General features: G+C 72.0%; 45 protein-coding genes and 3 tRNA genes. 36 read left to right on the forward strand and 12 right to left on the reverse strand.

Annotated features, from left to right (window positions below; genetic code table 11):
* The first annotated feature begins 167 nt into the window (after positions 1–167).
* From gltX to BIU96_RS09855, 3 genes are all read left to right on the forward strand, one after another.
* Positions 168–1,655 (forward strand): glutamate--tRNA ligase, encoded by a 1,488-nt coding sequence (gene gltX, locus BIU96_RS09845; protein ID WP_071292446.1) that lies wholly within the window; start codon positions 168–170, stop codon positions 1,653–1,655.
* A gap of 80 nt (positions 1,656–1,735) precedes the next feature.
* Complete coding sequence (locus tag BIU96_RS09850) at positions 1,736–2,662, forward strand: NAD(P)/FAD-dependent oxidoreductase (protein WP_071292481.1); 927 nt, start codon at positions 1,736–1,738, stop codon at positions 2,660–2,662.
* A 44-nt stretch (positions 2,663–2,706) separates the two neighbouring features.
* Positions 2,707–2,778, forward strand: a tRNA-Gln gene (locus BIU96_RS09855).
* A 103-nt stretch (positions 2,779–2,881) separates the two neighbouring features.
* On the opposite strand, the gene BIU96_RS09860 is transcribed toward BIU96_RS09855, so the two are convergent.
* Both BIU96_RS09860 and BIU96_RS09865 read right to left on the reverse strand, forming a co-directional pair.
* On the reverse strand, positions 2,882–3,766 hold the full coding sequence (locus BIU96_RS09860) for a glycoside hydrolase family 16 protein (protein WP_139199950.1): 885 nt from the start codon (positions 3,764–3,766) through the stop codon (positions 2,882–2,884).
* Positions 3,756–5,936 carry a hypothetical protein gene (locus BIU96_RS09865; RefSeq protein WP_139199951.1) on the reverse strand — a complete coding sequence of 727 codons (2,181 nt, stop codon included), beginning with the start codon at positions 5,934–5,936 and terminating at the stop codon, positions 3,756–3,758. Before BIU96_RS09865 ends, BIU96_RS09860 begins: the two co-directional genes overlap by 11 nt.
* A 294-nt stretch (positions 5,937–6,230) precedes the next feature.
* Here BIU96_RS09865 and BIU96_RS09870 point away from each other — a divergent pair, with 294 nt between their 5' ends.
* The 5 genes from BIU96_RS09870 (at position 6,231) to BIU96_RS09890 (ending at position 14,526) form a co-directional block, all read left to right on the forward strand.
* A complete protein-coding gene (locus BIU96_RS09870) occupies positions 6,231–7,562 on the forward strand; it encodes a glycosyltransferase family 2 protein (protein ID WP_071292449.1) in 1,332 nt (443 codons plus the stop codon).
* A gap of 151 nt (positions 7,563–7,713) precedes the next feature.
* The gene (locus tag BIU96_RS09875; protein ID WP_175477507.1) at positions 7,714–10,476 is read left to right on the forward strand and encodes an alpha/beta fold hydrolase; all 2,763 of its coding nucleotides are present in this window, start codon (positions 7,714–7,716) and stop codon (positions 10,474–10,476) included.
* Between the two features lie 271 nt (positions 10,477–10,747).
* On the forward strand, positions 10,748–11,578 hold the full coding sequence (locus BIU96_RS09880; RefSeq protein ID WP_071292451.1) for a glycosyltransferase family 2 protein: 831 nt from the start codon (positions 10,748–10,750) through the stop codon (positions 11,576–11,578).
* Entirely contained in the window at positions 11,575–12,549 is a 975-nt protein-coding gene (locus tag BIU96_RS09885; protein ID WP_071292452.1) for a glycosyltransferase family 2 protein, read from the forward strand. The genes BIU96_RS09880 and BIU96_RS09885 overlap by 4 nt, the downstream gene beginning before the upstream one ends.
* 54 nt (positions 12,550–12,603) lie before the next feature.
* Entirely contained in the window at positions 12,604–14,526 is a 1,923-nt protein-coding gene (locus BIU96_RS09890; protein ID WP_083402804.1) for a PIG-L family deacetylase, read from the forward strand.
* Between the two features lie 301 nt (positions 14,527–14,827).
* On the opposite strand, the gene BIU96_RS09895 is transcribed toward BIU96_RS09890, so the two are convergent.
* From BIU96_RS09895 to BIU96_RS09910, 5 genes are all read right to left on the reverse strand, one after another.
* The gene (locus BIU96_RS09895; RefSeq protein ID WP_071292454.1) at positions 14,828–16,102 is read right to left on the reverse strand and encodes a glycosyltransferase family 4 protein; all 1,275 of its coding nucleotides are present in this window, start codon (positions 16,100–16,102) and stop codon (positions 14,828–14,830) included.
* Positions 16,099–17,670 carry a lipopolysaccharide biosynthesis protein gene (locus tag BIU96_RS09900; RefSeq protein ID WP_083402806.1) on the reverse strand — a complete coding sequence of 524 codons (1,572 nt, stop codon included), beginning with the start codon at positions 17,668–17,670 and terminating at the stop codon, positions 16,099–16,101. The genes BIU96_RS09895 and BIU96_RS09900 overlap by 4 nt, the downstream gene beginning before the upstream one ends.
* Positions 17,667–18,578 carry a beta-1,6-N-acetylglucosaminyltransferase gene (locus BIU96_RS09905; protein WP_071292455.1) on the reverse strand — a complete coding sequence of 304 codons (912 nt, stop codon included), beginning with the start codon at positions 18,576–18,578 and terminating at the stop codon, positions 17,667–17,669. The genes BIU96_RS09900 and BIU96_RS09905 overlap by 4 nt, the downstream gene beginning before the upstream one ends.
* 158 nt (positions 18,579–18,736) lie before the next feature.
* Complete coding sequence (locus BIU96_RS19820) at positions 18,737–18,904, reverse strand: hypothetical protein (RefSeq protein WP_175477508.1); 168 nt, start codon at positions 18,902–18,904, stop codon at positions 18,737–18,739.
* Between the two features lie 131 nt (positions 18,905–19,035).
* Positions 19,036–20,367, reverse strand: coding sequence for a glycosyltransferase (locus tag BIU96_RS09910; RefSeq protein ID WP_071292456.1), 1,332 nt, complete (start codon positions 20,365–20,367; stop codon positions 19,036–19,038).
* Positions 20,368–20,658: 291 nt separating this feature from the next.
* Here BIU96_RS09910 and BIU96_RS09915 point away from each other — a divergent pair, with 291 nt between their 5' ends.
* The 6 genes from BIU96_RS09915 (at position 20,659) to BIU96_RS09940 (ending at position 26,388) form a co-directional block, all read left to right on the forward strand.
* On the forward strand, positions 20,659–21,942 hold the full coding sequence (locus tag BIU96_RS09915; RefSeq protein WP_071292457.1) for an ABC transporter substrate-binding protein: 1,284 nt from the start codon (positions 20,659–20,661) through the stop codon (positions 21,940–21,942).
* 148 nt (positions 21,943–22,090) lie between these two features.
* The gene (locus BIU96_RS09920) at positions 22,091–23,068 is read left to right on the forward strand and encodes a carbohydrate ABC transporter permease (protein ID WP_071292458.1); all 978 of its coding nucleotides are present in this window, start codon (positions 22,091–22,093) and stop codon (positions 23,066–23,068) included.
* A complete protein-coding gene (locus BIU96_RS09925) occupies positions 23,065–23,976 on the forward strand; it encodes a carbohydrate ABC transporter permease (RefSeq protein WP_071292459.1) in 912 nt (303 codons plus the stop codon). Before BIU96_RS09920 ends, BIU96_RS09925 begins: the two co-directional genes overlap by 4 nt.
* Before the next feature lie 5 nt (positions 23,977–23,981).
* Positions 23,982–24,425 (forward strand): hypothetical protein, encoded by a 444-nt coding sequence (locus tag BIU96_RS09930; RefSeq protein ID WP_071292460.1) that lies wholly within the window; start codon positions 23,982–23,984, stop codon positions 24,423–24,425.
* Between the two features lie 13 nt (positions 24,426–24,438).
* Positions 24,439–25,506: a LacI family DNA-binding transcriptional regulator gene (locus tag BIU96_RS09935; protein ID WP_071292461.1), complete on the forward strand. Its 1,068-nt coding sequence runs from the start codon at positions 24,439–24,441 to the stop codon at positions 25,504–25,506.
* Positions 25,507–25,746: 240 nt separating this feature from the next.
* On the forward strand, positions 25,747–26,388 hold the full coding sequence (locus BIU96_RS09940; RefSeq protein ID WP_071292462.1) for an MBL fold metallo-hydrolase: 642 nt from the start codon (positions 25,747–25,749) through the stop codon (positions 26,386–26,388).
* Positions 26,389–26,419: 31 nt separating this feature from the next.
* Here the strand turns inward: BIU96_RS09940 and BIU96_RS09945 are convergent, their stop codons facing one another.
* The gene (locus BIU96_RS09945) at positions 26,420–27,298 is read right to left on the reverse strand and encodes a DUF72 domain-containing protein (RefSeq protein ID WP_071292463.1); all 879 of its coding nucleotides are present in this window, start codon (positions 27,296–27,298) and stop codon (positions 26,420–26,422) included.
* A 103-nt stretch (positions 27,299–27,401) separates the two neighbouring features.
* Between BIU96_RS09945 and BIU96_RS09950 the strand changes: the two genes are divergently transcribed.
* The 6 genes from BIU96_RS09950 to BIU96_RS09975 all read left to right on the forward strand — a co-directional run bounded on the left by BIU96_RS09950 (position 27,402) and on the right by BIU96_RS09975 (position 29,557).
* A tRNA-Glu gene (locus BIU96_RS09950) sits at positions 27,402–27,477 on the forward strand.
* Between the two features lie 70 nt (positions 27,478–27,547).
* Positions 27,548–27,620: transfer RNA gene (locus BIU96_RS09955), tRNA-Glu, on the forward strand.
* 94 nt (positions 27,621–27,714) lie between these two features.
* Positions 27,715–28,122: a RidA family protein gene (locus tag BIU96_RS09960; RefSeq protein ID WP_175477509.1), complete on the forward strand. Its 408-nt coding sequence runs from the start codon at positions 27,715–27,717 to the stop codon at positions 28,120–28,122.
* A 3-nt stretch (positions 28,123–28,125) separates the two neighbouring features.
* Complete coding sequence (locus BIU96_RS09965; RefSeq protein WP_071292464.1) at positions 28,126–28,569, forward strand: CrcB family protein; 444 nt, start codon at positions 28,126–28,128, stop codon at positions 28,567–28,569.
* Positions 28,566–28,955 (forward strand): fluoride efflux transporter CrcB, encoded by a 390-nt coding sequence (crcB, locus tag BIU96_RS09970; protein WP_139199952.1) that lies wholly within the window; start codon positions 28,566–28,568, stop codon positions 28,953–28,955. The genes BIU96_RS09965 and crcB overlap by 4 nt, the downstream gene beginning before the upstream one ends.
* Positions 28,952–29,557 (forward strand): histidine phosphatase family protein, encoded by a 606-nt coding sequence (locus BIU96_RS09975; RefSeq protein ID WP_071292465.1) that lies wholly within the window; start codon positions 28,952–28,954, stop codon positions 29,555–29,557. Before crcB ends, BIU96_RS09975 begins: the two co-directional genes overlap by 4 nt.
* A 141-nt stretch (positions 29,558–29,698) precedes the next feature.
* Here the strand turns inward: BIU96_RS09975 and BIU96_RS09980 are convergent, their stop codons facing one another.
* A complete protein-coding gene (locus tag BIU96_RS09980) occupies positions 29,699–30,766 on the reverse strand; it encodes an FUSC family protein (protein ID WP_071292466.1) in 1,068 nt (355 codons plus the stop codon).
* Between the two features lie 171 nt (positions 30,767–30,937).
* Between BIU96_RS09980 and leuC the strand changes: the two genes are divergently transcribed.
* From leuC to BIU96_RS10010, 6 genes are all read left to right on the forward strand, one after another.
* Entirely contained in the window at positions 30,938–32,410 is a 1,473-nt protein-coding gene (leuC, locus tag BIU96_RS09985) for a 3-isopropylmalate dehydratase large subunit (protein ID WP_071292467.1), read from the forward strand.
* Positions 32,410–33,006, forward strand: a complete 597-nt coding sequence (gene leuD, locus BIU96_RS09990) for a 3-isopropylmalate dehydratase small subunit (RefSeq protein ID WP_071292468.1) — start codon at positions 32,410–32,412, stop codon at positions 33,004–33,006. The genes leuC and leuD overlap by 1 nt, the downstream gene beginning before the upstream one ends.
* A complete protein-coding gene (gene murA, locus BIU96_RS09995) occupies positions 33,006–34,373 on the forward strand; it encodes a UDP-N-acetylglucosamine 1-carboxyvinyltransferase (protein WP_071292469.1) in 1,368 nt (455 codons plus the stop codon). The genes leuD and murA overlap by 1 nt, the downstream gene beginning before the upstream one ends.
* A gap of 5 nt (positions 34,374–34,378) precedes the next feature.
* Positions 34,379–35,227 carry a 1-acyl-sn-glycerol-3-phosphate acyltransferase gene (locus tag BIU96_RS10000; RefSeq protein WP_139199953.1) on the forward strand — a complete coding sequence of 283 codons (849 nt, stop codon included), beginning with the start codon at positions 34,379–34,381 and terminating at the stop codon, positions 35,225–35,227.
* 91 nt (positions 35,228–35,318) lie between these two features.
* Entirely contained in the window at positions 35,319–36,332 is a 1,014-nt protein-coding gene (locus BIU96_RS10005; RefSeq protein ID WP_071292486.1) for an NAD(P)H-dependent glycerol-3-phosphate dehydrogenase, read from the forward strand.
* 38 nt (positions 36,333–36,370) lie between these two features.
* Positions 36,371–37,453 (forward strand): D-alanine--D-alanine ligase family protein, encoded by a 1,083-nt coding sequence (locus BIU96_RS10010; protein ID WP_071292485.1) that lies wholly within the window; start codon positions 36,371–36,373, stop codon positions 37,451–37,453.
* A 147-nt stretch (positions 37,454–37,600) separates the two neighbouring features.
* Here the strand turns inward: BIU96_RS10010 and BIU96_RS10015 are convergent, their stop codons facing one another.
* Positions 37,601–38,086, reverse strand: coding sequence for a DUF3515 family protein (locus BIU96_RS10015; RefSeq protein ID WP_071292470.1), 486 nt, complete (start codon positions 38,084–38,086; stop codon positions 37,601–37,603).
* A 24-nt stretch (positions 38,087–38,110) separates the two neighbouring features.
* Here BIU96_RS10015 and thiL point away from each other — a divergent pair, with 24 nt between their 5' ends.
* Positions 38,111–39,103, forward strand: coding sequence for a thiamine-phosphate kinase (gene thiL / locus BIU96_RS10020; protein ID WP_071292471.1), 993 nt, complete (start codon positions 38,111–38,113; stop codon positions 39,101–39,103).
* Between the two features lie 314 nt (positions 39,104–39,417).
* Here the strand turns inward: thiL and BIU96_RS10025 are convergent, their stop codons facing one another.
* Positions 39,418–39,981, reverse strand: coding sequence for an RsmD family RNA methyltransferase (locus tag BIU96_RS10025; RefSeq protein ID WP_071292472.1), 564 nt, complete (start codon positions 39,979–39,981; stop codon positions 39,418–39,420).
* A gap of 130 nt (positions 39,982–40,111) precedes the next feature.
* On the opposite strand from BIU96_RS10025, the gene BIU96_RS10030 reads away from it, so the two are divergent.
* From BIU96_RS10030 to BIU96_RS10060, 7 genes are all read left to right on the forward strand, one after another.
* Positions 40,112–42,304, forward strand: a complete 2,193-nt coding sequence (locus tag BIU96_RS10030; RefSeq protein ID WP_071292488.1) for an ATP-dependent DNA helicase RecG — start codon at positions 40,112–40,114, stop codon at positions 42,302–42,304.
* A 22-nt stretch (positions 42,305–42,326) separates the two neighbouring features.
* Positions 42,327–42,821 carry a pantetheine-phosphate adenylyltransferase gene (gene coaD, locus BIU96_RS10035; protein WP_071292473.1) on the forward strand — a complete coding sequence of 165 codons (495 nt, stop codon included), beginning with the start codon at positions 42,327–42,329 and terminating at the stop codon, positions 42,819–42,821.
* An 84-nt stretch (positions 42,822–42,905) separates the two neighbouring features.
* Positions 42,906–43,499: a DUF177 domain-containing protein gene (locus tag BIU96_RS10040; RefSeq protein WP_368072973.1), complete on the forward strand. Its 594-nt coding sequence runs from the start codon at positions 42,906–42,908 to the stop codon at positions 43,497–43,499.
* A 47-nt stretch (positions 43,500–43,546) separates the two neighbouring features.
* Positions 43,547–43,750 carry a 50S ribosomal protein L32 gene (rpmF, locus tag BIU96_RS10045; RefSeq protein ID WP_071292475.1) on the forward strand — a complete coding sequence of 68 codons (204 nt, stop codon included), beginning with the start codon at positions 43,547–43,549 and terminating at the stop codon, positions 43,748–43,750.
* Between the two features lie 13 nt (positions 43,751–43,763).
* On the forward strand, positions 43,764–44,489 hold the full coding sequence (gene rnc / locus BIU96_RS10050) for a ribonuclease III (protein ID WP_071292476.1): 726 nt from the start codon (positions 43,764–43,766) through the stop codon (positions 44,487–44,489).
* Positions 44,490–44,493: 4 nt separating this feature from the next.
* Positions 44,494–45,465 carry a bifunctional DNA-formamidopyrimidine glycosylase/DNA-(apurinic or apyrimidinic site) lyase gene (mutM, locus tag BIU96_RS10055; protein ID WP_071292477.1) on the forward strand — a complete coding sequence of 324 codons (972 nt, stop codon included), beginning with the start codon at positions 44,494–44,496 and terminating at the stop codon, positions 45,463–45,465.
* 82 nt (positions 45,466–45,547) lie between these two features.
* A complete protein-coding gene (locus BIU96_RS10060; RefSeq protein WP_071292478.1) occupies positions 45,548–49,330 on the forward strand; it encodes an AAA family ATPase in 3,783 nt (1,260 codons plus the stop codon).
* Positions 49,331–49,433: 103 nt separating this feature from the next.
* Here the strand turns inward: BIU96_RS10060 and BIU96_RS10065 are convergent, their stop codons facing one another.
* Positions 49,434–50,459, reverse strand: coding sequence for a TerC family protein (locus BIU96_RS10065; RefSeq protein WP_071292479.1), 1,026 nt, complete (start codon positions 50,457–50,459; stop codon positions 49,434–49,436).
* Positions 50,460–50,694: 235 nt separating this feature from the next.
* Between BIU96_RS10065 and ftsY the strand changes: the two genes are divergently transcribed.
* Positions 50,695–51,564 (forward strand): signal recognition particle-docking protein FtsY, encoded by an 870-nt coding sequence (gene ftsY / locus BIU96_RS10070; protein ID WP_071292480.1) that lies wholly within the window; start codon positions 50,695–50,697, stop codon positions 51,562–51,564.
* Positions 51,565–51,661: 97 nt separating this feature from the next.
* Positions 51,662–51,820 (forward strand): DUF4175 domain-containing protein, encoded by a 159-nt coding sequence (locus tag BIU96_RS19425; protein ID WP_137767577.1) that lies wholly within the window; start codon positions 51,662–51,664, stop codon positions 51,818–51,820.
* Positions 51,821–51,872: the final 52 nt, after the last annotated feature.

Raw genomic sequence — 51,872 nt, forward strand, 5'->3', positions numbered from 1 at the left:
GAGTAGGACGCCGCCGGACTCAACGTTGCAACACCAGGGAACCCCTGACCATCCGTGGTCAGGGGTTTTCTGCGTTCACCGGGCGCTCGCGTGGGAACCGCGGAGCGCTCCGGCGGTTCTGCACAGCCTCGTGGCGGCCGGTGTGCGGCCGGTAGGATCGACGAGTCATGACTGCGCCATTCACCACCGCCTCCGGCTCCGACGTCCGTGTCCGCTTCTGCCCGAGCCCGACGGGCACGCCGCACGTCGGTCTCATCCGCACTGCGCTCTTCAACTGGGCGTACGCGCGGCACACCGGCGGCAAACTCGTGTTCCGCATCGAGGACACCGACGCCGCACGTGACAGCGAGGAGTCGTACGAGCAGATCCTCGACGCGCTGCGGTGGCTGCAGCTCGACTGGGACGAGGGCGTCGAGGCCGGCGGACCTCACGGTCCGTACCGGCAGTCCGAGCGCGCCGACGTCTACGAGGACGTCATCGCGAAGCTCACGGCCTCGGGCCACGTGTACGAGTCGTACGTCACCCCCGAGGAGATGGAGGCGCGCAACAAGGCCGCCGGCCGTGACCCGAAGCAGGGCTACGACAACCACGAGCGCGACCTCTCCGAGGCGGAGCGTCAGGCCTTCCGCGACCAGGGCCGTGAGCCGGCACTGCGGCTCCGTGTGCCGGACCGTGACCTGAGCTTCCACGACCTCGTCCGCGGCGAGATCACGTTCAAGCAGGGCACGTTCCCGGACTTCGTGGTGGTGCGCCCGAACGGCAAGCCGCTGTACACGTTCACCAACCCGGTGGACGACGCGCTCATGCGGGTCACCCACGTGCTGCGCGGGGAGGACCTGCTGTCCTCGACGCCGCGACAGATCGCCCTGTACGAGGCGCTGTACGAGGTCGGGATCGCCGAGTACATCCCGGTCTTCGGTCACCTGCCGTACGTGATGGGCGAGGGCAACAAGAAGCTCTCGAAGCGCGACCCCGAGTCGAACCTGTTCCACCACCGTGCCGCCGGCATGATCCCCGAGGGCCTGGTCAACTACCTCGCGCTGCTCGGCTGGTCGATCGGCCCCGACCGTGACGTGTTCTCGATCACCGAGATGGTCGAGGCGTTCGAGGTCACCGACGTCAACCCGAACCCGGCCCGCTTCGACCACAAGAAGGCCGAGGCGATCAACGGCGACCACATCCGGCTGCTCGACGCCGACGACTTCCGCGCCCGGCTCGTGCCCTACCTGGGCGCGTTCCTGGCCGAGCCGGCCACGGCGGAGCAGCAGGAGGTCCTGACGAAGGCGGCGCCGCTCGTGCAGGAGCGCATGCAGCTCCTCGGCGAGGCGCCGGCGATGCTCGGCTTCCTGTTCACCGCCGACGACGACCTGGTGGTCGAGGACGACGCCCTCGCCACGCTGAAGGCCGATGCCGGCGACGTGCTGCGGGCAGCGATCACGGCGCTCGAGCCGCTCGACGTCTGGACGACCGAGGCGATCGAGGGGGCGCTCCGCGAGGCCCTCATCGATGGCCTCGGCCTGAAGCCCCGTCTGGCGTTCGGTCCCCTGCGCGTCGCCGTCTCGGGTCGTCGCATCAGCCCGCCGTTGTTCGAGTCGATGGAGATCCTCGGGAAGGACTCCACCGTCACCCGCCTCCGCCGCCTCGCGGACCGCTGACGGACCGCACGGTGGACCCTGCTCCCACCGCCGCTGCCGGGGCGCCGGAGACCGCCGGCGCACCGGACGCTGCCGCACGGCTGACCGTCGACGTCGTCGTGATCGGTGCCGGTCCGGCCGGGCTGAGCACGGCGCTCAACCTCGTGCGGGCACGTCGGACGGTGTTGCTCGTCGACGCCAACCGCCCGCGCAACGCCGCGACGCTCCGCTCGCACGGCTTCCTCACGCGTGACGGCGTCTCGCCGCTCGAGCTCCGGAAGCTCGGGCGCGCCGAGGTCGAGGGGTACGCCGAGGCGACGGTCGTGCAGACCGTCGTTGACCGGGTGGCGCCGGACGGCGACCGCTGGCTCGTGCACGGTTCCTGGCGCGGCGCCGAGGTCGAGGCCTCCGCCCGCGCCGTGGTGATCGCGACCGGGCTGCGCGAGGAGTTCCCGGCACTGCCGACCCTCCGTGCGTTCTACGGCACCTCCGTGCACAGCTGCGTCGAGTGCGATGCGTACGAGAAGGCCGGCGAACCGCTCGCGTTCATCTGCGAGACGGACGACGTCGTCGACCGCGCGTTGTTCATCGCCGCGTGGACGGACGACCTGATCGTCTACACGAACGGCTCCAAGGCGCTGGACGAGGCAGGTCGAGCGCGGCTGGCGGCGCGGGGCGTGCGCGTCGACGAGCGGCCCGTGGAGGACCTCGAGGGGGACCGGTCCGGGATGACCGGCGTTCGCCTCGCAGACGGCCACGTGGAGCCGCGGACGGGCGGGTTCGTCCGGCCGCGCTGGTCCGCCGACCTCGACTGGGTGGACGCCGACCTCTCGCGCGATGCCGGGGGCCTGGTGGTCGTCGACCGCTCGGGCCGGACCGGGGTTGCCGGGCTGTACGCGGTGGGCGACGTGACGCCGCCCGGGCCGGAGCAACTCATCGTGGCGGCTGGACACGGGGCCGTCACCGCGGCCGCGGTGCACCGCGACCTCGTGGGTGGTCTCACGGACCCTCGGGATGCTGTACAGTAGTTGATCGTGCCCCGGGCAACCGGGACCGAAGGCCTCCGGGCCTTTGGGGTATGGTGTAATTGGCAACACAGCGGTTTCTGGTACCGTCGTTCTTGGTTCGAGTCCAGGTACCCCAGCACTCGTAGAACAAGCCCCCGGGAATCCCGGGGGCTTGTTCCGTTTCGCAGCAGGTCCGGCCGCGGACGGCACCGGCGCGACACGCCGAACTGCCGATCCGGGTCAGGAACGCGCGCGGCTCTCCCGGTACGCGACGACCCAGTCGACGTGCACGTGTCCGGACGCGTCCGTCGGGACGTCGTCGTCGTGGATGATCGTCTCCGCCTGCAGCGTGACCCGCATCGGCGTGGTCGGCACCGCACCGGTGACCGTTTCGAGCAGCTCGTCGTCCCAGAAGAAGCGCACGGCGTCGGCGGTCCACTCCACGGTGGCGACGTGCCAGTCTGTCTGCCCGCCCGGCACCACCGGCGGGTCCTCGGGCAGGAACGTCATGGCCTCGGTGTCAGGGTCGTAGCTGCCGGGGATCGCCGACACCGGCCGTACGTCGCCGGCCAGGTCGCCCTCGGGCCAGTCGATCTCGCCCTCGTTCCAGTCGCCGGAGAGCGGCCAGAGGATCATCACGAACTTGTAGCCGGGCACCTCGTCGGCGCGGTACCGGATCGACACCCGCTGGTGCGTGTACGCGCGGTAGCCGGCGGGCAGCACCGTTGCGACGAGGGGCTGCGACCCGCTGCTCTGCAGGTGGAAGTCGAGCACCGAGTCGTGCACGGAGACGACCTGGTCTGGCGCGTAGAGCCCCTTGCCCGAGGTGTCCCGCATGCCGCTGTACTCGGCCATCCGCGGGTAGACGCTGAGGAGTTCGCCGAGTCCGGCGTCGAGGTCGAAGTCCTGCGCGAGGTAGGGGACCCACCTCGTGCCGGCGGACTCGAGCGCTCCGGTCGGCATCGCCTCGGCCCGGGCGGTCGACCCCCCGGAGCGCATGGGGAGCACCACCGAAACGGTCCCGGCGACGGCGGCCACCCCGACGACACCGGCGATGGTCGCGCCGCGTCGCAGGAAGGACCGGCGCGTCGTCATGCGGTGGCGTGCCCCGGGCTCATGCTGCATCGTTCACCTCGTAGATCCGGACGCCGTCGCGGTCGTACCGGAGCGTCGACTCGGCGGCCACCGATCGCTCGATGGCGTCGACCTGCTCGGCCGTCAGCGTGCCCCGGGTGACCGCGTCCGCTCGCTGCGTCGCCGAGAACACGAGCCAGGCGTCGCCGCCGAAGTCGCGGTCCTGCAGGACGCCGGTGAGGTCCTTCCCGGTCATGCCCTCGGGGAACCACGCGGCCTCGCTCTGCAGCGAGTCCACCTGGCCCCAGTGCCGGAGGTAGTTCTCGTAGTTCCCGCCGATGATCGACGGGAAGCTGCCCACCGTCGTCAGGCTGTCGTCGGCGGCGAACCGGCCGTCGAGCCAGCGGGCCGCGGTCACGTCGGACGACGCAGTCTGGTTCGCCTGCTCCGTCTGGAAGGTCGCCCCCACGAAGAGGCCGGTCGTGACGGTCAGCACGAGTGCCGTGGCCGCGATGCGGAGCCCGCGTCCGTGGAACGCGTGGACGGCGGCGATCGCCAGGAACGGCGCCGAGAACAGGATGACGCGGAACTTCGCCTCGCCGCCGTAGCTCTGCCCGAGCACGAGCACGATCGGGCACACCGCGAGCCACAGCACGACGAGGGCTCGCCGAGCGTGTCCGCCGCGGACCATCCGCACGAGTCCGACGACCGCGCAGACCGCGACGAGTCCCGAGATCGCCAGGACGGCCCGGCTCTGCAGGGTCGTCGCGATCGAGGGGATCGCGATCGACGTCGATGCCGCGGTGACGTTGCTCACCGGGTCGAAGCCGGTGATGAGCCCGAAGTGCTCCTGGATGTAGTCGAGGTTCGGGACGAGGTACAGCAGGGGGAGCAGCGTCAGCGGGACCGCCAGCCACCAGGGCCGGAGGAAGCCGAGGACGAGCAACGGCACGAAGGCGGCGATGATGACGAACGGCGTGAGCTGGTGCGACGCCGTGATCACGAACTGCAGCAGGACGACGAGGACCGCGGCCGCGACGACCGCCGTGCGGGTGCGCGGTGCGACCGCGGCGGCGACGGGGCCACGGCGTGCGCGGAACACGCGGCCGGTGATCGTCGCGGCCCACCGGCCGATCACGTTCGGCGTCCCGCGCAGCACGGTGAGAGCGACGAGGACGGCAGCGAGGAACAGGAAGAAGGCGAAGGCCTGGGGGGAGTAGTAGTCCTGTCCGACCCAGTTCGCCGCGCTGAACAGGACCGCGGCGACGGTCGCCCACCGGCCGGTCGCGCCGAGCGCCCGGGCGATGCCGAGGACGAGTGCGCCGTCGGCCAGGGCGAACGCGAGCTCGGTCCAGCGCACCGGGTCGGCTGCGTCGAGGTGACCCGTCGCCGCCCCGAAGAACGCGCTGAACCCGAAGAAGCCCGGCCACCGGTTGTAGATGTCGATCGAGGGGTCGACCGAGCCGTGCTGCAGGATGTACGCCGTCACCGCGATGTGCTTGAACACCCACGGCGGGCGGGGCTCCGCGGCGACGAGGTTCGTCGTGCCGTACATGACGAGCACGAGGAGCCCGGACGACACCGCGCGGACGACGACGTGGTGGCGACGGTCGAGCAGGGTGACGAGCGCCACGACGAACACCATGCCGGCGCCCGCCCACCAGACGGCGGGCAGCGCGGTCAGGAGGCCCCACTCGCCGAGTCCCGTCGAGTCGGTCTGCGAGACACCCACGGCCCAGAGCGCGAGGCCGGTGACGAGGACGCCCGACGCGGCGACGGTGCGGACGAGGACCGCGGTCGGCACGGCGGCGCGCACCCGGGCCGGACGTCGTCCGACGCGAGCGGTCTGGACGCCCTGTCCGAGCGACACCCAGCCGGCGACGAGCAGGAGGAGGCCGGCGGCCGGGGCCGGGAACCACTGCTCGGTCCACAGCATGGTGAGACCGAGCACGGCGTCGATCGCCGTGCTGGCCGCGACGACGAGCGCGGCGCGACCGATCGGTTCACGGAGGCCGAGGAGCCGGACGACGGGCAGGCCGGGTACGACCAGGAGCGCGACGAGGACGACCACCGTCCGGAGCGGTCCGGACGCGTCGGCCGCGATGAGCGCGGCAGCGGCGAAACCGAGTCCCGCGGCGAGGAGGGACGGCAGCGGCGACGTCGGCAGCGCACGGGATCCGTGACGGAGCGACATCCTGGTGGGGGTCGTGGTGGCGGTCAAGGCGCGACCACCGCGATCGACTGACGCATCGAGCGTCCCTTCGGGTCGGGGCCGAACAGTGGCAGCGGCCGGCGGATGTTCCGGACGATAGCCGCGGCGGTCGGGGCCGCGGGAGGCCGCTTCCCGGGAAGTGCGGAGGCCCTGCGGCATTGCGGGTTCACGCACGCGTCGGAGCCCTCGTGCGGGCGAAACCGCACCGTTCCCGATGCCCGTTGACGCCCGCCGCGTCCCCCGGCGACGGTGGACTCGCCGGCCCCGCCCGTGCACGTCCCCGACACGAGACAGGCTCTCCCCATGACCGACACCATCCCGCGCTCACGCCCGTCCCGCGTGGTGCTCGAACGACCCATGTCGAGCACCGAGGCCCCTGCCTGGAGCGGTGCGGTCTGGGTCGGCGCGATCGACCTCACGGACGTCCCCGGCGACGACGCGGGCACGATCGGCCTGCGCGACGCCGCGGGACACGGCGCCGTCCGGCTGCTCGTGCGGGACGGCGTGGCGCCCCTCGGCTTCGTCGACCTGCCGGTGGCCGGGGAGACCGTCGCGGTCGACGCCCTCCGGGCCGCGGTCGCCGCGCTCCCGCCGGTGCCGCAGCCGCCGGTGCCGGTCCGCCTGCCGGCCACGAGCGTCGTCCTCTGCACCCGCGACCGCGCCGACCAGCTCCGCGGCGCGCTCGACTCGCTGCTCGCCGTCGACCACCCGGACTTCGAGGTCGTCATCGTCGACAACGCCCCGTCCGACGAGTCCACCCGCGAGCTGGTCGAGGCCCTGACCGACCCGCGCGTGCGGTACGTCCGCGAACCGGTCCCCGGTCTCTCGAGCGCCCGCAACGCCGGGGTGCGCGCAGCACGGCACGACATCGTGGCGTTCACCGACGACGACGTCGTGGTCGACCGGTCGTGGCTCCGTGCCGTGGCCTCCGGGTTCTCCCGCGGCGACGACGTCGTGTGCGTGAGCGGTCTCGTCGCGAGCGGGGAGCTCCGCACGCCCACGCAGCGCTGGTTCGACGAGCGGGTGACGTGGTCGCGGAACCTCGCCCCGCGCGTCCACCGGCTCTCCGCTCCGCCCGCCGACCGCCCCCTCTTCCCGTTCGCCGTCGGGGACTACGGCACCGGTGCGAACTTCGCGATGCGGCGCTCGGCCATCCTCGAGCTTGGGGGCTTCGACGAGGCCCTCGGCGTGGGAACGGTCACCGGTGGCGGCGAGGACATCGACATGTTCTCCCGGGTGGTGCTCGCCGGCGGCGCCCTCGCCGTCGAGCCCGCGGCGCTCGTCTGGCACCGGCACCGCGCGGACCTCGAGGCGCTCCGGGTCCAGGCGCGCGGCTACGGCACCGGCCTCGGTGCCTGGCTGACCAAGATCGCCCTCCGGCCCCGCACCCTCGGCATGGCGCTGCAGCGCGCACCGCGGGCCGTCCGGCACCTCGTCGTGGGGAGCGCCACCGACGGCACGACCGCGGACACCGCTCCCGCACCCGTGGCCGCGGGGCCCCTCGACGACGCCGCGTTCCTGCGCGAGGTCGGCCGTATGCGGTGGATCGAGCTCTGGTCCGTCGGGCGCGGGGTGGTCCGCTACGGGCGTTCACGTCGGACCGTCCGGGTCCGGCAACGCTCAGCGAACCGGTAGCACCGTCATCGCCGGGTCACAGCCGATCCCGAGGATGCGTCAAACCGCAGCTTCTCCGCACCCGGCCACACCGTTCTCGATCGGACGCGATCCCTCCGCGTACGGTCCTCGAAAAGCGCGCCGCCGGCACGCACGACCCAGGGGAGTCCCGATGCAGACAGGCCCGACAGTGCACCACCGGACGACCGAACCGGTGATCCCGCCCGCCGACGACCACTCGGTCCTCGACCGCTGGGCACGGGTCGTCGCGACGGTCCCGGAGGCGCCGGCGCTCGCCGGGGCCGGTACCGCACGGACCTTCCGCGAGACGGACCGGACGGTCCGGTCGCTGGCCGCCGTGCTCGGTGACGTGCTCCGGCCGGACGACCGATCCGGTGCCGGGGTCGGACCGGAGCAGACCGGTGCGTCCGTCCCGGTCGGGATCATGGCCGGGCACACCACCGAGACCGTCGTCGGCATGCTCGCGCTGTTCGCCGCCGGCCGCACGGTCGTCGTGCTCGACGACCACCTGCCCGAGGCCCGGCTGCAGCACGTGGTGTCGCTCGCCGGGATCACCGAGGTCCTCGCCGACGACGCGCGCACGGACCTCGCGGCCGCCGTCCTCGGCGCCACCGGCACGGTCCACCAGCTCGACGCCCTCATCGCCAGGGCGACGGACACCGCGACGGCGACCGACACCGCGACGCCGGCCGACACCGCCGCAGCGAACCGCCCCGGTGGCACCGACCCGGCGGCGATCGTGTTCACCTCGGGGTCGACCGGCCTGCCGAAGGGCGTCGCGATGACGCACCGGCAGCTCCTCCGGAACGTCGAGCAGAGCGCCGTGAGCGCGGCCTACCGTCCCGGTGACCTGGTCGGCGTCGTCCTGCCCCTCTCCTTCGCCGCCGGCATCCTGACCACGCTCGACAGCATGCTCAGCGGGGCCGCGGCGGTCCTGCTCGACGCCCGCGACCTCGGCACCGAACGACTGCTCGAGGGCATGGACACCGAGCACGTGACCGCCGTGGTCTGCACCCCGCACCTCCTGCGGTCGATCGTCTCGACGGTGAGCGACCACGGCCCCGCGACGGCCGACCCGCGTCGGCACGCCGGCGAGCCCACGCTGCACCCGGCCCTCGCGCGGCTCCGCTTCGTGATGACGGTCGGAGAGCCCATCACGGGCACCGACGTGCACGCCGCGCGCCCGGTCCTCGGCGACCGGACCGTGCTCTGGAACGGCTTCGGCTCGAGCGAGATGGGTGCCGTCTCGTACTTCCCGGTCGGACCGGACGACGAGGTGCCGGCCGGCGTGGTCCCCGCCGGGTACACGCCGCCGGGCAAGACCGCCCGCGTGCTCCGCGAGGACGGCTCCGTCGCCGACGCGGGGGAGACCGGCCAGCTCGTCGTTGTGTCGGACGGCATGACCGCCGGCTACTGGGGCGCACCCGAGAAGACGCGGGAGCACCTCGGCGTCGACGAGGACGGCACGCCGCTCTGGCGGCAGGGCGACCTCGCACGCCTCGAGGCGGACGGCTGCCTGGTCCTGCTCGGACGCGACGACGACGCCGTGAAGGTGCGCGGCTACCTCGTGGAACCGAGCGAGGTCGAGGCCGCGCTCCGCGCCGTCGAGGACGTGCACGACGTCGTCGTGACCGCGCTCGTCGAACCACCGGCAGTCACCCGGCTCGTCGCCTACGTCGTCGGTCGGCCCGGCCGGCGCACGCCAGCACCGGCCGCGCTGCGGCGGGCACTCCGCGAGCGCCTGCCCGAGTACATGGTGCCGGCGGCGATCGTCCCGATGCCCGAGCTGCCCCGCAACGAGCGCGGCAAGGTCGACCGGGCGAAGCTCCCCGGCGCCCCGTCGCTCGAGGTCGAGATGGTCGAGGGCGAGTACGACCAGTGGGAGCTCGTCGTCGGCCAGATCTGGGCCGAGGTGCTCGGGCTCCGCGGCGTCCACCTCGACGAGGACTTCACCGCGCTCGGCGGCGACTCGCTGTCGGCCGAGGAGATGCTCGCGATCGTGCAGGCGCGGCTCGGTGTCGACCTCCGCGCGTCGGAGCTCCTCGAACAGCCCACGCTGCGCGCCTTCGCCCGCCGCGTGCGGGTCGGCGCGAAGTCGCTGCCGAGCCACCCCGACGTGGTCAAGGTCTCCGAGGCGCGACAGCCCGGTCGTCCGCCGGTGTTCTGCCTGAGCGGTGCCGGCGCGCTCGGCCTGACGTTCCTCCCGCTCTCCCGCTACCTGCCGGAGCACGACGTGTACGCGTTCCAGCAGCACGGCCTGGAGCGACGGGCCGTCCCGGACTGGAGCATCCAGCGGACGGCTCGGCGCACGGTCGAGCTGATGCGGATCGTCCAGCCCCGCGGCCCCTACCTGCTCGTCGGGCACTCCCTGGGCGGCCTCGTCGCGCTCGAGGTCGCGAAGCTCCTCACCGAGGGCGGGGAACACGTCGAACACGTCGCGATCCTCGACACCTACCTGCCGCGCAGCAGCGCCGAACAGGCACAGCTGCACTTCGGCCGGATGCAGCCGACCCCGATCCGGAACCCGGCGCTCCGCGCGGTCAAGCACGGCCTCGACCGGATGGCCAAGCGGATCCTGCCGGCCGGTGTGCCGGTGGGCGAGGAGTTCGCGAAGCGGGTCCGCGCGTACGGGGCCGGTGTGCTCCGCTACGGCGGGCAGAAGGACTTCGACGCGCTCTTCGACCAGGCGAGCATCGTCACCCGGCGCCACACACCCACCCCCTACGCCGGGGCGGCCACGTTCGTGCTCGCGGACGGCAACCCCGACGTCGACGGCTGGGGCGACGTGCTCCGCGGGACGACGTCGACGGTGCGGATCGAGAGCGAGCACAGCTCGCTGCTGCGCGAGCCCCACGTGGCCGAGCTGGCCGCCGCCCTCCGGACCGCCTTCACGACGGACCGGCCGGGTTCCTGACCCGACCACGGGACGGACTGGAGGCGCGTGGCGACCCCGCCACGCGCCTCCAGTCCGTCCGACACCCCGACACACCCGTGCGGTGCGGCTTGCGGGTTCCCGTATCCCCGGTGGGGGGTCCGCAACCAGTGCCCGACCGCATTGACCAGCCCCGTCCCCCGGACGATGGTTGGTCTCAGCCCAGGGAACGGTGAACCACCCCGTTCCGGCGCCCACCCAGCGCCGCGTCCGTCACGACTCTCGTACGCACCCTGAACCCGACAGGAGCACCATGTCCGCCAGCACAGCCCGACCCCGAGACCCACGCGTCTCGGTCGTCGTCCCCGCGAGGAACGAGGCCCGAAACCTCGAGATCATCCTCCCGATGCTCCCGCCCGTGTACGAGGTGATCCTCGTCGACGGCAACTCGGTGGACGACACCATCGCGACGGCGCAGCGCGTCATGCCGACGATCAAGGTGGTCCAGCAGACCCGCAAGGGCAAGGGCAACGCGCTCGCCTGCGGCTTCGAGGCCGTCACCGGCGACATCGTCGTCATGTTCGACGCCGACTGCTCCGCCGACGCCGCCGAGATCCCGCGCTTCGTGCAGGCACTCGTCGACGGCGCGGACGTCGCCAAGGGCTCGCGGTACGCGCCCGGCGGCGGCAGCGACGACATCACGATCATCCGTGGCCTCGGCAACAAGGGGCTCAACATGATCTCCAACCTGCTGCTCGGCGCGAAGTACACCGACCTCTGCTACGGGTACAACGCCTTCTGGGCGGACACCCTGCCGACGATCGGCCTGCTGTCGTCGACGCTCCCGCAGCCGTCCGACGGCTCGATGCGCTGGGGTGACGGCTTCGAGATCGAGACGATCCTGACCTGCCGTTGGTCCGCCGCGGAGTTCGCGATCACCGAGGTGCCGAGCCACGAGAAGCTCCGCGTGCACGGCACCAGCAACCTCAACGCGATCAGCGACGGCATCCGCGTCCTGAAGTCGATCATGCACGAGCGTCGCCGCGCCCGCGAGGCGAAGGCCCGCATGCGCCTCATGCCGACCCCGGTCCAGGGCCTCGTGGTCCCGGCCGCCGTCCCGGCGATGGACGAGGAAGCGGCGTGACCCGCCCGACGGTCGCCGTCGTCATCTGCGCGTACACGCAGCAGCGCTGGGGAGACCTGCAGGACGCTGTCGAGTCGGCGAAGCGCCAGCCCGACTCGACCGAGGTGATCGTCGTCATCGACCACGAGCCCGAGCTGTTCCGTCGTGCTGCCGCACGGTGGCCGGAGCTCCGGGTCGTCGAGAACGCCGAGGACCGCGGGCTCTCCGGCGCCCGCAACACCGGCGTGGCCCTGACGGACGCCGACGTCGTCGCGTTCCTCGACGACGACGCCACCGCTGACCCGGACTGGCTCGTGCACCTCGTCGACGCGCTCGAGGAGCCGGACGTCGTCGGCGTGGGCGGCCGGGCGACCCCGTCGTGGCCGACCGCGACCGGCGCTGGCCCGTACCCGGACGAGCTCCTGTGGATCGTCGGCTGCAGCTACGCCGGCCTGCCCACCGAGTCGGCCGACGTCCGGAACGTGATCGGCTCGAGCATGGCGTTCCACCGTGACGTCGTCCTCGCCGCCGGCGGGTTCCGTTCCGGCATCGGCCGGGTCGGCAACCACCCCCTCGGGTGCGAGGAGACCGAGCTGTGCATCCGCATCGCCCGGATCCGTCCCGGCGCCCGGATCCGCTTCGAGCCGCGCTCGAACGTCTCGCACCGGGTCTCCCCGGACCGCGTGACGATGCGGTACCTGCGGCGACGGAGCTACTACGAGGGCATCTCGAAGGCCGTCCTCAGCCGTCGGGTCGGGGCCCGCGACTCGCTCTCCAGCGAGTCGACGTACCTCACCCGTGTGCTCCCCGGCGCGGTGCTCCGCGAGCTCCGCGGCCTCGGTCGCGGCGGGGGCCTGCGCGCCCTGGCGATCGTGGTCTCGGCCGTCTCCACCGTCTTCGGCTACGGGGTCGGACGCGTGTTCGGCACCGTCGTCGTCCGGGCTCCGGCGCCGGCCCCGGCGCCCGTGCAGCTGCCCGTCGCAGCACCCTGACGCGGATCCGTCCGCGCCCCACACCACCCAGCACCTCACGTACAGAAGAACGACATGCGAACGAACGACCCCGCCCCGAGTGCCACCCTCCGACGACGTTGGCGGGTGGCACTCGCGGTCGCGGCGGCCGTCGTCCTGGCCGGGGCGGTGTCCGCGCCGAGTCTCCTCGCCCAGTCCAGCGCCGGGGCGGCGACCACGGCGGACTGCAGCGCCGGCAAGGTCCTGACCGTCGTCGCGCACGCCGACGACGACCTGCTGTTCGAGGGGACCGAGCTCCGGAAGGACATCGCCTCGGGCCAGTGCGTCCGCTCGGTGGTCGTCACCGCGGGGGACGCCGGCAAGAACGCCACGTACTGGAAGGGCCGGCAGACGGGCCTCGAGGCCGCGTACGCGAACCTCGCCGGTGTCACGAACGCCTGGACCTCGTCGTCGGTCAGCGCAGCCGGCAAGACGGTGCTCACCCGCACCCTCACGGCGGCCCCGCGGCTGAGCCTCGTCTTCCTGCAGCTGCCGGACGGCAACATCGACGGGTCCGGGTTCGCCGCCACGCGGTACCAGAGCCTGCAGAAGCTGTACCAGGGCTCCATCACGAGCATGAACACCGTGTCGGGCGCGAACACCGCGACGACCTACACGCTCGCGCAGCTCAGGGCGACGCTGCTCGCGCTGATGAACGGGTACGCCCCGCAGGCCGTGCACACCCTCGACCACGTCGGCACCTACGGCGACGGCGACCACAGCGACCACCACACGGTCGCCTACCTCACCCAGGCGGCGCAGCAGCAGCTCGGCGCCGCGAGCACGCTGACCGGCTACATGGGCTACCCGATCGCCGACCGCCCGTCGAACCTCACCACCGCCCAGACCCAGGCCAAGGGCAACACCTTCTTCGTCTACGCGTCGCACGACGCCGAGACCTGCGCGTCCGTCGCGTCGTGCTCGTCGCGCCCCGAGGGCTCGTGGCTCAGCCGCGAGTACACCGTCGGAGCGCAGCAGCCCACCGACCCGGGAACGGGGACCGGCGGCTCGGTGGGTGCGGACGTCACCGCGCGCGCCACCGTCAGCGCGAGCAGCGAGAACCCCGCCGACGGGCAGACCGCGGCGAAGGCCGTCGACGGCGTGGCCAGTGGCTACCCCGACGCGCCGACCGCCGAGTGGGCGACCCGCGGTGGCGGCACGGGCTCGTGGCTCCAGCTCACGTGGTCGAGTCCGGTCACGCTCGGCGCCGTCGACCTCGCCGACCGGCCGAACGCCGACGACCGGATCACGGCGGGCACGCTGACCTTCTCGGACGGCACCACCGTCGCCGTGCCGTCGCTCGACAACGGTGGCGCGTTCACCCGCGTTGCGTTCTCGTCGCGGCAGGTCACCTCGGTGCGGCTCACCGTGACCGGCGTGAGCGCGACGACGCGGAACGTCGGGCTGGCGGAGATCCGCGCGTTCGCTCCGGGGACCTCGACGCCGACGCCGACGCCCACCCCGACGCCGACTCCCACGCCCACCCCGACTCCCACGCCCACGCCCACGCCGACTCCGACGCCCACCCCGACTCCGGGCGGGACCGACGTCACCGGGTCGGCGACGGCCACGGCGGCCTGGGACGACCCCTCCACCGGGCAGACCGCCGCGAAGGCGATCGACGGGGTGGTCAGCGGCTACCCCGCGAACCCCTCCGCGGAGTGGGTCGCACCGTGGGGCACGACGGGTGTCTGGCTGCAGCTCGACTGGGCGTCCGCGAAGTCCCTGGGCAAGATCGTCCTCTCCGACCGTCCGAACGGCGACGACCAGGTCACGAGCGGGACGCTGACGTTCTCCGACGGCAGCCAGGTGCAGGTCGGGGCGCTCCCGAACGACGCAACACCGTCGACCGTGACCTTCACCCCGCGGAACGTCACCTGGGTCCGGTTCACGGTCACCGGGGTGTCGGCCAGCACCCGCAACGTCGGGCTGGCCGAGCTGCGGGCGTACACGGGCTGACCGGTCCGCCACCGCACCGGCCCGACCGGTCCGGTGCGGTGGTGGACGGGACCGACGACGGACGGGAGGCGCGGTGCCGGCTGGCACCGCGCCTCCCGTCCGTCGTGGGCACGGCCCACGGCGTCGGCCGGGTGACGAGCGCACGTCCGGTCCGCAGGATCAGCGCGTGCGCGAGGGCGTACCCACACGCACGGATGTCGGATCCGGACGGCGGAACCCGGGGTTCGCGGTCCGGATCCGACAGCAGCGAAGAGCGACGTCGGTCCCCGGGGGAACCGCGGCCGGAAGGGCGGTGAGCGGGCTAGCGGCGCGCGTGCTCGAGCAGGGCGCGGACGACGCCGCTGACGTGCGGCCCGCGGCCGTACCGGTCGCGCACCCAGGCGCGGCACCGGTCGCCGAGGGAGAGGTCGTGGTCGAGACGGTCCAGCGTGTCGAGCACCGCGGTGGCGAGCGCGTCGGCGTCCGTCGGGTCCACCGTGGACGACGCCCACTCGCCGGACAGGATCTCGCCGGTGCCGCCACCGGCGGCGGCCACCACCGGACGCCCGGTCGACATCGCCTCGACGACGACTCGGCCGAAGCCCTCGGGCTCGATCGACGGGGCGACGACCATGTCGGCGGCGTGCAGGAGCGGGACGACGTCGTCGCGTTCGGGCAGGACCACCACCGAACCGGCGGGGAGTGCCGCCACGGCGCGCTGGAGGTCCTCGGCGTCGGCCGGTGCGACCGCGCCGGCCAGGACGAGCACCGGGAGTCGTCGGGTCTCGGTGGCGGCGTCGGCCTGGACCGGCCCGAGTGCGGGCGTGAGTGCGGGCGTGCGGGCGTGCAGCGCGTGCGACGGCACGACGGAGTGCTGGCGTTCGACGTCCTGCTCGAGGACGATCCGCCACGCGTCGAGCAGGGCGAACACCCCCTTGGAGCGGGAGAGGCGCCCGTAGTACAGGACGACACGGGCGTCGTCGTCGAGTCCGAGTCCGAGTCCGAGCGCGAGCCGCGCGCGCTTCGCGGCGGCCGGCGAGGCAGCGGGGAAGAGTGCGGTGTCGACGCCGTTCGGCACGACGGTGATCCGGTCGGCCGGGATGCCCACGGCGGCCCAGGCACGCGCCATCGCGTGGGAGACCGCCAGGTAGTGGGTCCGGCCGCCGGCGATCGCGCCGAGGCGGCGGTAGTTCGGTGCGTGGTGCAGGTGCACCACGAGCGGGACGCCGGACACCAGCGAGGCGACGCGGCCCCAGGGCAGGTGCTCCGGTCGGTTCAGCCAGAGGACGTCGAGGTGCGAACCGCGCAGGCGGAGTCCGTCGCGGACGAACCTCGCGGCGTCCCGCAGTGCGCTGCGGACGCCGAACGCGCGGTCACCGGTCAGGTGCAGGGGGACCCCGAGCTGGTCGTACTCGGCGCTGTCCGGTGTCGTGTCCGCGGGCCGAGACGGCGCGCCGTGCCACACCTCGACGTGGTGTCCGGCTCGGAGGAGCTCGCGGGTGTCCTCGAGGACGCAACGCTCGACCCCGCCGGTCAGGGCGAGGTCGTTCGTGACGACGCCGATCCGGAGGGTGCGGCGTTCCGTCGGGCCGGTCACGCCGTGCCTCCCTTGGCGATCCGGAGCCGCCGGATGAACCAGGGCAGGCAGCCGACGACCCCGGCGATCCGGACGATGTTCCACACCGTGTCCTGCGGCACCAGGACCGAGACACCGGCCACCAGCACGACGGCCGCGAGGACCAGGACCGTGCGGGCGCGGGGGCCGCGCCACTCGCGACGGTCCGGCAGCGAGCGCTGCTGGAGTGCGGCGAGCACCGCGTAGGCGAACACCGTGGAGACCGCGGCGCCGACGATGCCGAGCAGCGGGACGAGCAGGATGTTCGCGCCGATGTTCACGGCGCCGGCGATCGCGGCGATCACGCCGACGGCGACCCCGCGGCGCTCCACGAGCAGGAGCCGTCCGGTGGCACCGCTCGCGATGACCGGGAACGCCGTCAGCGCGACCACGAAGACCACCACGGTGAGCTCGTGGACGCGGTAGGAGGCCGGGGCGAGGATCGGCAGCGCGATCGGCGAGACGAGGGTCACGGCGAGCAGCACCGGTGCGAGCAGCAGGTACAGCTGGTCTCGTGCGTGCAGGGCGAGCTGGCGTCGGGCGACCGCGTCCCGGAGCGCTGCGAAGTGCGGGGCCCATGCCTGGTTCGTGAACGTCAGCAGGAGGATCACGGCGGACCCGACGACGTAGGCGATCTGGTAGCGGGCGACCTCGTCCGGGCCGAGCATGCGCTGCACGATGATGCGGTCACCGGCGTTGAGCACGAAGTACGACAGGTTGCCGAGCGCGATCGGGATGCCGAGCTTGAACGCACGGATCGTGGTGCTGCGGTCGAACAGGCCGGCGAGCCGCGGGCGGGTCGCCGCGAAGCCGATGACCATCGCCGCTGCCTGCGCGAACACGCCGCCCCACGCGTACGTGGTGGCGTCGGCGTGCACGAACGTCAGCAGCCCGAGGCCGATGATCGAGCCGCCCACCGAGGACAGCAGGCTCGTGACCGCGAAGACCCGGATGCGGTCCTGGGCGACCAGGATCGCGAGCGAGAGCTGGACGACGGCGGCGGGGAAGATCCAGAGCACGGCGACGAGCAGGATCGGATGCTCGCCGACGAACCCCGCCGCGTCGCCCCAGAGCGGGATGGTGGCGAGGGCGACCGCGGTGACGACGGCGGCGAGGACGATGCCCACCGCGATGAGGCCGCGGGCCTTCCGGTCGTCGCCGTCCTCCGCGCGCTGCAGGACCGAGGCCTGGTCGAGTCCGGCGACGGCGAGCACCACGAGCGCCTGGTACAGGGCGATCGCGGAGGCGAGCAGACCGAACTCGGTCAGCGGCATGAGGTGCGCGAGGACGGGGGAGATCAGCGAGCTGACGACGAGCTGCATGGACCAGACGACGACGTACAGCAGGCCGCGGCCGAACAGGACGGAGGCACCCTTCTGCACGGCCGTGCTGCCGGTGTCCGGCACGGTGTGGGCGGCTGCCTCGACCGCGGCCGCGGCCTCCCCGGCCTCCACCGCGGCGGTGGCGGCGGCGGCGTCGGTGCTGGCGATCGCGGCTGCGGCGGCCTCGGCGGCGTGCCGGGCTTCGCGGCGGGTCTGGGGAACGGTCACGAGACGCCGACCTCCGGGGTGTGGGCGTGCGGTCGGAGCTCGAACGCCTGGTCGACGAGGTCGAGCAGGTCCGAGCTCGTCGCCGTCGAGAACTTGCGGGCGAAGAGGTGGGGGATGGCGGTCGGGTCCGTGGTCCAGCGTTCGAGCAGTCGTCCGGCGTGCGCGATCCGGAGCCACGGCGGGCTCTTCATCTTCGAGCCGTCCCAGCCGATGAACCACAGCGTGTGGGCGACGTGCTCCTCGGCGAAGCCCTCGACGAGCGCCGGCGAGTTCAGGACGGTGGGCACGAAGGACTCGTCGGCGATCCACGTGCGACGCCAGAAGCGGACGAGGTCCGGACGGGTGTCCACGACGTCGACGACCGCGGCGGCGTGCTTCCTGCTGAGGACCTTGAGCTGCGACCCGCCGGTGAGGACGACGTCACGCGGGATGCGACGGGGGATCGGCAGGCGCAGCATGTGCTTGCGCCAGGCCCAGTGCGGGTACCGCATGCGGGCCACGCCGCCGCTGGCGCCCCAGGCCGCGTGCGGGAGCGGGTGCGGGATGAGGAAGGTCTGGTCGCGGTGGGCCTCGAGCAGTGCCGTGATCTCGGTGGGGTTCGCCAGCGGGTAGTCGCTGCCGGTGAGCACCGCCACGTGCGAGGCCCCGGTCTCGGCGAGTGCCGCGCGGTACCCGGCGACCTCGGCGGCGACGTTCTCCCACTTCGCCCATCCGGTCCGCTGCCGGGGGAGGAGCCGGACGCGGTCCGGCAGACCCTCCGTCATCGCGCGGTGGACGGCCTCCGGTGTCCGGGCGTCGACGTGCAGGAACACCGGGAACGGGTCGAGCGCCTCGACGAGTCGGCGGACGTGCTGCGGGTCCTCGTGGGCGAGGACGATGCACGCGAGCGCCGCGGGGGAGTTGGCCATGCTCCGAGTGAACAGGGCCGTCCGGAGGCCGACAAGGCGGCCCTGGCCGGGTGCGGGGAAGCGGCGGTTTCCCGCACTGGTCCGCGTGCGGGACGGTGCGCGAGCGGCGGCGCGCTGGTCACCGCGCGCAGCAGCGGGTGCCGGTCAGCGGATGCTGGTCAACGCCCGCGGCGGTACTTGGGGCAGTCGCAGAGCGCGCAGTCGGTGCCGCGACGGTAGTGCTCGTGCGCGTCCTGCGCGTGGCCGCACACGCAGACGGCCGTCTCCGTGGTGACGAGCAGCACCGGTGCGGTGGCTTCGAGCACGGATGTGGACCCCAACGTCATGCGTCCTCCTCGGCCCGTCCGGTACGGGCCACTGCACCGATCCTACGGCCAGGGAGCGCGCTGGTCCGCCGCCGCGGGGGTCCGCTGCGTCAGGGGGTCAGCCGCGTTCGGGGGGCAACGGCGTCGGGGGCTCAGCCGGCGTGGAAGCGGCCGGCTTCGACGTCGCGCCACCGACGACGGCTCCGGAACCAGGCGGCGGGCCCGGCCGGGAACCCGCGGAGCTCGTGGTACGCCAGCGACCGCGGCACGCCGGCGTCCGGCACCGACGGGACGGCGGTCTGCGGTGTCGGGACCGGTGCGCTCCCCGTCCGGAGTCGGCCGACGGTCTCGCGGACCTTCACCATCGCGGCCGCCGGCACGAGCCGCGCCAGGACCGCCACGTGGCGTCGGTCCTTCGCCGCGAGCGCGCACATCAGCGCCGTGAAGCCGACACCGTTGCCGTGCAGTTGCTTGTGCAGGTCCTCGATGGTCCGGCGGTGCCGGTGGTGCACGACCGCGCGGGGTTCGAAGCCGATGCGTCCGCCGCGCCACAGCGTCTCGACGAACATCGCCAGGTCCTCGCCGCCGCGCGCGGGGGAACCGGCGCCGAGCGTCGTGTCGAACCCGCCGACGGCGTCGATCACCGAGCGTCGGAACGCCATGTTCGCGCCGGCGCCGTAGGCCCCGATGCCGTACACGGCGAAGTGCTTCGCGACCGAGCCGTCGGGTCGGACGGCCTGGACCCGCGCGTGCCGCATCGTGCCGGTGACGTCGTCGGGGACGATCGTGACGGGGGCGAAGGTGCGCTCGCCGCTGAACCCGCCGTAGTAGGCCTCGTACCAGATCTGCGCCGGCGTCGAGAGCTCGGTGGGCAGGATCACGCCGGACACCGCGTCGAGTCCGGGTTCACGGACGAAGCGGGCCCCGAGTGCGCGGAGCCACTGCGGGTCGACGCTGACGTCGTCGTCGGTGAACGCGACGACCTCGCCGCGTGCGGCCGCGACCCCCGCGTTCCGTCCGGCGGACAGGCCGGGGCGCCGCTCGGTGACGAGTCGCACGTCGCGCCCGGCCAGCAGCGCCGGCAGCCGGTCGTCGGCGGGGACGCGGACGCGGTTGTCGACGACGATGACCTCGTGGTCGGGGTAGTCCATGTGCTCGAGGACGTCGAGCAGACGCCCGAGGTCCTCGACCCGGTCGACGATCGTCGACACGACGACGGACACCACCGGCAGGCGGTCGTCCGCCACGGGTTCGACGTCGGCGAGCACGGTCTCCCGCAGGGTCCCGAGCGCGCGGGTCGCGTCCGCGGGGTCGTCGGTGAGCAGGACGTCGAGCGTGCCGGTCGGGTGACCGCCGCGGTAGCCGATCACCAGCGCGGACGATCCGGTCTCGTCCGCGACGAGGCGGGGGAGCGGCGCGTCGAGGTCGACGTCGATCACGCGGCGGGGCGCGGGGACGGGACGAGCGGTGCTGGTGATGGCCATGGTTGGACGGTAGGTGCGGGTGCGGGCGACCGACAACGGCACCGCGGCCCCTGGCGGTGAACGTGCGGAACCCCGCACGGCCGGGGCCCGCGGCCGTCCCGACGCGTGAGCGCTCACCCAGGAAGTCACCGGAACTCCGGAGGTCACGCTCAGGTCACGGAGTTGATGCAACCGGTTGCGGAACGCCGGGAGCGGGCGTACGTTCCTCCTCCAGCGGGCAGCGTCGCCTGCTCCAGGCCGCGTCGTCGCACCCGATCGGCGCCCCCTGGTGATCTCGATGAGGAGACAACCTTGAAGACAACTCGCGCCAGGGTGCGCTTCGCCTCGGTCGCCGGGGTCGCCGTCATCGGCCTCGTGCTCACCGGCTGCTCGAGCGGCAGCTCGGCCTCGGACGACGCCAAGAACGGGCAGGACAGCCGCGGTCCGATCACGTACGTCCAGGGCAAGGACAACTCGAACGTCGTCCGCCCGCTCATCGCCAAGTGGAACAAGGCCCACAAGGACGAGAAGGTCACCTTCAAGGAGCAGTCCGACCAGGCCGACCAGCAGCACGACGACCTCGTGCAGCACTTCCAGGCGAAGGACGAGAACTACGACGTCGTGGACGTCGACGTCGTCTGGACCGCTGAGTTCGCCGCCAAGGGCTGGCTCACCCCGCTCACCGGCGACATGAAGATCGACACGTCGAAGCTGCTGCCGTCCACGGTGAAGACCGCGACCTACAACAACACGCTCTACGCGGCCCCGCAGACCTCCGACGGCGCACTGCTCTACTACCGCAAGGACCTCGTCAAGACGCCTCCGACCACCTGGGCCGACATGATGAAGGACTGCGACATCGCGAAGCAGGCCGGCATCGGCTGCTACGCCGGGCAGTTCGCGAAGTACGAGGGCCTCACCGTGAACGCCTCCGAGGCGATCAACGGCTCGGGCGGCTCCGTGCTGAGCAAGAGCGGCACGCCGGACGTCGACACGAGCGACGCCAAGGCCGGCCTGCAGAACCTGGTCGACGCGTTCAAGGACGGGAACATCCCGGCCGAGGCGATCACCTACCAGGAGGAGCAGGGCCGCACGGCCTTCGAGGCCGGCAAGCTGCTGTTCCTCCGCAACTGGCCGTACGTCTACAGCCTCGCCAAGACCGACGGGTCGAGCAAGGTGAAGGACACCTTCGGCATCGCCCCGATCCCCGGCGCGGACGGCACCGGCGCCTCGACGCTCGGTGGTCACAACGCGGCCATCAGCGTGTACTCGAAGCACAAGGCCACGGCGCACGACTTCCTGGAGTTCCTCGAGTCGAACGAGACGCAGAAGTTCTTCGCGACGCAGGGCTCGCTCGCCCCGGTCGTCGGTGACCTCTACACGGACTCCGAGCTCACTGCGAAGCTGCCCTACCTGCCGACGCTGCTCAAGTCGATCGAGTCGGCCGAGCCGCGCCCCGTCACGCCGTTCTACCCGGCCGTCACGAAGGCGATCCAGGACAACACCTACGCCGCGCTCAAGGGGTCGAAGAGCGTCGACGAGGCGATGAAGGACATGCAGGCGGCCCTCAAGACGGCCACCAGCAGCGGCAGTTAGCCGTCACCACCTGACGGACTGGAGGCGCGGTGCCATCCCGCACCGCGCCTCCAGTCCGCCATCCACTTGCGTTCCGACACCCCGGCAAGGAGGCCGTCACGTGTCAGCAGCAACCGAGATCCCCGCCGCCATCCCGAACCCCCAGGGCATGGAACCGAAACAACAGCGGCGCAAGGGCGGACTCAACGCCGAGCACGGCCGCTGGGCCGTCTACCTCATCGGCCCGACGATCGTGCTCCTCGCCATCGTCATCGGCTACCCCGTCGTCAGCGCGATCATCCAGTCGTTCCAGCTCGACGCCGGACTCGACAAGGCGACCGGCCTGTTCGTCGAGGGCGGCTTCGCCGGCGTCACGAACTACGTGCACTGGCTCGCGCAGCAGTGCGGCAACACCGCCTGCCCGCCCGGCAGCATCGGCTCCCAGTTCTGGGTGTCGATGGGCAACACGTTCTTCTTCACCGTGGTCACGGTGCTCGCCGAGACGCTGATCGGCGTCTGGATGGCCATCATCATGAACCGCAACTTCAAGGGCCGCGCGCTCGTCCGTGCCGCGATCCTCGTGCCGTGGGCCATCCCGACCGCCGTCACCGCGAAGCTCTGGTACTTCATCTTCGACGCGAACGGCGTGCTCAACCACGTGCTCGGCCAGCAGATCCTCTGGACGAGCGGCGAGTGGGCGTCGCGGTGGGCGGTCATCATCGCCGACACCTGGAAGACCACACCGTTCATGGCGCTCCTCATCCTCGCGGGCCTGCAGCTCATCCCGGAGGAGGTCTACGAGGCCGGCAAGATGGACGGCGCCTCGACGATCCAGCGCTTCATGCTGATCACCCTGCCGCTCCTCCGGCCGGCGCTCATGGTCGCGATCCTGTTCCGCGTGCTCGACGCCCTCCGCATGTACGATCTCCCCGCGATCCTGACCGGCGGCGGCGGTGGTTCGGGCAACGCCACCACCACGCTCTCGATCCTCGTGGTCGAGCAGATCCGGCAGGGGTTCAACTCCGCGTCGGCACTCTCCACCATCACGTTCCTCGTGATCTTCGTCGTCGCGTTCCTGTTCGTCCGGTTCCTCGGCGCGAACGTGGTGCAGACGCAGGCAGCCCAGCAGAAGGGTGAGCTCAAGTGACCCTCGCAGCCAACCGACCCCGGTCCTCCGCGCGCTCCCGCGACGTCGCCGTCGACCGTTCGCAGGTCCGCGTCCAACGTCACACCGGACCCCGGTTCCGGACCGGCATCCAGGCGACGGTCATCGCCGTCTGGTGCCTGCTGCCGTTCTACTGGATGGTGGTGACGAGCTTCCGCGACGTCGGGTTCACCTTCGACGCCACCCCCTGGCCGACCCACGTGACGCTCGACAACTACGCGACGGCGTTCTCGACCTCGCTCGGCAACCACCTCGGACGAGCACTCGCGAACAGCCTGCTCATCGGCGGCGTCGTGACGATCATCGCGCTGCTCGTCGGCACGAGTGCGGCGTACGCCCTGGCTCGCCTGGAGTTCAAGGGCAAGTCCCTCATCGCCGGCGCGATCCTCGCCGCGTCGATGTTCCCGGGCGTCGCGCTCATCTCGCCGCTGTTCCAGCTGTTCACGGACATCGGCTGGATGGGCTCGTACCAGGCGCTCATCCTGCCGAGCATCTCGTTCGTCCTGCCCCTGACCGTCTACACGCTCGCGTCGTTCTTCCGCGAGATGCCGTGGGACCTCGAGGAAGCAGCGCGCATCGACGGGTGCACCCGGGTGCAGGCGTTCCGGCGGATCATCCTGCCGCTCGCGGCGCCCGCCGTGTTCACGACCGCGATCCTGGCGTTCATCTCGTCCTGGAACGAGTACCTCATCTCGTCCCAGCTCTCGAGCGACGCCACCCAGCCGGTCACCGTCGCGATCGCGTCCTTCGCGGGGTCGCAGCCGCACCAGGAGCCGTACACCGCCGTGATGGCGGCCGGCACGATCGTGACGATCCCGCTCGTGATCCTCGTGCTCGTGTTCCAGCGGCGCATCGTAGCCGGCCTCACCGCCGGCGGCGTGAAGGGCTGACGGCCGTGGCACAGCGCGGACCCACCCGTCCCACCGCCCGCATCGAGGAGGCCCTCGGCTTCGTCGGCATGTTCGGTGTCCTGTTCCTCGGCGTCACCGTGTTCTGCGAGGTCACCGGGCGGCCGGCGCTCGGCTGGGCACTCACCCTGCTGGTGTGCGTGCTCGGCGTCGTCGCGCTCGACCGGTGGCGGGTGTCGGTGTTGCGGCGCACGGCCTCGGCGGACGGCATCGGGGGCGTCCCCGCGCCGGTGCGCCGGCCGGCGGCGGCTCCGTCGTCCTCGTCCTCGTCCCCGTCTCCGTCCTCGTCCCCGTCGTCGGGCGGACGCGTCCACCGGCACGTCGGTTGGGACGAACTCGCTCCCGCCGGACGTCGGCAGGCCCACGCGACCCGGCCCGCGCCAGCGCAGGCCGGCCCCGTCGGTGACGTGACGCGGCCGTCGGACGGCTGACGGGCCTCCCGGCATGCCGATGGGCATCCAGGAGATCGCGACCGTCACCGGCCTGTCGAAGTCCACGGTGTCCCGCGCCCTGCGGGGCATGTCCAGCGTCGCCGACAGCACGATCGACCAGGTGCGGCGGGTCGCCGACGAGCTCGGGTACGTGCCGAGCTCGGCGGCGGCCGGTCTCGCCACTGGCCGGCAGCGGGCCGTCGGCGTGGTCGTGCCGGTGATCGACCGGTGGTTCTACGTCAAGGCCCTCGGCGGTGTCGACGCGGAACTGCGCCGGGCCGGGTACGACCTGGTCCTCTACAACCTGGGCGGCCCCGGGGGAGATCGCGACCGGGCGTTCCGGCGCTCGATGCTCCGGCACCGGGTCGACGCGCTCGTCCTGCTGTCCCTGGTGCTCGACGAGACCGAGCGGGCCGAGCTCGAGCTCACGCGGCACCCGATGATCGTCATCGGCGGGCCGGCGCCGGGCCTCCGGAACGTCGGGGTCGACGACGTCGTGGTGGCCGGGATCGCCGTCGACCACCTCTGCTCGCTCGGACACCGGGACGTCGCCTACGTGGGCGGGCAGGACGAGGCCGGGATGAACGTGGCGGTGCCCTGGCTGCGGCGGGACGGGTTCGCCCTGGCCATGCGAGCGCACGGGTTGTCCGTGCGCGAGGAGTGGGTGCTCGACGGACGGTTCTCGTTCGCGGGCGGGGTGGACGCGGGGCGGGCGTTGTTCGGTGCGGCTCGCGGGCTTGGCGCGGGCGGCGGCGGGGGCTCGGGCGGCGGCGCAGGCGACGCGGTCCGGCCGACCGCGGTGTTCTGCGCCTCGGACGAGATGGCGCTCGGCGTGGTGCTCGCCGCACAGCAGGCCGGGCTGTCCGTGCCGGAGGACGTCTCCGTGATGGGCATCGACGGGCACGAGTACGGCGAGGTCGTGGGACTGACCACCGTGTCGCAGGACCCGGTCGCGCAGGGGCGGGTCGCCGCACGCGCGGTGCTCGCCGAGGTGGACGGCGCGGTGGCGGGGCCGTTGCCGGCGTCGCCGGCGCACCTCGTGGTGCGGGCGACGACGGCGGCGCCGCCGCGGGCGCGGTGAGCGCGGGGCGGCGGCGGCGCGGCGCGGTGAGCGCGTCGCGGCGGCGTCGCGGCGCCGGCGCGGTGCGCGCGCGGCGGCGGGCTGGGCGCTTCGCACAACCGAAGTCACGCGGAACCGCGCCGACGCGCGGTTCCGACGCACTTGTGTCGTGCGAGGCGAGGCGAGGCGAGGCGAGGCGACGCGACTCCACACCGCCGCCGCCTCCGCCCGCGCCGACCCCCGCCGCGTAGGGTCGCACCCATGGAGGTCACCAAGCTCGAACACGCCTGCCAGGTCCTCACCGAGGGCGACGCCCGCCTCGTCATCGACCCCGGGAACTTCACCCGCCCCGTCGACGTCACCGGCGTCGTCGCCGTCGTCCTGACGCACGAGCACCCCGACCACGTCACGCCCGAGCAGCTCGACCGCATCCTCGCCACGAACCCCGACGCCGTCGTCCTCGGACCGGCCGGGGTCGCCGCAGCGCTCGCCGAGTCCGCCCCGCACGTCACCGTCGAGGTCGTCACCGACGGCGACCACCGCACCGTCGGCCCGTTCGACCTCGCCTTCCACGGCACCCGCCACAACGTCATCCACTCGAGCATCCCGGTCGTCGACAACACCGGCGTCCTGGTCAACGGCGCACTCTTCTACCCGGGCGACTCCTACACGGACCCGGGGGTGCCGGTCGAGGTCCTCGCCGCACCCGTCGGCGCACCGTGGCTCAAGGTCGCCGAGATGATGGACTACGTCGCCGCCGTCGCGCCGCGCCGCGCGTACCCCGTCCACGAGGCCACGCTCTCCGAGGTCGGGTACGGCATGCACACGGGTCGCCTCCGCGACGTGGTGGAGCCCGACGGCTCGCTCGTGGTCCTCGCGCCCGGCGAATCCCTCACGATCTGAGTCGGTCCGGTCGACGGCCTGGAGGCACGGATCACCCGACCCGGTCGGCCCCTGTCCGGCCGTGGTCGGCCCGCCACCCGTCGTGGTCGCCTCGCTGACGCCGGTGGTCGAGGATCCGCTGGAGCGCGAGCGCGTCCCACGGCGCGTGCCGCTCGGCGTCGTTGTCGAAGTACACGTACGTGTCCCGCCCGGCGTCGACGTGGTCGAGCACCGTCGACGCCCAGCGGCCGAGCGCCTGCGGCGAGTAGCCGTCGTGGTAGGTCCGAGGGGCTCCGTGCAACCGGAGGTAGGCGATCGGCGCGCCCGTGTCGGCCCGGAGCCGTGGGAAGTCGCCCGCGTGCGAGTCGACGAGCGCGGTGCCGTGTCGTCGCAGGACGTCCAGGTGCGCGTCGGTCAGTCCGGCCGATCGGACCTCGAGTGCGTGGTGGACGACCGCGGCCGGGTCCTCGGCGCGCACGGCGGCGTCGGGGACCTTATCGTCGTGCTGCTCCGCGAGCCGGGCGGCGGCCCCGTGCGTCGAGGGGAGCAGCGCGAGGAAGCCGTCGAGCACCTCGGGCGTCGGCAGGAGCGCTTCGGGCAGCTGCCAGAGCACCGGTCCCAGCGTCGCTCCGAGCTCGAGCGGGCCGGACGCGAAGAAGTTCGCGAGCGCCGTCTCGACGTTGCGGAGCCGGAGCATGTGCGTGACGTAGCGGCCGCCCTTGAGCGCGAACCGGAAGTCGGACGGCACCGACGCACGCCAGGCCCGGTACCGCTCCGGCCGCTGCAACGCGTAGAACGAGCCGTTCACCTCGACCGTGGGGAACCGCTCGGCCGCGTACCCGAGCCACCGCCGCTTCGGCACGCCGACGGGGTAGAAGTCCCCGCGCCAGGAGTCGTACTGCCACCCCGACAGGCCGATGCGCACCACCACCGCTCCACCGTATGCCCGTCGCGGCATGACGGCACACCCGGGCGACACGCCTCGTTTTGGCAGAGCGAGAGGGCTTGTGCAATACTTGTCGAGTTGTCGGAACGGCCCCATCGTATAGCGGCCTAGTACGCTGCCCTCTCACGGCGGTAACGCGGGTTCGAATCCCGCTGGGGTCACCACAGGTGGCTAGCCTCCGAGTCCGACAACGAGGATGAGCCCCCGCTCCCGGGCGGGGGATTCCCATGTGACGGCCCCATCGTATAGCGGCCTAGTACGCTGCCCTCTCACGGCGGTAACGCGGGTTCGAATCCCGCTGGGGTCACACCAGCACGAAACCCCCGACGAGCTCCGGCTCGCCGGGGGTTTCGTCGTTCGTGCAACGGTCCGTCCCGCCCGGTCTCTGCCAGGCTGGGGCGGTGACCAGTGTGGTGCAGCTCATCCGATCCGACGCGCTCAGCGACGTGGCGGAGTACGCGTACGCCGCGACCGTCCCCGCCGGTACCCGGCTGGTGTTCCTCGCCGGCTCGTGCCCGCTCGACGTCGACGGCAGCACGGTCGCCGTGGGGGACGTCCGTGGTCAGGCCGCGCAGTGCGTCGCGAACCTGCGGACCGCCCTCGCTGCTGCCGGGGCGGACCTCGGCGACCTCGTGCAGACCCGGGTCCTCGTCGCGTCGTCGCGGCAGGCCGACCTGGTCGCCGCGTGGGAGGTCGTCCGCGCCGCGATGGGCGACCACGACGTCCCGAGCACCCTGCTCGGTGTGACCGTCCTCGGGTACGACGGCCAGCTCGTCGAGGTCGAGGCCGTCGCGGCCGTGGCGGACTGACCGATGACGACGGAGCGCCCACCGCACCTCCGCTGGGGGATGCTCGGCCTGGTCGCGCTCGGCGGCGCGATCGGCACCGGCGTCCGCGCCGTGCTCGCCGACGCGTTCCCCGCACACGACGGCCTCGACTGGGTGGTCCTGGCGATCAACGTCGTCGGGGCGTTCTGCCTCGGGCTCCTGCTCGAGTCCCTCGCCCACCGCGGTCCCGACCTCGGGCGACGGCGCACCGTCCGGCTGCTCGTCGGCACGGGTGTCCTCGGCGGCTTCACGACCTACAGCACGCTCGCGGACGACACCGCACAGCTGCTCGACGTCGGTCGGTGGGGAGCCGGCAGCGGGTACGCCCTGCTCTCCGTCGTGCTCGGTCTGCTCGCCGCCGCGATCGGGATCTGGCTCGCCGGACGGTTCCGACCGCAGCGGTCCGAGCCGGCGGGGAGTGCGCCGTGAACCCGCTCGAACTGCTCCTCGTCATGGTGGGCGGTGGCGTCGGGGCGGCGCTCCGGTTCCTGCTCGACGGGCTCGTCAAGGCCCGGGTGGCGCGCACGCGGCTCCGCGCGCTCCCGGTCGGGACGCTCGTGATCAACGTCACCGGATCGCTCGTCCTCGGGTTCCTGACGGGGCTCGCGCAGGCGGGAACGATCCCGGTCTCCACGGTCGCGGTGCTCGGAACGGGCATGATGGGTGGGTACACGACGTTCTCGACGGCGAGCGTCGAGACCGTACAGCTCCTCCGATCCGGCACGACCCGGCTCGCCGTCCTGAACGGCCTCGGGATGCTCGTCGTCTCGGTCGGCGCAGCTGCGCTCGGCCTCTGGCTCGGAAGGAACTCATGACCTCGGAACGCCCCGGCGAACTCGTCCTCGTCCGTCACGGAGAGACGGAGTGGTCGAAGAGCGGGCAGCACACCGGCCGCACCGACATCCCGCTCACGGAGAACGGTGTCGAGCAGGCACGCCGCGCCGGCCGGTACCTCGCCGACCGCTCGTTCGCGCTCGCGCTGTCGAGCCCGCTGCAGCGTGCGCAGGACACCGCGCGGCTGGTCGGGGTTGACCCGGAGCTCGACGAGGACCTGTACGAGTGGGACTACGGCGCGTACGAGGGACTCACGACCCCACAGATCAAGGTGCTCCGCCACGGCCCGTGGGACCTCTGGACCGACGGTGTGCCGGCGGGGGACACCCCCGGTGAGAACGCCGCCGAGGTCCGCGTCCGCGTGGAGCGCATCCTCAACCGCGTCCGTCCGGTGCTGGCCGAGGGGGACGACGCCCTGGTCGTGGCCCACGGACACGTGCTCCGGGCACTCGGCGCGGCGTGGATCCGCCTGGCGCCGCAGGACGGTGCCGTGCTGAAGCTCGGCACCGCGACCGTGAGCACCCTCGGGTACGAGCACGGCCGCCCGGTCATCGACTCCTGGAACATCCAGCCCCGCGACTGACCCGCCCCCACCCACCCTCCCTCTCGCAAAACGCAACCTCGGCGGTTGCTCGCAGCGCTATGACGCTGCGAGTAACCGGCAACGTTGCGTTTTGCGGGCGCGCCGGGCGCGGGGGCGGCGGGCGCGGGGCCGGCGGGGTCGTCAGACCGTGCGGATGCCGGTGGTCGCGCCGAGCGCCCGGCCCCGGCGGCGCTCGATGGCGCGCCCCACGAACAGGAGCGCCACGCTCACCAGTGCGCCGAGCGTCGTCTGCGCGATGCGGTCGAGCGCGAGGAGCTCCGGCGCCTCCGGCAGGCTGAGCCACGACACCGCGAGCGCGAGCGGTGTGAGGAACAGCAGCGTGACGGCGTAGTTCCGCGCCACGAAGATCTCGGCGAAGAACTGCCCGATCACGGCGATGACGACGATCCACCACGCCGACGGATCGAGCAGCAGGATGCCGACGGCGATGACCGTCCCGCCGATCGTGCCGATGAAGCGCTGGAACGCCCGGACCACGGTGTGGCGCTGCCGGAGCGCCGGCAGCGTGGACACGACGGCGATCACGGCCCAGTACGGGTGCCCGAGCCCCGGGATCACCGACGCGACGGCGCCGGCGACGAGCGACCCGACGACGTTGAGCCCGACGGTCTCCCAGAGCGCCGACGTGCGGAGGATCGCCGTCGAACGGTGCTTCCGCTGCGCGAGCGGTCGGAACCGGTGGGGCGCGTGCGGGTGGAACACCCGGCGGAGGACCGACCCGGACATCGCCACGAGCCACGCCCACGCCACCGAGCAGACGATGATCGTCGCGACGAGCGGGACATCTGCTGGCCGGAGCGGCACGAGCGCGGAGACCACGAACGCGAACACCGGGAAGATCGGCTGCGCGGGGATCGTCTGCAGCGCACTGAGCGTGCACACCGCGACGACCAGGACGACCACGAGACCGACCGCCTGCAGCCACAGCGGTGCACCGAGCAGTGCGACCCCGATGCCGCCGAACATGCAGAGCGCCTGCAGTGCACCGGCGACCCCGGTCGTGACGGCCCGCTGCCGGTAGGGCTCGGTGGCCCCGAAGATCGCGGTGAACCCGGCGAACATGGCGAACGCGGCGTACCCGGGCATCCCGAGGGCGATGAGCAGCGCGAGCGGTGCGCCGCCGGCGATCGCGGCGCGTGCTGCGCCCTCGAGGTTGACGGTCCGGGTCGAGTGCGCAGGTGTGGTCATGTCGCGACCATCTTCCCACCGCGACGGGTGTCGTCGAGTCGAGCCGCGCCTCCAGGCCGTCCGTCGCACCGCCCGCCGGACGCGACACCGCGTTGGTATACCAACCTGGTAGAGTCACCGGGACGCGCCGCACCAGCGGCGTCCGACGACGAGAACGAGGAGGCCGAGCCGATGGGAAAGACGCTCGCCGAGAAGGTGTGGGACGACCACGTCGTGGTCAAGGGCGAGGACGGGAACCCGGACCTCCTCTACATCGACCTCCACCTCGTGCACGAGGTCACGAGCCCGCAGGCGTTCGACGGCCTGCGCCAGGCCGGCCGACCCGTCCGTCGCCTCGACCTCACCATCGCGACCGAGGACCACAACACCCCGACCCTCGCGATCGACCGTCCCATCGCGGACCCGACCAGCCGCATCCAGATCGAGACCCTCCGTCGCAACTGCGAGGAGTTCGGCGTCCGGCTGCACTCGCTGGGCGACAAGGAGCAGGGCATCGTCCACGTGGTCGGCCCGCAGCTCGGCCTGACCATGCCGGGCATCACGGTCGTCTGCGGCGACTCGCACACCAGCACCCACGGGGCCTTCGGCGCGATGGCCTTCGGCATCGGCACGTCCGAGGTGGAGCACGTCCTCGCGACCCAGACCCTGCCGCTGAAGCCCTTCAAGACGATGGCGATCACGGTCGAGGGCACGCTGCGCCCGGGCGTCACCGCGAAGGACATCATCCTCGCCGTCATCGCGAAGATCGGCACCGGCGGCGGACAGGGCTACGTGCTCGAGTATCGCGGCTCCGCGATCCGCGCCCTCTCGATGGAGGGCCGCATGACGATCTGCAACATGTCGATCGAGGCCGGCGCCCGCGCCGGCATGGTCGCCCCCGACCAGACGACCTACGACTACGTGCAGGGCCGCGACCACGCCCCGACCGGCCAGGACTGGGACGACGCCGTGGCGTACTGGGACACCCTGGCGACCGACGACGACGCCGTGTTCGACGCCGAGGTCTTCATCGACGCCGACGAGCTCGAGCCCTTCGTCACGTGGGGCACGAACCCCGGGCAGGGCGTCTCGCTGTCGGAGAACGTGCCCTCGCCTCTCGACTTCGAAGACCCGAACGACCAGGCCGCCGCGCAGCGGGCCCTCGACTACATGGACATCGCCGCCGGCACCCCGATGAAGGACATCGCCGTCGACGCGGTGTTCATGGGGTCGTGCACGAACTCGCGCATCGAGGACCTGCGGGCGTTCGCGTCGATCATCCAGGGCCGCAAGAAGGCCGACGGTGTCCGGGTCATGGTCGTGCCGGGGTCCGCCCGGGTCCGGCTCGAGGCCGAGGCCGAGGGGCTCGACGTCGTCATCAAGGAGTTCGGCGCCGAGTGGCGGTTCGCCGGCTGCTCGATGTGCCTCGGCATGAACCCCGACCAGCTGGCACCGGGGGAGCGCTGCGCGAGCACCTCGAACCGCAACTTCGAGGGGCGCCAGGGCAAGGGCGGGCGCACCCACCTGGTGTCGCCGCTCGTGGCCGCAGCGACCGCGGTGCGCGGGACGCTGTCCAGCCCGTGGGACCTGGAGACCGACGACTCGCTGGCGTCGATCACCGGCCGATCCGACGCGACGACCACCGCTACCGAGGGGACCTTCTGATGGACAAGATCACCACCGTCACCGGCATCGCCGCCCCGCTGAAGCGGTCGAACGTCGACACCGACCAGATCATCCCCGCCGTCTACCTCAAGCGGGTCACGAAGACCGGCTTCGAGGACGCCCTGTTCTCCGGCTGGCGGCAGGACCCCGCGTTCGTGCTGAACCAGCCCGAGTACCAGGGCGCGAAGGTGCTCGTCGCCGGTCCCGACTTCGGTACCGGTTCGTCGCGCGAGCACGCGGTCTGGGCGCTCCGCGACTTCGGCTTCGCGGTCGTGATCTCGCCCCGCTTCGCCGACATCTTCAAGGGCAACGCCGGCAAGCAGGGCCTGGTCACCGCGATCGTGACCGAATCGGAAGTCGAGCGGCTCTGGGCCGAGATCGAGCGGAACCCGGGGGTGTCGGCGACCGTCGACCTCAAGGCGCAGCGCGTGTCCCTCGGCGCGGTGGACGTCCCCTTCGAGATCGACGCTTACACTCGTTGGCGGTTGATGGAAGGGCTCGACGACATCGGGCTCACCCTCCGTGACGAGACCTCGATCACGGAGTTCGAATCCCGCCGCTCCAGATGGCGGCCGAAGACATTGCCGGTGAAGTAGTGAACTCTCTCGTACAGGACGCAGCGGCCGCAGGGGCGCGCGTGGGCCTCAAGTCGGACGAGATCGTCATCCGCGGGGGCAAGCCGCTCGTGGGGCGCATCGAGGTCCGCGGGGCGAAGAACCTCGCGACCAAGGCCATGGTGGCGTCGCTGCTCGGTGACACCCCGTCGATCCTCAAGGACGTCCCGGACATCTCCGACGTCAAGGTGGTCCGCGGGCTGCTCGAGGTGCACGGCGTGCGCATCACCGATCCTGCACGAGGCGAGCTCATCCTCGACCCGTCGAACGTCGAGTCCGCGCACTTCGCCGAGATCGACGCCCACGCCGGCTCGAGCCGCATCCCGATCCTGTTCTGCGGCCCGCTGCTGCACAAGCTCGGCGAGGCGTTCATCCCCGACCTCGGCGGCTGCCGCATCGGCGACCGCCCGATCGACTTCCACCTCGACGCCCTCCGGGCCATGGGTGCCGTCGTCGACAAGCAGGTCAACGGCATCCACCTCACCGCACCGGACGGCCTCAAGGGCGCCTACATCGAGCTGCCCTACCCGAGCGTCGGCGCGACCGAGCAGGTCCTGCTGTCCGCGACCCTCGCCGAGGGCGTCACCGAGCTGCGGAACGCGGCCATCGAGCCCGAGATCATGGACCTCATCGCGATCCTGCAGAAGATGGGCGCGATCGTGTCCGTCGAGCCGAACCGCGTCATCTTCATCGAGGGCGTCACGTCCCTCCGGGGCTACACGCACCGCGCGATCAACGACCGCAACGAGGCCGCCAGCTGGGCCTCTGCCGCACTCGCGACCAACGGCGACATCTTCGTCGAGGGCGCGAAGCAGCAGGAGCTCATGACGTTCCTCAACGTCTTCCGCAAGGTCGGCGGCGGGTTCGACATCCAGGAGGACGGCATCCGGTTCTACCGCGAACTGGAGACCCTCAAGCCCGTCGTCATCGAGACCGACGTGCACCCCGGCTTCATGACGGACTGGCAGCAGCCGCTCGTCGTCGCCCTCACCCAGGCGGAGGGCCAGAGCATCGTGCACGAGACCGTGTACGAGAACCGCTTCGGCTTCACCGACGCGCTCAACGAGATGGGTGCGGACATCGTCGTGCACAAGGAGGGGCTGCCCGGTCACGACCGTCGTGTCGCCCGCCGTCCGTTCGAGCAGGCCGCGGTCATCACGGGTCCGACGACGCTGCACGCCGCGAACGTGCGCGTCCCCGACCTGCGGGGTGGCTTCAGCCACCTCATCGCGGCGCTCACCGCCGAGGGCGAGTCGCACATCACGAACGTCGGCATCATCAGCCGCGGCTACGAGCACTTCATCCCGAAGCTGCGGAAGCTCGGGGCCGACTTCGACTTCGCAGGCTGAGCGCGGTGTCCGCTGCTTCGCCGGCTCCCGGCGACGACCCGTCGCGTGACGGCGGCCTGGAGGCGCGGCGCGCGTCCGCCTCGGACGTCGCGACCGGCGTGCCCGTGCGTGGGCGCCGGTGGCGACGCGGTGAGCTGAACACGGCCTTCCGCATCGTCGCGTCGGTGGTCATCCCCACCTTCCGGTTCTCGGCCCGCTACCACTGGCACGGCCCGAACCGCCTGCCGGCGGACGAGGCGTTCGTGCTCGCGCCGAACCACTTCACCAACATCGACCCCCTCGTGGTCGGCACCGCGGTGTACCTCAGCAAGCGGGCACCCCGGTTCCTCGCGAAGGCGTCGCTGTTCCGGGTGCCGGTCGTCGGCAAGCTCATGTCCGGCATGGGGCAGATCCCGGTCGAACGGTCGGGTCGGACCCGCCTGAGCGACCCCCTCGGCGGCGGACGCTCGCTCGTCGAGCAGGGCGGCGCGATCATCGTCTACCCCGAGGGGACGCTCACGCGCGACCCCGACCTGTGGCCGATGCGCGGCAAGACCGGCGCGGTCCGGATCGCCCTCGAGAACGACGTGCCGCTCATCCCGATGGCCCACTGGGGCACGCAGAACATCATGGCGCGGTACGGCAAGCGGCTGCGGCTCTTCCCACCGTCCCGCGTCGACGTGATCGTCGGCGACCCCGTCGACCTCTCGGCGTACCGCGGCCGTCCGATCGACCAGCAGATGCTCGGCGAGGCGACCGAGCTCGTCATGCGCCACATCACCGCGCTGCTCGAGCAGTTGCGCGGCGAGCAAGCGCCCACGACCCGCTGGGACCCGGCGGCGAACAACCAGAAGGAGACCGGCCGGTTTGAGTGACCAGGGACCGGGCCTCCGCCCGCACGAAGCCCATCCGGACCCCGCCGTCGCGGCACCCGGGGCGTTCGACACGGCTGCGATCCGCGTCGTCATGCAGTCGACCGACAAGCCGCGCGTCGCCGTCATCGGTGCCGGCAGCTGGGGGACCACCTTCGCGAAGGTCCTCGCCGAGGGCGGTGCGACCACCGTCGTGTGGGCCCGGCGCCCCGAGGTGGCGCGCGAGATCACCGAGACCAAGCGCAACTCCGAGTACCTGCCGGGCATCAACCTGCCCCGGACGCTCACCGCCTCGACGTCGCTCGAACGGGTGCTCGACGGCGCCTCGCAGGTGTACGTGTCGGTGCCCTCGCAGACGCTGCGCTCGAACCTCGCCGCGATCCGTGAGCTGCTGCCGGCCGACGTGCCCGTGGTCAGCCTCATGAAGGGCGTCGAGAAGGGCACCGGTCTCCGCATGAGCGAGGTCCTGCTCGAGGGGCTCGGCATCGACCAGGACCGCATCGCCGTTGCGAGCGGCCCGAACCTCGCGCTCGAGATCGCCCGGCGGCAGCCGACCGCCGCCGTGGTGTCGTCGTCGTCCGCCGAGACCGCGACGGCCGTCGCCGCCGTCGCGACCAACCCGTACTTCCGGTCGTTCATCAACACCGACGTCATCGGCACCGAGTTCGGCGGCGTGCTGAAGAACCTCATCGCGGTCGCCATCGGCATCGTCGACGGCGTCGGGTACGGCGAGAACACGAAGGCGTCGATCATCACCCGCGGCCTCGCCGAGATGACCGACTTCGCGGTGTCGCTAGGGGCTCAGCCGTCCACGCTGTCCGGACTCGCGGGCCTCGGCGACCTCATCGCCACGTGCCAGTCGCCGCTGTCGCGGAACAACACCGCCGGGCGGCTGCTCGGGCAGGGGTACCGCTTCGACGAGGTCGTGCGGCAGATGAACCAGACCGCCGAGGGTCTCGCGTCGGTCGCCCCGATCCTCGAGCTGGCCGCGGCGAACGGCGTCGACATGCCCATCGTGGGCCAGGTCGCCGAGGTCCTCGCCGGTAGGCTCGATCCGCGCAACATCGCGCCGCACCTCACCGAGACCGACGAGCCCCAGGGCGAGTGAGCGGTCCGACCGTGCCGACGATCTCCGAGGGGACACCCATGTCAACGACCACCGTCGCCGTGCTCTTCGGCGGACGCTCCAGCGAGCACGAGATCAGCTGCGTGACGGCCGGCGGGATCATGGACGTCGTCGACCGTGCCGAGTACGACCTCGTGCCCATCGGCATCACCAAGGACGGCGCGTTCACGCTGCAGTCCGACGACCCGACGCAGTGGACCCTCCGCGACGGGGTCCTCCCGACCGTGCCGGACAACGGCACCCGTGTCGCGTTCCCGACCTCTCCGGCGAGCAACGAGCTCGTCGTGTCGTACCCGGACGGCACCGTCACGGGAATCGCCGTCGACGTGGTGTTCCCGATCCTGCACGGTCCGTTCGGCGAGGACGGCACGATCCAGGGCCTCCTCGAGATCGCCGGCCTGCCCTACGTCGGCGACGGGGTGCTCGCGAGCGCCCTCGCGATGGACAAGCACGTCGCCAAGGCCGTGCTCGAGCACGCCGGACTCCGTGTCGCGCCGTGGACGACCGTCCTCCGCCGCGAGTGGGCGGCCGACCCGGTGGACGTCGCCGAGACGATCGCCGCGCACGGGTGGCCGCTCTTCGTGAAGCCCGCTCGCGCCGGCTCGAGCATGGGCGTGTCCCGGGTCGACGAGCCGTCGCAGCTCGGGGCCGCGATGGACCTGGCGTTCGAGCACGACTCGAAGGTGATCGTCGAGCCGCGGGTGATCGGCCGCGAGGTCGAGGTGGCCGTGCTCGAGGGCCGCGACGGTGTGCCGAGGACGAGCCTGCCCGGCGAGATCGTCGTCGCGGAGGACGGCTTCTACGACTTCGCGTCGAAGTACCTCGGCGGGGACGAGTCGCTGCTCTGCCCGGCACCCCTGACCGAGGCGGAGACGGACGAGATCCGCTCCATCGGTGCCCGCGCGTTCGAGGCGATCGGCGGCGCCGGGCTCGCCCGCGTCGACACCTTCCTGACCGACGACGGGTTCGTCGTGAACGAGGTCAACACCATGCCCGGGTTCACGCCGCTGTCGATGTACCCGCGCTGCTGGGCGGCGTCCGGGGTGTCCTACGGCGAGCTCGTGACGGAGCTCATCGAGCTGGGGCGGGCCGCCGTCCGCTGAGGCCGTTCGGCTCGTCTGCCCGAGTTTGACGCCCGTCGGGCCGAGTCTCGCCGAGTTTTCGCGCTGAGCGACACTTCTCGCGCCGCGACACCCGAGAAGTGTCGCTGAGCCCGAATCTCGGGTGGCCGGAACCGAATCTCGGGCCAGTCAGCCCTGCACGTCCGACGGGTCGAGGCACTTGTGCCCGTCCTTCGGCAGGCTCGACACCGCGTCGGTGACGTCCTGGATCACCTGGCTCGTCGTCTTCGTCGAGTCGATGACGACCTGTGCTGCGGGGGACCGGCCGAACGTGGTGTACACGACCTGCTTGCCGCGGTCGTCCCGGATCCAGTCGACGCCGCTCAGCGAGAAGCACGGCAGGTCGGACACCGTGGGGACGGCCACGCCGCAGTGGTAGATCGCGACCTCCGGGTCGCCCCACGCGGCAGTCGACTGCGCGTTCGTGTTCCGCAGGTCGAACTTGGTGTCGACCGCGGCCGGCAACCGCACCTGGACGTCTGCGCACGCGGCAGCGTTCGCCGAGGGGGCCGGGGACATCGCGACGGCGTTCGTGCAGCCCGTGAGTCCCGCAGCGACGGCGAGCACGACGGCCGCGAACGCGATCTTGCGGGTGGGGCGGCGCACGGTGTCCATCGACGTCCAGGCTACCGTTCTCGTGTGGACGCGACGTACGACGACGCCTGGGCCGGACCGACCGTGGGGGAGCTCGGCGAACTCGTCGTCCTCGACCGCATCGTCCGGCGGTTGCCCGCTGGGACGCCGGTGCTCGGCCCCGGTGACGACTGCGCCGTGGTCGCCGCTCCCGACGGCCGCTTCGTGGTGACGACGGACATGATGGTGCACGGCCCGGACTTCCGGTGGGCGTGGTCCTCGCCGGAGGACGTCGGCTGGAAGGCCGCCGCGACGAACCTCTCCGACGTGGCCGCGATGGGCGCCGTCCCGAGCGGCCTCGTGATCGCGCTGGCCGCGCCGCGGGACACCCCGGTCGCCGTCCTCGAGTCCTTCGCCGACGGCGTCCGGCTCGCCGTCGCGGCCCTCGCACCCGGGTGCGGGGTCGTCGGCGGCGACCTGTCGACGTCGGCCACGTTCACGGTGTCGGTGACGGCCTTCGGCGACCTCGGGGGGCGGCCGCCGGTGCTCCGGTCGGGAGCCCGCGTCGGGGACGTCCTCGCGGTGTCGGGCGAGCTCGGTCCGGCTGCGCGGGGGTTGTCCCGGCTCTTCCGCGAGGGCGTGGACGACCACGGCGAACCCTCGCGCGCTGCGGTGCTCGCGAGCGGTGCCGATGCCGACCCGGACGTGCAGCGGCAGCGTCGACCGGTCCCACCGATCGCGGACGGGCCGCTCGCCGCCCGGGTCGGGGCGACGGCGATGCTCGACCTGTCCGACGGGCTGGCGATCGATGCCGGACGGCTCGCCCGTGCCAGCCGGGTGACGCTCGCGCTCGAAGGTGCCCTCGATGACATCGCGCTGCACGGGGGCGAGGACCACGGCCTCCTCGCGACCTTCCCGGCGGACGCCGTGCTGCCGGGGGGCTTCCGGCGCATCGGTGTCGTGCACGAGCGCGCCGATGCCGATCTCGTGCGCGACGGCGCACCGGTGCCGACCACCGGGTGGGACCCCTACGCCGACTGGGACGGCGCTGCCGGCTGACGCCGCGCGTGGGCGTCGTGCGCGGATACCGTCCGCGCGTCGTGCGTCCGTGACCGTGACCGTGACCGTTGCGTGCGTGACCGTTGCGTGCGCATCGCGCGACGTCGCACGCGTCGTTCGACAGGTGCTTCGTCGGAACATGCACACGCACGGGATGCGTGCGCATCGTGCGACGTCCCACGCGTTGTTCGACCGGTGCTTCGTCGGAACATGCGTGTACATGTTTCGACACCACGACACCACGACACCACGACACGACGCGCCGACGCGACGACACGTGACGCCGCGGGCACCGCGCTGCGGACGGACGCGGGTCAGACCGCGGGGACGACAGCCTCCCACGCCACCGTCTCGCCGTAGCTCCGCTTGCTGAACGGCTCGAGCCCCGCCGGCCACGCCGGCTCGGGGGAGCGCTTGCTCCGCTCGACGATCACCACGGCGTGCTGCGTCAGCTTCGGCGCCAGCGCCTCGAGCACCTCGGCGAGCTCGTGTTCGGTGACGTCGTACGGCGGGTCGATGAACACGAGGTCGAAGGTCCGCACGGTGCTCCGCAGGTACCCGAGCACCGGCTGCGGCTGCACGTCGATCCGCACACCGGGCACGCGCTGCTGCACGGCCTTCGCGTTCGCTCGGCACGCCTGCGCCGCGGCCGAGGCCCGGTCGACGAGCACGACCTCGACCGCCCCGCGCGACGCCGCCTCGAGCCCGAGGGCCCCCGTGCCCGCGTACAGGTCCGCCACGGACGTGTCGTCGACGAGCCCGCGCGCCTCGAGCGACGAGAACAGCGCCTCGCGCACGCGGTCGCTCGTCGGCCGCGTGCCCGACTTTGGCACGCGGAGCGTCGTGGAGCCGGCTGCACCGGCGATGATGCGGGTCATGCAGCCACCGTAGCGGGCCGCAGGCCGCCTCCAGGAGTTGTCCACAGCCCGACCTGGAGGCGCGTGGTGCGTCGGTCCCGCCGGGTACCGTTGGCGTGTGGTCACGACCGGAACGACAACCGAGCCGGCGGTGCCGGACCTCGGTCCCGCACCGCTCGACGCGCGGCTGGCGAACGTCCTCGGCGGGCGGACGGCGAACGCGATCGAGAAGGCGTTCGGCTACCGCACCGTTGGTGAGTTCCTCGAGCACGCGCCCCGGCGGTACGCCGAGCGCGGTGCACTGACAGCGCTCGACTCGCTCGCGATCGGCGAGTCCGTGACGATCGTGGCCGAGGTCGTCGACGTCCGCGAGCGCACGATGCGTGCTCGCCGCGGGTCCATCCTCGAAGCGAAGATCGGCGACGGCAAGGGGCTCCTGACCCTCACGTTCTTCAACCAGGGCTGGCGCACGAAGGACCTCGTGCCCGGCGCCCGGGGCATCTTCTCGGGCAAGGTCGGGGACTACCGCGGCGCCCGGCAGCTGGCGCACCCCGACTACGAACTGTTCGACCGCGACGACCCTCGTGCGACGGCGGATCCGGAGTCAGAAGAGGCCATCCGGTTCTCCCGCCAGCCGATCCCGATCTACCCGGCGACGTCGACGCTGACCTCGTGGCAGATCGCGAAGTCCATTGCCATCGTGCTCGACACGCTCCCGGACGTCCCCGACCCGATCCCGGCCCGTGTCCGCAACCGGCTCGACCTCGTGCCGTTCCGGCGCGCGCTCGAGCTCCTGCACCGTCCCGAGAAGGTCGCCGACTTCAAGCGCGCCCAGGACGCCCTCCGCTACCGCGAGGCGTTCGTGCTCCAGACCGCACTCGTCCAGCGGCGCATCGCCTCCCGGGCGACCGCAGCGACCTCCCGATCGGCGTCGCCCGGCGGGATCCTCGAGCGCTTCGACGCCACCCTGCCGTTCACGCTGACGGACGACCAGCAGGCCGTCGGTGCCGAGATCGCCCACGACCTGGCCGGCGACTGGCCGATGCACCGCCTCGTGCAGGGCGAGGTCGGTTCCGGCAAGACCCTCGTGGCGATCCGCGCGATGCTCACGGTCGCCGAGTCCGGCGGGCAGTCCGCGCTGATCGCCCCGACCGAGGTGCTCGCGGCCCAGCACCTGCGGTCGATCGTGAAGTTCCTCGGCCCGGACCTCGCGGCCGAACTCCGACCGGTGATCCTGACTGGCTCGCAGTCGACGGACGAACGGCGTCGGGCGCTCCTCGCGGCGGCGTCGGGCAGCTCCCGCCTGGTGGTCGGCACGCACGCCCTGCTCGGCGACCGTGTCGACTTCGCCGAGCTCGGGCTCGTCGTGGTGGACGAGCAGCACCGGTTCGGCGTCGAGCAGCGTGAGGCGCTCCGGACGAAGGGCGCGACCCCGCCGCACGTGCTGGTGCTCACCGCGACGCCGATCCCGCGCACCGTGGCAATGACGGTGTTCGGCGACCTCGACGTCTCGACGATCACCGGGCTGCCCTCGGGCCGTGCCGGTGTCGAGACGTTCACGGTCCCGCTCGCCGAGCACCCGGGCTGGGAGTCCCGCATCTGGACCCGCATGGCCGAGGAGCTCAGCGCGGGTCGGCAGGCGTTCGTGGTGTGCCCGGCGATCGACGACGCCCACGCCGAGGACGACGGCGAGCCCGAGCCGGAGACCGAGGACGACGCTCCGAAGCGGTTGCCCGCCACGGTGCTCGCGACGGCGGAGCGGATGCGAGCGATGCCGGTCCTCGACGGCCGCAGCATCGCCGTCCTGCACGGGCGCATGACGGCAGAGGAGAAGGACCGCGTCATGACGTCCTTCGCCGCCGGTGGCATCGACGTCCTCGTCGCGACGACGGTGATCGAGGTCGGGGTCGACGTGCCGAACGCCTCGATGATGGCGGTGCTCGACGCCGACCGGTTCGGGGTCTCCCAGCTCCACCAGCTGCGCGGCCGCATCGGCCGTGGCCAGTACGCCGGCGTCTGCCTGCTCGTGACCGGAGCGGAGCTCGAGACCACCTCGCGCGAACGGGTCGACGCGGTGTCGGCGTCGGACGACGGCTTCGAGCTGGCCCGGGTCGACCTCGAGCTCCGGCGCGAGGGCGACGTCCTCGGCGAACGACAGTCCGGCGGGCGGTCCTCACTGAACCTGCTGCGGGTCGTCGAGCACGCCGACCTCATCGTCGACGCCCGTGAAGAGGCCGAGCACGTCCTCGAGCCGGACCCGCAGCTCGAGGGCCACCCGGCGCTCCGAGAAGCCCTGGCACGCCGGCTCGACGAGTCCGACGCCGCCTTCCTCGGCAAGAACTGACCGGACCGGTATCGTCGCCGGCATGGCACAGATCGCGGTGGTCCCCGGTTCGTTCGATCCCGTGACCCTCGGGCACCTCGACGTGATCGGCCGAGCGGCGCAGCTCTTCGACGAGGTCCACGTGCTCGTCGTGCACAACCCCGACAAGAAGTCGGCGATGTTCGAGGCCGTCGACCGAGTCCGCCTCATCGAGGAGTCGCTCGTCGAGACCGGCGTCTCGGACAACGTCCGGGTCGGGGAGTGGACCTCCGGGCTGCTCGTGGACTACTGCCGGCAGGTGGGCGCGAAGGTCCTGGTGAAGGGCGTCCGCTCCGGCGAGGACGTCGCGTACGAGACCCCGATGGCGATCATGAACCGGCACCTCGCCGACGTCGAGACGGTGTTCCTGCTGCCCGAGGCCTCACGGGCGCACGTGTCGAGCTCGCTCATCCGGCAGGTCGCATCCCTCGGCGGCGACGTCGCCCCGTACGTGCCCGAGGTGGTCGCCGCCGCACTGCACGAGCACACCGGTCGCTGAACCGCGCGTCGTGGAGCGGCCCGCGTGGGGACACGCCTGCCCCCGCCTCGACTCACGGGCCTTCGGGATGTAGGCTCGTCGATCGTGTCTTCCCACGTGAACAGCCCCTACGCCCTGCGCGTGCGCGACCTCGCGCACCGGCCGGGCGAGATGCGCGAGCACACGCTCGACATCGAGGTGCCCGACGCGATGGGTGCCGGCGTGATCTCCGTCCGCCAGGGTGCGCCGATGCACATCGACGTGCGGCTCGAGGGCCTGCACGAGGGCGTCCTCGTCTCCGGGCACGCCTCGGCCGAGGCGGAGGGCGAGTGCTCACGCTGCCTCATCGACATCAGCGAGCCCATCGAGGTCGATTTCGCCGAGCTCTTCGCGTATGATGCCTCGGAGGAATTCGACTTCTTCGTGCACGACGACTTCGTCGACACGGAAGAGGTCGTCCGAGACGCGGTGGTGCTGGCGCTGCCGTTCCAGCCGGTCTGCCGACCGGACTGCCCAGGCCTCGACCCGGTGACGGGCGAGCGACTGGCGGACATCGGTGAGTCCCGCACTCACGAGGTCCTGGATCCCCGGTGGGCCGCCCTGAGCGGACTCACCGTCCTCGACGAGGACGACGCCAGCACGACAACGCCCCAGACCACCGAGGGTCAGGAGCGGTCCGAAGCCGACCAGGCCGACTGACCGCCGTCCCTCGCCACTGACCACCGAGCAACCGAAAGAGAACCACCATGGCCGTTCCCAAGCGCAAGCAGTCCCGTGCCAACACGCACGCCCGTCGTTCGCAGTGGAAGGCCGCGCCGGTCCAGCTCGTGAAGACGATCGAGGGTGGCAAGGTCACCTACAGCCTCCCGCACCGCGCCAAGGTCGTCGAGGACTCCGCCGGCACGCCCCTGTACATGGAGTACAAGGGCCGCAAGGTCGCCGACGTCTGATCGGACCGAACGCATGACAGCGACGTCCGGCACCACGGGGTCCCGCCCCGTGGGGCCGGACGTCGTTCGTCTGCGTGACAGCCTCGGGGCCGACATCGACCTCGAGCTGCTGCAGCTCGCCCTGACGCACCGGTCGTACGCGTACGAGCACGGCGGCATCGGGCACAACGAGCGCCTCGAGTTCCTCGGGGACTCGATCCTCGGCCAGGCCGTGACCGTGAAGCTCTACCGGTCCTTCCCCGACCTCGACGAGGGCGACCTCGCGAAGCGTCGCGCCAGCCTCGTGTCGACCGTGGCCCTGGCCGAGATCGCGCGGATGATCGGCCTCGGCCAGTACCTCCGGCTCGGCAAGGGCGAGGAACAGACCGGCGGCCGGAACAAGTCGTCGATCCTGGCGGACACCGTCGAAGCCGTCATCGGTGCGGCGTACCTGTCGGCCGGACCGGACCCGGCGACCGAGCTGGTCCTCCGGCTCGTCGACCCGCTGCTGGTCGACCCGGACCGCTTCGGCGCCGCGATGGACCCGAAGACCAGCCTGCAGGAACTCGCGTCCAGCCTGTCCCTGGGCAACCCGTCGTACCGCGTGACCGAAGCCGGCCCGGACCACGACAAGACGTTCCACGCGACCGTGGTGCTCCAGGGCGAGGACGTCTCGACCGGCTCCGGGTCGAGCAAGAAGACCGCCGAGATGGCCGCCGCGCTCGAAGCGTGGACGCGGCTCTCGGGCCGGGCGGCCTGACCACGTGCCCGAACTCCCCGAGGTCGAGGTCGTCCGCGCCGGCCTCGAACCCGCCGTCAGCGGTGCGCGGGTCCTGCACGTGGACGTCGTCGACGACCGAGCGCTCACCCGCCACGACGGCCCCGCCGAGGACTTCGCCGACCGCCTGACCGGCCGCACCATCGCCGCCGCCGTCCGCCGGGGCAAGTTCCTCTGGATGCCACTCGAACCGCGGAACGTCGGCGACCAGCCGGAAGCGCTCGTCGCCCACCTCGGCATGAGCGGCCAGATCCTGCTCGGTCGCGGCCGTGACGCCGCGAAGCACCGTCGGATCCTGTTGGACGTGCAGCCAGCGAGCGCCGGTCGCGACGGAGCGGCCGAACCCCCGGTCGAGCTCGAGTTCGTCGACCAGCGCACCTTCGGCTCGATGGCGATCGACCCCATGGTGCCCACGATCGACGGCGCTCCCGCCGGGTTCGGCGGGCACGTCGACGAGACCGACCCGGACGCGGTGTGGCGTCGGAGCATCCCGAAGCAGGTGTCGCACATCGCCCGCGACCCGCTCGACCCGGCGTTCGACGACGACCGGTTCACCGCGATGGCGCGGAAGCGGTCGAGCGGCATCAAGCGGGTCCTGCTCGACCAGGGCGTCGTCAGCGGCATCGGGAACATCTACGCCGACGAGTCGCTGTGGGCGGCGAAGCTCCACTACGACCGACCCGCGGACCGCCTGACGCGCGCCGACCTCGGCGGGCTCCTCGCCGAGGTCCGGAGCGTGCTGGGCCGCGCGCTCGAGGACGGCGGGACGAGCTTCGACGCGCAGTACGTCAATGTGAACGGCCAGTCCGGGTACTTCTCGCAGCGACTCAACGTGTACGGGCAGCAGGGCAAGCCGTGTCCTCGCTGCGGGACGACGGTCGTGCGCGAGGCCTTCATGAACCGGTCCAGCCACCGTTGCCCCGTGTGCCAACCGGCTCCACGGCCGCGCAGGCGTTAGCCTGACGCCGAGCGAGCACCGCCCAGCAGCACCGCCCAGCAGCACCGCCGCCAGCACGCGAGCCAGCACACCCGGAGACCGCATGTACTTGAAGAGCCTGACCATCAAGGGGTTCAAGTCCTTCGCGCAGCCGACGACGTTCGCGTTCGAGCCCGGCGTGACCTGCATCGTGGGGCCGAACGGTTCGGGCAAGTCGAACGTGGTCGACGCGCTGGCCTGGGTGATGGGGGAGCAGGGCGCGAAGACCCTGCGCGGCGGCAAGATGGAGGACGTCATCTTCGCCGGCACCTCGACCCGCGGCCCGCTCGGCCGCGCCCAGGTGCTCCTCACCATCGACAACACCGACGGCCTGCTGCCGATCGAGTACTCCGAGGTGACGATCTCCCGCACGCTGTTCCGCAACGGCGGCAGCGAGTACGCCATCAACGGGGAGAACTGCCGGCTGCTCGACGTGCAGGAACTGCTGAGCGACACCGGGCTCGGCCGTGAGATGCACGTCATCGTCGGGCAGGGGCAGCTCGACAAGGTCCTGCACGCCACCCCGGAGGACCGCCGCGGCTTCATCGAAGAGGCCGCGGGCATCCTCAAGCACCGCCGCCGCAAGGAGAAGACGCTCCGCAAGCTCGAGGCGATGCAGACGAACCTGACGCGGCTGTCCGACCTGGCGGGGGAGATCCGGCGGCAGCTGAAGCCGCTCGGCCGGCAGGCGGAGGTCGCCCGCAAGGCCCAGTCGGTCGCCGCGGTGGCCCGTGACGCCAAGGCCCGGATCCTGGCGGACGACGTCGTCCGGCTGCGCCGCGAGCTGCACGAGCACCAGGAGGTCGAGGCCGGCAGGAAGTCCGAGCGTATCGTCCTGCAGGAGCGGCTCGACCAGACCCGTGCCCGGCAGCAGCACGTCGAGCAGAGCATGGTCGGGGACGACGTCGACCGTGCTCGCACCGTCGTGCACCGGCTCGAGAGCGTCCAGGAGCGACTGCGCGGACTGTCGAGCCTGGCGAACCAGCGGCTGATGTTCCTCGCCCAGCAGGCCGACGCGCCGCAGCAGGGCCCCACGATCACCCCGGAGCGGGTGCAGGGCGTCCGCGACGAAGCCGACCGGCTCGAGGCCCGCGCGACCGCGATGGCCGGCGGGATGGCGAGTGCCGCGCGGGTCGTCCAGGAGGCCCGCGACGCGCTCGACGCCCTCGACGAGCGGATCGCCGCGCAGGCCGCCCTCGTCTCCCAGCACGATCTCGAAGCCCAGCGGCTCGCCTCCGCGGTGGACGTCGCACGCTCGAAGCGCGGCTCCGCGGTGGCGGACCGGGAGCGCCGTGAACGCGCCCTGGCCGAGGCGGGCGAGCGTGCCGAACGCGCGGCCGCGGCGTTGGCCGAACTCGGCACCGACCCGTCGGAGGGCGTCGACGAGGACGCCCTCACGACCGCCCTCGAGACCGCTCGCGAGCAGCAGGAGGCCGCGCAGGCCGCCCGTGACGAACACCGCGACCGCCTGCACGGCCTCGAACGCGAACGCGACGCGCTCGACGCCCGCGTGGCGGCCCTCGGCATGTCCATCGACGTCCGTGACGGCTCGCAGGCGCTCATCGACGCCGGTCGCGCCGGCATCGTCGGTCGCCTCGCCGACGCCCTGACGGTGGCACCGGGCTTCGAGGGTGCGATAGCGATCGCCCTCGACGGACTCGCCGACGCGGTGCTCGCCGACGACCGGTCGGTCGCGCTCGACGCGGTCGCGCACGCCCGGACCGAGGACATCGGCCGTATCGACGTCATCGTCGCGGACGCGGCCGGCCCCGACACGGGGCTGCCCGCCAGCCTGCCGACGGGCGTCCGCCGTGCGCTCGACCTGGTGCAGGGACCGCCGGCGATCGCCGCGATCCTGCGGGACACGCTCGTCGCCGAGACCGAGGACGTCGACCTGGAGGCCGTGCTCACCGCCGCCCCGCAGGCCACGGTCGTGACGCGGTCCGGTGACCTCGTCCGCGCCGTCCGCGTGACGGGTGGCGGTGAACGGGTCACCTCGCGCATCGAGCTCGTCGCGGAACGCGACGACGCCGTGACGCGACGGGACGCGATCGCGACGGACGCCGAGGACGCGGCCACGCGCCTCCAGGCTGCCCGCTCCGCCGTCGAGGACGCGCGCCGCCAGGCGGACGAGGCCGACGCCCGCTCACGCGCGTACGCGAAGGCGAAGGCGGAGTACGACCGGACCAGTGCGTCGACGCGGGCGAAGGCGGAGAACGCCGCCGCCGAGGTCGAGCGCCTACGCGCTGCCCTCGCCGAGACCGACGGCGCCGTCGAGGCGGCGGACTCCGTGCTGGCCGAGGCCGAGCGCGCCCACCGCGAGTTCACCGAGCGCCCGCGTCCCGTGGTGGACGCGTCCGGACGGCCGGCGCTGCAGGACGCGCTCGAGGCCGCGCGTGCCGCCGAGATCGAGCAGCGCATCCAGGTCGAGACGGTGCGGGAGCGGGTGCGGTCCGAACGACACCGCGCCGTGCAGCTGGAACGGCAGCTCGAGGCCGAGCGCGCCGCGGCCGAGGAAGCAGCGCGGCTCGCGGTCATCCGGCGCGGGCAGATCGCCGTGGCGGAGCAGGTCCTCGCCGACCTACCGGGCCTCCTGGCCGCGGTGGACCGGTCGCTCGCCGAGGCGCGGGTGCAACTCGCGACCGAGGAGTCCGAGCGGTCGAAGCGCAACACCGAGCTGCAGACGATCCGGAACGAGGAACGCGAGCTCCGGGAGCGCCTGCAGACGATCACCGACGGCGTGCACTCGCTCGAGATGGAGATCTACGAGAAGAAGCTGCACGTGTCGGGGGTGCTCGACCGGGCGCAGAGCGAACTCGGCCTCGGCGAAGCCGTCCTGGTGGCGGAGTACGGGCCGGACGTGCCGGTGCCCGTCGACGTGTTGGTCGACCCCCGGGTGCTGGCCCGGAAGCACCGCGAGGCCGAGCGGGCCCGAGCGGCAGCCGAGGCAGCGGCGGCCGGCGACACCGTGGCAGACGAAGACGAAGACGCAGACGCAGAGGCTCCCGCAGACGCAGAGGCCCCCGCGGACGCGGGTGCAGACCCAGTCGACGCCGACCTCCCCGCACTCGTCGACGCGGAGTCCACGCTCCCCGGTGGCCCGGCGCTGCCCGAGTTCGACGCCACTGACGAGGTCGACCCCGCCGACGTCGAGACCGTGCCCTACGTCCGCGCCGAGCAGGAGCGCCGACTCAAGGCGGCCGAGCGCGACCTCGGACAGCTCGGCAAGGTGAACCCGCTCGCGCTCGAGGAGTTCCAGGCCCTCGAGCAGCGCCACGCGTTCCTCGCCGAGCAGCTCGACGACCTGCAGAAGACCCGCACCGACCTGATGACGATCATCGACGAACTCGACACGAAGATGCAGTCGATCTTCGACTCCGCGTTCTCGGACACGAAAGAGGCCTTCGACGTCATCTTCCCGATCCTGTTCCCGGGCGGCTCGGGGTCGATCACGCTGACGAACCCGGACGACCTGCTGCGCACCGGCATCGAGGTGCAGGTGAAGCCCGCGGGGAAGAAGATCGACCGCCTCACGCTGCTGTCCGGCGGGGAGCGGTCCCTCGCGGCGGTGGCGCTGCTCGTCGCGATCTTCACCGCCCGGCCGTCGCCGTTCTACATCATGGACGAGGTCGAGGCGGCGCTGGACGACGCGAACCTCGGGCGGCTGCTGACCGTCTTCGAGCGGCTGCGAGCGTCGTCGCAGCTCATCGTCATCACGCACCAGAAGCGCACGATGGAGATCGCGGACGCCCTGTACGGCGTCTCGATGCGGCAGGACGGCGTGTCCGCCGTGGTCGGGCAGCGGGTGCAGCAGCGCGAGCCCGCCGACGCGGTCGCCGTCGCGTAGCCGCGCGCAGCCCGGGACGGACGGACGGACGGACGGACGGACAGACGGACGGGAGGCGCGGTGCCAGCTGGCACCGCGCCTCCCGTCCGTCAGGTGGTGGCGACTACTTCGCGTCGACCTCGACAGTGCGCTGCGAGCCCGTCGGGGTGAGCCCGCGCTCCTGGCGCTTCTTCGAGACCACCAGCGAGGCGACCGTCGCGACCGCGATCGTCAGCATGATGAAGCCGAGCGAGAACCAGATCGGGATCTCCGGCGCCCACTCGATGTGCTCGCCGCCGTTGATGAACGGCAGCTCGTTGACGTGCATCGCGTGGAAGACGAGCTTCACGCCGATGAAGCCGAGGATGACCGCCAGCCCCTGGCCGAGGTAGATGAGCCGCTCGAGCAGCCCCGCGATGAGGAAGTACAGCTGGCGGAGGCCGAGGAGCGAGAACGCGTTCGCGGTGAACACGATGAAGGCGTCCTGCGTGAGCCCGAAGATCGCCGGGATCGAGTCGAGCGCGAAGAGCACGTCGGTGAGGCCGATCGCGACCATCACGAGGAGCATCGGCGTGAACAGGCGCTTGCCGTCGACCTTCGTGGTGAGGCGGTCGCCGTCGTAGTCCTTCGACGTCGGGATGACGCGGCGCAGGATCCGGATGAGGCGGGAGTCGCCCTCCTCGGCGGAGTGCTCGTTGCCACCGCGGGCCTGCGACCAGGCGAGCCAGAACAGCAGCGCACCGAACAGGTAGAAGACCCACGAGTAGTTCTCGATGATCGTCACGCCGAGGGCGATGAAGACACCACGGGCCACCAGGGCGATCGCGACGCCGACGAGCAGCACCTTCTGCTGGAACTCCTTCGGCACCGCGAAGCTCGACATGATGATGAGGAAGACGAAGAGGTTGTCGACCGACAGGGCCTTCTCGGTGAGCCACCCGGCGAAGTACTCACCGCCGGCCTGACCGCCGCCGAAGACCCAGATGCCGATGCCGAAGACGATCGCGAGCGCGATGTAGACGACGGACCAGAACGCGGATTCGCGGATGTGGGGCACGTGCGGTGTGCGCACGTGCGAGAAGAAGTCGAACACCAGCAGCGCGAGGATGCCGGCGATGGTGATCAACCAGACGAAGAGTGGGACGTCCAACGGGGTTCCTTCAGGTGAGGGCGCGATCAGGTGCACGTTGTTCACGGACACGCGGGTACGCCGAGGCCTGAAGGTCTCTTCCGTCGTGATCGGCACGATGTCCCGATCACGACCGGCGCCCCGGGGCCGGATCGTTCCGGACCGTACTGACGGGGACACCGAGGAGGAATACTCCCCTTCGTGATCCCGAGCATACCGGGCACAGCGCACGTGCGCCGCGCTCTAAGCTGGGAGCATGGCGAGTTCCTGGTCACTGTCCTCCCGGTTGCGCGGGCTGTTCCAGCGCAAGACGATCGACGAGACGACGTGGGACGACCTCGAGACCGCGCTCATCGGTGCGGATTTCGGCCCCGACATCGCGGACGAGATCATCGAGGACCTGCACGCCCGCGTCGACCGGTACGGCACGACCGACCCCGCGGACCTGCAGCGCATGCTCCGCGAGGTGCTCGAGGAGCGGCTCTCGAAGCTCGACACCACGCTGAAGCTCAGTGCTCGGCCGGCCGTCGTGCTGGTCGTCGGGGTGAACGGCGTGGGGAAGACCACGACCATCGGCAAGTTCGCGAAGTTCCTCAAGACCTACGACCGCACGGTGCTCGTGGGCGCGGCGGACACGTTCCGCGCTGCCGCCGTCGAGCAGGTCGCGACGTGGGCCGAGCGCGCCGGTGTCGACGTCGTGCGGCCGTCGCAGCCCGGGCAGGACCCGGCGTCGGTGGCGTACCAGACCGTCGAGAAGGCCATCCGCGACAACACCGAGATCGTGGTCATCGACACGGCCGGCCGCCTCCACACGAAGGCGGGCCTGATGGACGAGCTGACGAAGATCAAGCGCGTCGTCGAGAAGCAGACCGAGATATCCGAGGTGCTGCTCGTCCTCGACGCCACCACCGGGCAGAACGGGCTCGCGCAGGCGCAGGCGTTCATCGAGGGCGCCGGGGTCACCGGACTCGTCATCACCAAGCTCGACGGCTCGGCCAAGGCCGGGTTCGTGCTCAGCGTGCAGGAGAAGACGGGCATCCCGATCAAGCTCATCGGCCAGGGCGAGGGCATCAACGACCTCACGGGCTTCACCCCGCACGTGTTCGTGCAGAACCTCGTCGGCTGAGGGCTCCTGCAGCAGCGAACCAGAACGCGGCTCGGCGAGTAGTGTCCCCTTCGGCCCGGGCACCCGCTCGGTCTCGTTCCAGGGATTGGAGACCCTCATGCCCGCACTGCTGATCATCGCGATCATCGTCGGCCTCGTCCTGCTCTTCAGCGGCATCTTCGTCGGTGCCCTGAAGTTCCTGCTCTGGGTGGGCATCGTGCTCATCCTGCTGGCGGTCATCGGCTGGCTCCTCCGGAGCATCCGCGGTCGCGCCTAGCGACCAGACGCCCTGAACCGGGGCAGCAACGAACGGGAGGCACGGTGCCAGC

Origin of the sequence: Curtobacterium sp. MCBA15_008 (assembly GCF_001865065.1) — a bacterium.
In the GTDB taxonomy this organism is placed as follows: domain Bacteria; phylum Actinomycetota; class Actinomycetes; order Actinomycetales; family Microbacteriaceae; genus Curtobacterium.

Coding starts and splice junctions, on each gene's coding strand:
- gltX (WP_071292446.1), top strand. CDS start 168: ATGACTGCGCCATTCACCACCGCCTCCGGCTCCGACGTCCGTGTCCGC.
- BIU96_RS09860 (WP_139199950.1), bottom strand. CDS start 3,766: ATGCAGCATGAGCCCGGGGCACGCCACCGCATGACGACGCGCCGGTCC.
- BIU96_RS09870 (WP_071292449.1), top strand. CDS start 6,231: ATGACCGACACCATCCCGCGCTCACGCCCGTCCCGCGTGGTGCTCGAA.
- BIU96_RS09875 (WP_175477507.1), top strand. CDS start 7,714: ATGCAGACAGGCCCGACAGTGCACCACCGGACGACCGAACCGGTGATC.
- BIU96_RS09880 (WP_071292451.1), top strand. CDS start 10,748: ATGTCCGCCAGCACAGCCCGACCCCGAGACCCACGCGTCTCGGTCGTC.
- BIU96_RS09890 (WP_083402804.1), top strand. CDS start 12,604: ATGCGAACGAACGACCCCGCCCCGAGTGCCACCCTCCGACGACGTTGG.
- BIU96_RS09905 (WP_071292455.1), bottom strand. CDS start 18,578: ATGGCCAACTCCCCCGCGGCGCTCGCGTGCATCGTCCTCGCCCACGAG.
- BIU96_RS19820 (WP_175477508.1), bottom strand. CDS start 18,904: ATGACGTTGGGGTCCACATCCGTGCTCGAAGCCACCGCACCGGTGCTG.
- BIU96_RS09910 (WP_071292456.1), bottom strand. CDS start 20,367: ATGGCCATCACCAGCACCGCTCGTCCCGTCCCCGCGCCCCGCCGCGTG.
- BIU96_RS09920 (WP_071292458.1), top strand. CDS start 22,091: ATGGAACCGAAACAACAGCGGCGCAAGGGCGGACTCAACGCCGAGCAC.
- BIU96_RS09935 (WP_071292461.1), top strand. CDS start 24,439: ATGCCGATGGGCATCCAGGAGATCGCGACCGTCACCGGCCTGTCGAAG.
- BIU96_RS09940 (WP_071292462.1), top strand. CDS start 25,747: ATGGAGGTCACCAAGCTCGAACACGCCTGCCAGGTCCTCACCGAGGGC.
- BIU96_RS09965 (WP_071292464.1), top strand. CDS start 28,126: ATGACGACGGAGCGCCCACCGCACCTCCGCTGGGGGATGCTCGGCCTG.
- BIU96_RS09975 (WP_071292465.1), top strand. CDS start 28,952: ATGACCTCGGAACGCCCCGGCGAACTCGTCCTCGTCCGTCACGGAGAG.
- BIU96_RS09980 (WP_071292466.1), bottom strand. CDS start 30,766: ATGACCACACCTGCGCACTCGACCCGGACCGTCAACCTCGAGGGCGCA.
- leuC (WP_071292467.1), top strand. CDS start 30,938: ATGGGAAAGACGCTCGCCGAGAAGGTGTGGGACGACCACGTCGTGGTC.
- leuD (WP_071292468.1), top strand. CDS start 32,410: ATGGACAAGATCACCACCGTCACCGGCATCGCCGCCCCGCTGAAGCGG.
- BIU96_RS10005 (WP_071292486.1), top strand. CDS start 35,319: ATGCAGTCGACCGACAAGCCGCGCGTCGCCGTCATCGGTGCCGGCAGC.
- BIU96_RS10010 (WP_071292485.1), top strand. CDS start 36,371: ATGTCAACGACCACCGTCGCCGTGCTCTTCGGCGGACGCTCCAGCGAG.
- BIU96_RS10015 (WP_071292470.1), bottom strand. CDS start 38,086: ATGGACACCGTGCGCCGCCCCACCCGCAAGATCGCGTTCGCGGCCGTC.
- BIU96_RS10025 (WP_071292472.1), bottom strand. CDS start 39,981: ATGACCCGCATCATCGCCGGTGCAGCCGGCTCCACGACGCTCCGCGTG.
- coaD (WP_071292473.1), top strand. CDS start 42,327: ATGGCACAGATCGCGGTGGTCCCCGGTTCGTTCGATCCCGTGACCCTC.
- rpmF (WP_071292475.1), top strand. CDS start 43,547: ATGGCCGTTCCCAAGCGCAAGCAGTCCCGTGCCAACACGCACGCCCGT.
- rnc (WP_071292476.1), top strand. CDS start 43,764: ATGACAGCGACGTCCGGCACCACGGGGTCCCGCCCCGTGGGGCCGGAC.
- BIU96_RS10060 (WP_071292478.1), top strand. CDS start 45,548: ATGTACTTGAAGAGCCTGACCATCAAGGGGTTCAAGTCCTTCGCGCAG.
- ftsY (WP_071292480.1), top strand. CDS start 50,695: ATGGCGAGTTCCTGGTCACTGTCCTCCCGGTTGCGCGGGCTGTTCCAG.
- BIU96_RS19425 (WP_137767577.1), top strand. CDS start 51,662: ATGCCCGCACTGCTGATCATCGCGATCATCGTCGGCCTCGTCCTGCTC.